At 61.4% G+C, this 57,671-nt stretch carries 47 protein-coding genes and 2 tRNA genes (1 of these 49 cut by a window edge); 38 read left to right on the top strand and 11 right to left on the bottom strand.

Annotation, left to right across the window (positions count from 1 at the left end):
- The first annotated feature begins 812 nt into the window (after window positions 1–812).
- From ACA047_RS26830 to ACA047_RS26800, 7 genes are all read left to right on the top strand, one after another.
- A complete protein-coding gene (locus ACA047_RS26830; protein WP_497354588.1) occupies window positions 813–1,421 on the top strand; it encodes a YqiA/YcfP family alpha/beta fold hydrolase in 609 nt (202 codons plus the stop codon).
- 42 nt (window positions 1,422–1,463) lie between these two features.
- The gene (gene parE / locus ACA047_RS26825; protein WP_497354586.1) at window positions 1,464–3,368 is read left to right on the top strand and encodes a DNA topoisomerase IV subunit B; all 1,905 of its coding nucleotides are present in this window, start codon (window positions 1,464–1,466) and stop codon (window positions 3,366–3,368) included.
- Window positions 3,368–4,354 carry an esterase-like activity of phytase family protein gene (locus ACA047_RS26820; RefSeq protein WP_497354584.1) on the top strand — a complete coding sequence of 329 codons (987 nt, stop codon included), beginning with the start codon at window positions 3,368–3,370 and terminating at the stop codon, window positions 4,352–4,354. Before parE ends, ACA047_RS26820 begins: the two co-directional genes overlap by 1 nt.
- Window positions 4,351–4,872 (top strand): retropepsin-like aspartic protease family protein, encoded by a 522-nt coding sequence (locus tag ACA047_RS26815; protein ID WP_497354582.1) that lies wholly within the window; start codon window positions 4,351–4,353, stop codon window positions 4,870–4,872. The genes ACA047_RS26820 and ACA047_RS26815 overlap by 4 nt, the downstream gene beginning before the upstream one ends.
- Window positions 4,873–4,882: 10 nt before the next feature.
- Entirely contained in the window at window positions 4,883–7,147 is a 2,265-nt protein-coding gene (gene parC, locus ACA047_RS26810; protein WP_497354580.1) for a DNA topoisomerase IV subunit A, read from the top strand.
- A 179-nt stretch (window positions 7,148–7,326) separates the two neighbouring features.
- Window positions 7,327–8,034: a PqiC family protein gene (locus ACA047_RS26805; protein WP_497354578.1), complete on the top strand. Its 708-nt coding sequence runs from the start codon at window positions 7,327–7,329 to the stop codon at window positions 8,032–8,034.
- 12 nt (window positions 8,035–8,046) lie between these two features.
- Entirely contained in the window at window positions 8,047–8,268 is a 222-nt protein-coding gene (locus ACA047_RS26800) for a hypothetical protein (RefSeq protein WP_497354576.1), read from the top strand.
- 3 nt (window positions 8,269–8,271) lie between these two features.
- Here the strand turns inward: ACA047_RS26800 and ACA047_RS26795 are convergent, their stop codons facing one another.
- Window positions 8,272–9,789 (bottom strand): AhpA/YtjB family protein, encoded by a 1,518-nt coding sequence (locus tag ACA047_RS26795; RefSeq protein ID WP_497354574.1) that lies wholly within the window; start codon window positions 9,787–9,789, stop codon window positions 8,272–8,274.
- 132 nt (window positions 9,790–9,921) lie between these two features.
- On the opposite strand from ACA047_RS26795, the gene serB reads away from it, so the two are divergent.
- On the top strand, window positions 9,922–11,136 hold the full coding sequence (serB, locus tag ACA047_RS26790) for a phosphoserine phosphatase SerB (protein ID WP_497360556.1): 1,215 nt from the start codon (window positions 9,922–9,924) through the stop codon (window positions 11,134–11,136).
- Between the two features lie 178 nt (window positions 11,137–11,314).
- On the opposite strand, the gene ACA047_RS26785 is transcribed toward serB, so the two are convergent.
- From ACA047_RS26785 to ACA047_RS26770, 4 genes are all read right to left on the bottom strand, one after another.
- On the bottom strand, window positions 11,315–13,069 hold the full coding sequence (locus tag ACA047_RS26785) for a cyclic-di-GMP receptor FimW-related protein (RefSeq protein ID WP_497354572.1): 1,755 nt from the start codon (window positions 13,067–13,069) through the stop codon (window positions 11,315–11,317).
- A 198-nt stretch (window positions 13,070–13,267) separates the two neighbouring features.
- A complete protein-coding gene (gene asd, locus ACA047_RS26780; protein WP_497354570.1) occupies window positions 13,268–14,128 on the bottom strand; it encodes an archaetidylserine decarboxylase in 861 nt (286 codons plus the stop codon).
- Between the two features lie 19 nt (window positions 14,129–14,147).
- Entirely contained in the window at window positions 14,148–14,963 is an 816-nt protein-coding gene (locus tag ACA047_RS26775; protein ID WP_497354568.1) for a rhodanese-like domain-containing protein, read from the bottom strand.
- A gap of 42 nt (window positions 14,964–15,005) precedes the next feature.
- Entirely contained in the window at window positions 15,006–16,544 is a 1,539-nt protein-coding gene (locus ACA047_RS26770; RefSeq protein WP_497354566.1) for an HDOD domain-containing protein, read from the bottom strand.
- A gap of 166 nt (window positions 16,545–16,710) precedes the next feature.
- Between ACA047_RS26770 and motA the strand changes: the two genes are divergently transcribed.
- Window positions 16,711–17,562 (top strand): flagellar motor stator protein MotA, encoded by an 852-nt coding sequence (motA, locus tag ACA047_RS26765; RefSeq protein WP_497354564.1) that lies wholly within the window; start codon window positions 16,711–16,713, stop codon window positions 17,560–17,562.
- A 1-nt stretch (window position 17,563) separates the two neighbouring features.
- Window positions 17,564–18,610, top strand: a complete 1,047-nt coding sequence (gene motB, locus ACA047_RS26760; protein WP_497354562.1) for a flagellar motor protein MotB — start codon at window positions 17,564–17,566, stop codon at window positions 18,608–18,610.
- 138 nt (window positions 18,611–18,748) lie between these two features.
- On the opposite strand, the gene rsgA is transcribed toward motB, so the two are convergent.
- Window positions 18,749–19,780, bottom strand: coding sequence for a small ribosomal subunit biogenesis GTPase RsgA (rsgA, locus tag ACA047_RS26755; RefSeq protein WP_497354560.1), 1,032 nt, complete (start codon window positions 19,778–19,780; stop codon window positions 18,749–18,751).
- A gap of 107 nt (window positions 19,781–19,887) precedes the next feature.
- Here rsgA and orn point away from each other — a divergent pair, with 107 nt between their 5' ends.
- Entirely contained in the window at window positions 19,888–20,430 is a 543-nt protein-coding gene (gene orn / locus ACA047_RS26750; RefSeq protein WP_497354558.1) for an oligoribonuclease, read from the top strand.
- Between the two features lie 173 nt (window positions 20,431–20,603).
- The gene (locus ACA047_RS26745; protein WP_497360554.1) at window positions 20,604–21,218 is read left to right on the top strand and encodes a trimeric intracellular cation channel family protein; all 615 of its coding nucleotides are present in this window, start codon (window positions 20,604–20,606) and stop codon (window positions 21,216–21,218) included.
- Here ACA047_RS26745 and queG read toward each other — a convergent pair.
- Window positions 21,200–22,279: a tRNA epoxyqueuosine(34) reductase QueG gene (gene queG / locus ACA047_RS26740; protein WP_497354556.1), complete on the bottom strand. Its 1,080-nt coding sequence runs from the start codon at window positions 22,277–22,279 to the stop codon at window positions 21,200–21,202. The genes ACA047_RS26745 and queG overlap by 19 nt on opposite strands.
- 63 nt (window positions 22,280–22,342) lie before the next feature.
- Here queG and ACA047_RS26735 point away from each other — a divergent pair, with 63 nt between their 5' ends.
- From ACA047_RS26735 to ACA047_RS26680, 12 genes are all read left to right on the top strand, one after another.
- The gene (locus tag ACA047_RS26735; RefSeq protein ID WP_497354554.1) at window positions 22,343–23,842 is read left to right on the top strand and encodes an NAD(P)H-hydrate dehydratase; all 1,500 of its coding nucleotides are present in this window, start codon (window positions 22,343–22,345) and stop codon (window positions 23,840–23,842) included.
- Window positions 23,830–24,300 (top strand): tRNA (adenosine(37)-N6)-threonylcarbamoyltransferase complex ATPase subunit type 1 TsaE, encoded by a 471-nt coding sequence (gene tsaE, locus ACA047_RS26730; protein ID WP_497354552.1) that lies wholly within the window; start codon window positions 23,830–23,832, stop codon window positions 24,298–24,300. The genes ACA047_RS26735 and tsaE overlap by 13 nt, the downstream gene beginning before the upstream one ends.
- Window positions 24,300–25,730: an N-acetylmuramoyl-L-alanine amidase gene (locus ACA047_RS26725; RefSeq protein WP_497354550.1), complete on the top strand. Its 1,431-nt coding sequence runs from the start codon at window positions 24,300–24,302 to the stop codon at window positions 25,728–25,730. Before tsaE ends, ACA047_RS26725 begins: the two co-directional genes overlap by 1 nt.
- Window positions 25,727–27,640, top strand: a complete 1,914-nt coding sequence (gene mutL / locus ACA047_RS26720) for a DNA mismatch repair endonuclease MutL (protein WP_497354548.1) — start codon at window positions 25,727–25,729, stop codon at window positions 27,638–27,640. The genes ACA047_RS26725 and mutL overlap by 4 nt, the downstream gene beginning before the upstream one ends.
- Complete coding sequence (gene miaA / locus ACA047_RS26715; RefSeq protein WP_072340136.1) at window positions 27,640–28,611, top strand: tRNA (adenosine(37)-N6)-dimethylallyltransferase MiaA; 972 nt, start codon at window positions 27,640–27,642, stop codon at window positions 28,609–28,611. Before mutL ends, miaA begins: the two co-directional genes overlap by 1 nt.
- Window positions 28,612–28,702: 91 nt before the next feature.
- Complete coding sequence (gene hfq / locus ACA047_RS26710; RefSeq protein ID WP_003186419.1) at window positions 28,703–28,963, top strand: RNA chaperone Hfq; 261 nt, start codon at window positions 28,703–28,705, stop codon at window positions 28,961–28,963.
- Between the two features lie 12 nt (window positions 28,964–28,975).
- The gene (gene hflX / locus ACA047_RS26705) at window positions 28,976–30,277 is read left to right on the top strand and encodes a ribosome rescue GTPase HflX (protein WP_497354545.1); all 1,302 of its coding nucleotides are present in this window, start codon (window positions 28,976–28,978) and stop codon (window positions 30,275–30,277) included.
- 85 nt (window positions 30,278–30,362) lie between these two features.
- Window positions 30,363–31,535 carry an FtsH protease activity modulator HflK gene (gene hflK / locus ACA047_RS26700; protein WP_497354543.1) on the top strand — a complete coding sequence of 391 codons (1,173 nt, stop codon included), beginning with the start codon at window positions 30,363–30,365 and terminating at the stop codon, window positions 31,533–31,535.
- Window positions 31,535–32,404, top strand: a complete 870-nt coding sequence (hflC, locus tag ACA047_RS26695) for a protease modulator HflC (RefSeq protein WP_497354541.1) — start codon at window positions 31,535–31,537, stop codon at window positions 32,402–32,404. The genes hflK and hflC overlap by 1 nt, the downstream gene beginning before the upstream one ends.
- Before the next feature lie 325 nt (window positions 32,405–32,729).
- Window positions 32,730–33,917 carry an ATP phosphoribosyltransferase regulatory subunit gene (locus tag ACA047_RS26690; protein WP_497354539.1) on the top strand — a complete coding sequence of 396 codons (1,188 nt, stop codon included), beginning with the start codon at window positions 32,730–32,732 and terminating at the stop codon, window positions 33,915–33,917.
- Between the two features lie 54 nt (window positions 33,918–33,971).
- Window positions 33,972–35,264, top strand: a complete 1,293-nt coding sequence (locus ACA047_RS26685; RefSeq protein WP_003186407.1) for an adenylosuccinate synthase — start codon at window positions 33,972–33,974, stop codon at window positions 35,262–35,264.
- 149 nt (window positions 35,265–35,413) lie between these two features.
- Window positions 35,414–37,348, top strand: coding sequence for a methyl-accepting chemotaxis protein (locus ACA047_RS26680; RefSeq protein ID WP_497354537.1), 1,935 nt, complete (start codon window positions 35,414–35,416; stop codon window positions 37,346–37,348).
- 210 nt (window positions 37,349–37,558) lie between these two features.
- Here the strand turns inward: ACA047_RS26680 and ACA047_RS26675 are convergent.
- Window positions 37,559–37,645: transfer RNA gene (locus tag ACA047_RS26675), tRNA-Leu, on the bottom strand.
- A gap of 175 nt (window positions 37,646–37,820) precedes the next feature.
- Window positions 37,821–37,907: transfer RNA gene (locus ACA047_RS26670), tRNA-Leu, on the bottom strand.
- Window positions 37,908–38,134: 227 nt separating this feature from the next.
- On the opposite strand from ACA047_RS26670, the gene rnr reads away from it, so the two are divergent.
- From rnr to ACA047_RS26600, 14 genes are all read left to right on the top strand, one after another.
- The gene (gene rnr, locus ACA047_RS26665) at window positions 38,135–40,756 is read left to right on the top strand and encodes a ribonuclease R (RefSeq protein WP_497354535.1); all 2,622 of its coding nucleotides are present in this window, start codon (window positions 38,135–38,137) and stop codon (window positions 40,754–40,756) included.
- Window positions 40,753–41,514, top strand: a complete 762-nt coding sequence (gene rlmB, locus ACA047_RS26660; protein WP_497354533.1) for a 23S rRNA (guanosine(2251)-2'-O)-methyltransferase RlmB — start codon at window positions 40,753–40,755, stop codon at window positions 41,512–41,514. The genes rnr and rlmB overlap by 4 nt, the downstream gene beginning before the upstream one ends.
- Window positions 41,515–41,819: 305 nt before the next feature.
- Window positions 41,820–42,248, top strand: coding sequence for a 30S ribosomal protein S6 (rpsF, locus tag ACA047_RS26655; RefSeq protein ID WP_025211554.1), 429 nt, complete (start codon window positions 41,820–41,822; stop codon window positions 42,246–42,248).
- A gap of 28 nt (window positions 42,249–42,276) precedes the next feature.
- A complete protein-coding gene (gene rpsR, locus ACA047_RS26650) occupies window positions 42,277–42,507 on the top strand; it encodes a 30S ribosomal protein S18 (RefSeq protein ID WP_002551829.1) in 231 nt (76 codons plus the stop codon).
- A gap of 36 nt (window positions 42,508–42,543) precedes the next feature.
- Window positions 42,544–43,437 carry a hypothetical protein gene (locus ACA047_RS26645; protein ID WP_497354531.1) on the top strand — a complete coding sequence of 298 codons (894 nt, stop codon included), beginning with the start codon at window positions 42,544–42,546 and terminating at the stop codon, window positions 43,435–43,437.
- Window positions 43,438–43,455: 18 nt separating this feature from the next.
- A complete protein-coding gene (gene rplI, locus ACA047_RS26640; protein WP_003186385.1) occupies window positions 43,456–43,902 on the top strand; it encodes a 50S ribosomal protein L9 in 447 nt (148 codons plus the stop codon).
- Window positions 43,903–44,038: 136 nt separating this feature from the next.
- Entirely contained in the window at window positions 44,039–45,433 is a 1,395-nt protein-coding gene (gene dnaB / locus ACA047_RS26635; protein ID WP_497354529.1) for a replicative DNA helicase, read from the top strand.
- A gap of 237 nt (window positions 45,434–45,670) precedes the next feature.
- Complete coding sequence (locus tag ACA047_RS26630) at window positions 45,671–47,971, top strand: YgiQ family radical SAM protein (protein WP_497354527.1); 2,301 nt, start codon at window positions 45,671–45,673, stop codon at window positions 47,969–47,971.
- A 279-nt stretch (window positions 47,972–48,250) separates the two neighbouring features.
- Window positions 48,251–49,171: an Ssp4 family T6SS effector gene (ssp4, locus tag ACA047_RS26625; protein WP_497354525.1), complete on the top strand. Its 921-nt coding sequence runs from the start codon at window positions 48,251–48,253 to the stop codon at window positions 49,169–49,171.
- Complete coding sequence (locus tag ACA047_RS26620; RefSeq protein ID WP_497354523.1) at window positions 49,172–49,645, top strand: hypothetical protein; 474 nt, start codon at window positions 49,172–49,174, stop codon at window positions 49,643–49,645.
- Between the two features lie 174 nt (window positions 49,646–49,819).
- The gene (locus ACA047_RS26615; RefSeq protein ID WP_497354521.1) at window positions 49,820–53,095 is read left to right on the top strand and encodes a transglutaminase family protein; all 3,276 of its coding nucleotides are present in this window, start codon (window positions 49,820–49,822) and stop codon (window positions 53,093–53,095) included.
- 88 nt (window positions 53,096–53,183) lie between these two features.
- Complete coding sequence (locus tag ACA047_RS26610) at window positions 53,184–55,670, top strand: circularly permuted type 2 ATP-grasp protein (RefSeq protein WP_497354519.1); 2,487 nt, start codon at window positions 53,184–53,186, stop codon at window positions 55,668–55,670.
- Entirely contained in the window at window positions 55,670–56,560 is an 891-nt protein-coding gene (locus tag ACA047_RS26605; protein WP_497354517.1) for a transglutaminase family protein, read from the top strand. Before ACA047_RS26610 ends, ACA047_RS26605 begins: the two co-directional genes overlap by 1 nt.
- Window positions 56,561–56,663: 103 nt before the next feature.
- Window positions 56,664–57,041 (top strand): NUDIX hydrolase, encoded by a 378-nt coding sequence (locus tag ACA047_RS26600; RefSeq protein WP_497354515.1) that lies wholly within the window; start codon window positions 56,664–56,666, stop codon window positions 57,039–57,041.
- 73 nt (window positions 57,042–57,114) lie between these two features.
- Here ACA047_RS26600 and ACA047_RS26595 read toward each other — a convergent pair whose 3' ends face one another.
- The gene (locus ACA047_RS26595) at window positions 57,115–57,303 is read right to left on the bottom strand and encodes a hypothetical protein (RefSeq protein WP_057448273.1); all 189 of its coding nucleotides are present in this window, start codon (window positions 57,301–57,303) and stop codon (window positions 57,115–57,117) included.
- Between the two features lie 68 nt (window positions 57,304–57,371).
- On the bottom strand, window positions 57,372–57,671 hold the 3' portion of the coding sequence (locus ACA047_RS26590; RefSeq protein WP_497354513.1) for a cytokinin riboside 5'-monophosphate phosphoribohydrolase. It continues 288 nt past the right edge of the window; 300 of the gene's 588 nt are visible here — the last part of the coding sequence; its start codon lies off the right edge, out of view; it ends in the stop codon at window positions 57,372–57,374.

The raw sequence follows: 57,671 nt of genomic DNA, 5'->3' as shown, positions 1-57,671 counted from the left end.
TGTGGCGAGGGAGCTTGCTCCCGCTGGCCTGCGAAGCAGGCCCAAAACCAATCAGCGCGTTCCGGCAATTGGAAGGGTGAATATCGGTTCAGGGGCTACTGCGTAGCCCAGCGGGAGCAAGCTCCCTCGCCACAAAAGCTGTCCATCACACCATGGGTGACATTGACCTTATAAACGACCAAAAACCTGTGTGTGCGAGCCTGCTCGCGATGGAGATGCCCCATTCCAATATGGGAGCAGGCTTGCTCTGAAGGCAGCACAACATCCAGCCCTGACACAACTTGACTCACCGCTTTCGCGAGCAAGTGGGCTCTTACAGGATAAACGCGATCCCACTAACGCCAGGTCGGCTATCAGGCCGCCTCGCGGTGGACGTTGATCTCGGCGCCCCGTTAACCACGCTGGCCGAACGCAGGTATTGCGCAGTGGGCACCTCGGCATGGATGCCGAGGTAGCCGCGCTGGGCCATGGATGGCCCTTCGCGGCGGGCCCACGGAGCAATGCCGGAGTGAGGGCATGCCGAGCCTGGGCGAGGCACCAAGTGGTGGGGCAAAAGCGTTTTGCTTACTTTTGCGCTTCTCAAAAGTGAGCCGCCGTCAGGGCGGAACCCTAAGTTGCCGTGACCGCAGAAATGGATATGTACTCAGTCAACAAAACCCTGACCGGCTGTCAGGCCGCCATCGCGAGCAAGCTTTGCTCCCACAGGTACCGTGTTCGACTGATCATCGGCGACGACAAGACGGTCAATTCCCCCAACCCCCCACAATCTCCCTGTAAACTCCGCCCTTTGCCCAACACCCAGGGAGTCGGCAATGTCGGGTTCAATCCTTTATATCCATGGCTTCAACAGCGCCCCGGCCTCGACCAAGGCCTGTCAACTGATCGACGTGATGGCACGCCTGGGCCTGAAGGACCAGTTGCAGGTGCCAGCCTTGCATCACCACCCCCGCCAGGCCATCGGTCAGTTGGAACAGGCGATTACACAACTGGGAGGACCGCTGCTGGTCGGCAGCTCGCTCGGCGGCTACTATGCGACTCACTTGGCCGAGCGCCATGGTCTCAAGGCCCTGTTGATCAACCCTGCTGTCAGCCCGCACCGGATGTTCGATGGTTACCTGGGCACACAGAAGAATTTGTACACCGATGAAACCTGGGAGTTGACCCACGACCACGTCACGGCCCTGGCCGAGTTGGAAGTGCCGGCGCCCCAGGATCCGCAGCGGTTTCAGGTATGGTTGCAAACCGGTGACGAAACGCTGGATTATCGCCACGCCCAGCAGTATTACCGCGCCTGTGCCTTGCGCATCCAGGCTGGCGGCGACCACAGTTTCCAAGGGTTTGCACAGCAGTTGCCGGCGCTGTTGAGTTTTGCCGGCATTGGCGCCGATTTGTACCGGGCGATCGACTTCACGTCGCTGTGAGCCATCGCCCCTTTTTCATTTGAACACTGACGACGAGACCCCATGGCCACTCCCAGCGCTAGCTCTTATAACGCAGACGCCATCGAAGTCCTCTCGGGCCTCGACCCGGTGCGCAAGCGCCCCGGTATGTACACCGACACCAGTCGGCCGAACCACCTCGCCCAGGAAGTCATCGACAACAGCGTCGACGAAGCCTTGGCCGGGCACGCTAGTTCGGTGCAGGTCATCCTGCACGCCGATCACTCGCTGGAGGTCAGCGATGATGGTCGCGGCATGCCGGTGGACATTCACCCTGAAGAAGGCGTGTCGGGCGTCGAGCTGATCCTCACCAAACTCCATGCGGGCGGCAAGTTTTCCAACAAGAACTACCAGTTCTCCGGCGGTTTGCACGGGGTGGGTATTTCCGTGGTCAACGCCTTGTCGACCCAGGTGCGGGTGCGGGTCAAGCGTGACGGCAACGAATACCAGATGACCTTCGCCGACGGCTACAAGGCCACCGAGTTGGAAGTGGTCGGCACCGTCGGCAAGCGCAACACCGGGACCAGCGTGTATTTCGCGCCGGACCCGAAGTATTTCGATTCGCCGAAGTTTTCCGTCAGCCGCCTCAAGCACGTGCTCAAGGCCAAGGCCGTGTTGTGCCCGGGACTGTTGGTCAGTTTCGAGGACAAGGCCACCGGCGAGAAAGTCGAATGGCATTACGAAGACGGCCTGCGCTCTTATCTGGTGGACGCGGTCAACGGTTTCGAACGCCTGCCCGACGAGCCGTTCTGCGGCAGCCTGGCCGGTAATAAGGAGGCCGTGGACTGGGCGCTGTTGTGGCTGCCTGAAGGTGGCGAAAGCGTTCAGGAGAGTTACGTCAACCTGATCCCCACGGCCCAGGGCGGCACCCATGTCAACGGGTTGCGCCAGGGCTTGCTCGATGCGATGCGCGAGTTCTGTGAGTTCCGCAGCCTGCTGCCCCGTGGCGTGAAGTTGGCGCCGGAAGACGTTTGGGAGCGCATTGCCTTCGTGCTGTCGATGAAGATGCAGGAGCCGCAGTTCTCCGGCCAGACCAAGGAACGCCTGTCGTCTCGCGAAGCGGCGGCGTTTGTTTCCGGTGTGGTCAAGGATGCGTTCAGCCTGTGGCTCAACGCCAACCCGGAAACCGGCCTGGCCTTGGCGGAACTGGCGATCAACAACGCCGGCCGTCGTCTCAAGGCCAGCAAGAAGGTCGAGCGCAAGCGCATCACCCAGGGGCCGGCGTTGCCAGGCAAGCTCGCCGATTGCGCCGGGCAGGACCCGATGCGCTCCGAGCTGTTTCTGGTGGAAGGTGACTCCGCCGGTGGCTCGGCCAAGCAGGCGCGAGACAAGGAGTTTCAGGCGATCCTGCCGTTGCGCGGCAAGATCCTCAACACGTGGGAAGTGGACGGCAGCGAAGTGCTGGCCAGCCAGGAAGTGCATAACATTGCGGTGGCCATCGGTGTCGATCCGGGCGCTGCGGACATGAGCCAGCTGCGCTACGGCAAGATCTGCATCCTCGCCGACGCCGACTCCGACGGTTTGCACATTGCCACACTGCTGTGCGCCTTGTTCGTCCAGCATTTCCGCCCGCTGGTGGACGCCGGTCACGTCTACGTCGCGATGCCGCCGCTGTACCGTATCGACTTGGGCAAAGAGATTTACTACGCCCTGGACGAAGCCGAGCGCGATGGCATCCTCGACCGTCTGGTCGCCGAGAAGAAACGCGGCAAGCCGCAGGTCACCCGATTCAAAGGCCTGGGCGAGATGAACCCACCGCAACTGCGCGAAACCACCATGGACCCTAACACTCGCCGTCTGGTGCAGTTGACCCTGGATGATTTCGAAGCAACGTCGGAAATGATGGATATGTTGCTGGCGAAGAAACGCGCCGGTGATCGCAAGTCCTGGCTCGAGTCAAAAGGTGACCTGGCCGAGGTGCTGGGCTGATGCGCAACGGTTTCGCCCTGGCGTTGTTGCTGTGGGTGGGGGTTGCTGTTGCCGGGCCGGCACCGGAACTGAAATTGCTGTCCGAGCATGCCGTCGAGGGGATGCGCGGCGGCAATCTGTCCGGGCTGGCGCTGTGCGGCAATGAAATGTGGACGGTGTCTGATCGCGACGATGACCGGATCTACCGTCTTGAGCCGTCCAGTGCTCCGGTCTGGCAGGCTGAAGTGGTGGGTATCGACGTGCCGACAGTGCCGGACAGCGGTTTGCCCTGGGGCTTGAGTTCCCGGACCTGGGCGTCGTCGTTCCTGCGCGGTGGCGAGCTGGATTTCGAAGGCATCAGCTGCGACAGCGCCGGCAATCGCTATGTGGTCAGTGAGTCCCATGCCGCGGTGTTGCAGGTGCCGCCGTCGGGGGCTGCGTCCTGGTTGAAGATCGCGCCGGCGCTGATCCGTCAGGCCCGGGCCAGTGGCATGTTGCTGCATTTCAATGCCTTGTTCGAAGGCTTGGCGATCAACCCGGCCGGCGATCAGCTGTGGCTGGCGGCTGAGCGCGAACGGCGTGGTCTGTTGCTGATCAAGCGTCAGCAAACGGTGTGGGACTGCGATGGCAATTGCGTGTTGCTGAGCGAAGCGGGGCAGGAGATGCAGCCCGCGCAGTTCCCCAATGCCAAGGCGGTATCGCGCGATTTCGCCGATTTGTCATTGTTCAACGGCAAGCTGTTTACCCTGGAGCGCAACGCTTTTCAGATCTGTCGGCGTGACCGGCAGACCGCCAAGGTGGAGCGCTGCTGGTCGTTCGCCGCCGAAGCGTTGCAGGACAACCGTCGTTATCCACAGGCCTATGGCCTGGCCGAAGCACTGGTGGTGGACGCCGAGGGCGCCTGGATCGGCTTGGACAACAACGACGGTGCGCGAGCCGACGGCGAGAAGCGGCCAATCATCTGGCGCTTTGCCGCGCCGAACGGTGGCTGGAGCGCCTCGCCGTGAGCCAGCAGGCGCCGGGCAAGCGCGCCGGCCGGGTGTTGATGGTACTGGCGTGGTGCGCGGCGTTGTTTCTGGCAACGCGGTTTTTTGCCCAATGGGAGCAGCGCCAGCAAAACCCGAATACCCAGGTGTATTCGCAAAAGGGTGACGGTTTTATCGAGGTGAAGCTGGTTGGCAATACGCAGGGGCATTTCGTTGCCAGCGGCCATATCAACGGCCAACCGGTGGACTTCATGCTCGACACCGGCGCCACCGATGTGGCGATTCCGGTCGAACTGGCCGAGCGCCTCAAGTTGGAAAAAGGTTTCGGCGTGACGTTAAGTACCGCCAACGGTTTGAGCGAGGGCTATCGCACCCGCATCGACCGGCTGCAATTGGGTGACATCGTGTTGCGCGATGTCCGTGCCCTGGTGGCGCCAGGCCTGGGTGGCACGCAAGTGCTGCTGGGCATGAGTGCCCTGAACAAACTTGAATTTACCCAGCGCGACGGCACCATGCTGCTGCGCCAGACAACGAACTGATGAGGCCCGCATGAGCGACATTCTTGCAGACAGCTTAGACGGCGTAGAGCGCCGATCGCTGGCTGACTTCACCGAAAGTGCCTACCTCAATTACTCCATGTACGTGATCATGGATCGTGCTTTGCCGCACATCGGCGATGGTTTGAAGCCGGTTCAGCGGCGGATCATCTATGCCATGAGTGAGCTGGGGCTGGACGCCGATTCCAAGCACAAGAAATCGGCGCGGACCGTCGGTGACGTGCTCGGTAAGTTCCATCCCCACGGCGACTCGGCCTGCTATGAAGCCATGGTGCTGATGGCCCAGCCGTTCAGCTATCGCTACACCCTGGTGGACGGGCAGGGTAACTGGGGTGCGCCGGACGATCCCAAGTCCTTCGCCGCCATGCGTTATACCGAGGCGCGGCTGTCGCGTTACTCCGAAGTGCTGCTCAGCGAATTGGGCCAGGGCACGGCGGACTGGGGCCCGAACTTCGACGGCACCCTCGAAGAACCCTTGGTGTTGCCGGCACGTTTGCCGAATATCCTCCTCAATGGCACCACCGGCATTGCCGTGGGCATGGCCACTGACGTGCCACCCCACAACCTGCGGGAAGTGGCCACGGCTTGCGTGCGTCTGCTGGACGAGCCGAAAGCCACGGTGGAGCAGCTCTGCGAGCACATCCAGGGCCCGGACTACCCGACCGAAGCAGAAATCATCACGCCACGCGCCGACCTGCTGAAGATCTACGAGACTGGCCGCGGTTCGGTGCGCATGCGCGCCGTGTACCATATCGAAGACGGCGACATTATTGTTACCTCACTGCCGCATCAGGTCTCCGGGGCCAAGGTAATAGAGCAAATTGCCGCGATGATGCAGGCAAAACCGTCGAAAGCACCACAAGTTGCTGACCTTCGCGACGAATCCGACCACGAAAACCCGTGCCGCATCGTGATCATCCCGGTCAACAGCCGGGTCGACCACGACGCGCTGATGCAGCACCTGTTCGCCAGCACCGACCTTGAGTCCAGCTACCGGGTGAACATCAACATCATCGGGCTGGACGGCAAGCCGCAGCTGAAGAACCTGCGGGCATTGCTGGTGGAATGGCTGGAGTTCCGGGTGAGGACCGTGCGCCGGCGCCTGCAATTTCGCCTGGACAAGGTCGAGCGTCGCCTGCACCTGTTGGACGGTTTGCTGATTGCCTACCTCAACCTGGATGAAGTGATCCACATCATCCGCACCGAGGAGCACCCCAAGGCCAGTCTGATCGCGCGCTTTGCCCTGAGTGAAATCCAGGCCGACTACATCCTCGATACCCGCCTGCGGCAATTGGCGCGGTTGGAAGAGATGAAGTTGCGGGCCGAGCAGGATGAATTGCTCAAGGAGCAGGCCAAGCTGCAAGCCTTGCTGGGCAGCGAAGCCAAGCTCAAGAAGCTGGTGCGCACTGAACTGCTCAAAGATGCCGAAACCTATGGCGACGACCGTCGCTCGCCCATCGTCGAGCGCGCCGAAGCCAAGGCGCTGACCGAGCATGATCTGCTGCCGAACGAGAAAGTGACTGTCGTGCTGTCGGAAAAAGGCTGGGTGCGCTCCGCCAAGGGCCACGACATCGACGCTACGGGGCTTTCCTACAAGGCCGGGGATGGTTTCAAGGCCTTGGCGGCCGGGCGTTCCAACCAGTTTGCGGTGTTCGTCGACTCCACTGGACGCAGTTATTCGGTGCCGGCGCACACCCTGCCATCGGCTCGCGGCCAGGGCGAACCGCTGACCGGTCGTTTAACGCCACCACCGGGTGCAACTTTTGAATGCGTGCTGATGCCTGATGATGACGGGCTGTACGTTATCGCATCGGATGCCGGCTACGGGTTCGTGGTCAAGGGTGAGGATCTGCAAGCCAAGAACAAAGCGGGCAAGGCGTTGTTGAGCCTGCCGAACAACGCCAAGGTCATTGCGCCGCGGCCGGTCACCGATCGCCAGAACAACTGGCTGGCTTCGGTGACGACCGAAGGTCGGTTGCTGGTCTTCAAAATCAGCGACTTGCCACAGCTGGGTAAAGGCAAGGGCAACAAGATTATCGGCATCTCTGGCGAACGTGTTGCCAGCCGCGAGGAATACGTCACGGACATCGCGGTGTTACCGGAAGGCGCCACACTTGTGCTACAGGCTGGAAAGCGTACGCTTTCCTTGAAAGCCGACGATCTTGAACATTACAAGGGTGAACGCGGTCGGCGGGGCAACAAGCTTCCGAGGGGTTTTCAGCGGGTCGATGCACTGCTCGTCGAAAACCTCAATTAAGCGTGCTAGAGCGTTCGGTCTGCGATTAAAAGCCGCAGATCGGCGCTTTCGCGCTGGAGTCGGAGCGCATATTCACGGATGATAGGCCCTTTCAAGCGCCGGCGTGGCCGAGCGTTCTTCATAATGACCGAGTATTTTTTCACTGTGGTAAGCCTTGTGGCCGCCACCTGGACGGGACGATGACTGCTCTGCGCCTTCCTATTTTGTGGCTCGCTGGCCTGCTTGGCCTGGCGGGTTGCAGCGTCAATCAGCCTGTGTCGCTGTATCAACTCGACAGCGGAAGCCCCGCTCAGCCGGCGCAAAGCGCGGGCATGGCGGTATTGCTGGGCCCGGTGTTGATCGCCGACTACCTGCAGCGCGAAACCTTATTACAACGCCAACCGGATGGCAGCCTGCAGGCCGCCACAGACGGTCGTTGGGCTGGCAGCCTGTCTTCGGACATCGACCAATTGCTGTTGCGCCAGCTTGCCGGGCATCTGGACAGCCAGCGTGTCGTATTGGCGCCGGCCACCCAAGGCTTTACGCCGGATGTCCAGGTACTGCTGTCGATTACCCGACTGGATTCGGGCAAATTGCAACCGGCGGTGCTTGATGCTCAATGGCGGTTGATCGACCGTCGCGGCAAGGTGCGCGAGAACCGCATCGTTCATCTGCAAGAGCAACATACTGGCGGCACCGCCGCACAGGTTCAGGCTCAGGGCGTGCTACTGCAACGCCTGGCCGAGCAGCTGTCCGTGTCTCTCAAACCGTTGGCCAACCAGCCGCGAGTGGCCGAAGTCCCACGTAAAGCTGCCCCGGCGCAGACCAAGCCCGCCGGATCTGAGAAGTCCCCGAAGACCCCGATGGCCTTACCGATTCGTACGGATATGGAAGTGTTCAGGTTCTGATGGTTGGACTGGATGCAAAACAAGGCCCGCGTTGATGCGGGCTTTGTTGTTTCTGCAAGGTTTATTCCGGGTGCCTGGGGCGGCCTCATTGCGAGAAGGCTCGCTCCCACACTGGGTTTGTGGCTGGCAGAGATACCTGTGGGATCGAGCCTGCTCGCGATGGCATCAGAGAAGGCAACGAAAAGCCCGCAGACGATCACTCATCTGCGGGCTTCTTTTTGCTTCAAGTACTGAGTATCAGGCCAGTCGCTCATGCATCCGCGCCAGTTGCCGCTCCAGCATCGATGGATAAGGCTCCATCAGGCGCTCCACGCAGCACGCACCTTCGGGGCTGGCGATGGGGCGGATGCGGGCGCGCTGGCGGATCAGGGCGTCGTCGTTGATCTTGCGCTCCACCAGCAGCAGGTTGCGGCTGTGTTGCGACAGGGCCAGGGCGTCCTGGGCGGTTTCGGTCAGTAGCAGGTCGATCTGGCTCAGGCCGAACAGCCCATCACCCAGGGTTAGGCCCAGTTGCAGTTGCAGGGTGATGCCGCTGTCGGCGACTTCAATCTGCAATTGGTGGCCCAGGGCCCGCAGTAACTCACCGCAGCAGATGGCGTTGGTCAGGTAGTCATCGCCGCTGTCCTCGGTATGGAACAGCATCAGCGTGCTGCCATCGTTCAGGGTGTGCAATTCGCCCTGATAAAGCGATGCGGCCTGGTCGAGGCAGTCGCGGTAGCGCTCGAGCAGTTCCTTCAGGCGTGCCTGAGGCAAGCGACGCAGTTGCTCCTGAGCGCCCAACTGCACGGCCAGCACAGCGCTGTGCTGTGGCAGGTTCGAAGCCACAGGCCTGGCGACCGGTTGCGGTTCCCCGGCGACCGTTTCGTCCCGCAGGTCGGCGAAGGCGTCGTCGTCTTCATCGTCTTCGACCGTGCGTACTACATGGCGTGGAGCGGGTTTGGGCACGGGCATCGGCTGGCTTTCGTCGAAGCCCGGGTCTCGCAGGTTGCGCACCTCGAAGCCTGGTTCGGCATCGTCGTCATCAACGTAGTCGATCTCTTCAGGCTCCGGCACGGGTGCAGGTTCCGGCGCGAAGCTGGTGTGCAGTTGCCGGGCCAGATCGCCGATTTCGTCCTGGCGCTGGGTGGCCGGGGTGTGTTCGTCGATGTCCCGCAGCCAGACGCGCAATTGCAGCAGTGGCGTGGAGATGTGCCGTCCCAGGCGCAGACTCAGTGCCAGGGCCAGCGCCAGCAATATCGCACTGAGGATGCCCATGCTTTGCAGGCTGATGGTCATTGGCTGCTGGAACTGGTCCATGTCCAGGCTGATGCGCAGTTGCCCGGCGGTCACGTCCTGGAAGGTGATCTTGCTCTGGTACATCCCGCCGGATTCGCCCAGCAGGCCTGGCTTGGGACGCTGGCCGGCCTCGGCGAGGATGCGGTTGTCCACGCTGTAGATGGCGGCGTGGGCCACCAGTTTGTTCTTGGTCAGGTTATTGAGCAGCACGTTGAGGCTGAGGATGTCGTTGGACACCAGCAACTCGGTGGCGGACGTAGCGGTCTGGGTGGTGAGGCTCTCACCCAGGGCATCGGCCTGCTCATGCATCGCCTGCTTGAACTGCAAACCCATCACGCAGGCATAGATAACCAGGGCCAAGGCGACCAGGATCACGTTATGGCTGGCAATGCGTAATGCAATCGGTACACGGCGGTGGCGCAGTGCACGGAAGATCAGCAGAAAGAAATTGTCGGTTTTGACTGGCGTGGGCCGGTTCACTGAGCTCGGCTCTTTGTCCGTGAAATTGACGCGCAGTATAGCGACAGGCCCATGACCGGCAAAGCACTGGCGGTGCCCGATGGTCACCGAAAGTGGGTAGAATGCGATTTTTTCCACCTGCGGGGGTGCGCCTTGCGCGAAATCGTCCTGATAAACATCACTGGCAGTGACCGTCCGGGTCTGACTGCGGCCATTACCGGCGTTCTGGCCCAGGGTGGTGTGAACATTCTCGACATCGGTCAGGCGGTGATTCACGACACGTTGTCGTTCGGCATCCTGGTTGAAATTCCGGACGCCGAGCAAAGCAAGTCGGTGCTCAAAGACATCCTGTTCACCGCTTACAAGCTCGACCAACAGGTGCGCTTCACCCCGGTTTGCGAAGCCGATTACCAGCAATGGGTGTCCGGCCAGGGCAAGACGCGTCACATCGTTACCCTGTTGACCCGTAAGGTTACCGCCGAACAGTTGCAGCGAGTCAGTTCGATCACCGCCAAATATGGCCTGAACATCGACCACATCGACCGGTTGTCCGGGCGCATGCCGTTGGACACTCCGGATGACAAGGGCAAGGGCTGCATCGAGTTCTCCGTGCGCGGCGAGCCGGCCGATCCTCAGGCGTTGCGTGCCGAATTCCTGAGCGTGGCCCAGGAATTGAACGTCGACATCGCATTCCAGGAAGATTCGCTGTTCCGTCGTAACCGTCGCTTGGCGGTGTTCGACATGGATTCGACGCTGATCGAAGCCGAAGTCATCGACGAGCTGGCCAAGGCTGCCGGCGTGGGCGACAAGGTGTCGGCTATCACCGAGCGGGCCATGGCCGGTGAGCTGGATTTTCGCGCCAGCTTCAAAGAGCGCCTGGCGCTGCTGCAAGGCCTGGACGTCAGTGTGCTGGACTCCATCGGTGCTTCCCTGCGCCTGACCGAAGGCGCCGAAACCCTGTTCGCCGAACTCAAGCGCCTGGGCTACAAGACAGCGATCCTGTCCGGCGGCTTCACCTACTTCGCCAAGCAGTTGCAGGCCAAGCTCGGCATCGACTATGTGTTTGCCAACGAACTGGAAGTGGTCGACGGCAAGGTGACCGGCGTGGCCGTCGAGCCCATCGTCGATGCCCAGCGCAAGGCGGACCTGCTGCGGGAGCTGGCCGAGAAGGAAGGCCTGCGCCTGGAGCAGACCATCGCCGTGGGCGACGGCGCCAACGACCTGCCGATGCTGGCAATCGCGGGCCTGGGTGTGGCGTTCCGTGCCAAGCCGCTGGTCAAGCAGTCGGCCAGGCAAGCGATTTCAACCCTGGGGCTGGATGGGGTGTTGTACTTGCTGGGCTTCAGGGATCGCGACGGGCAGCTCTGAGTCTCATGCTCGAGCGCGTATAACCGTGGCGAGGGAGCTTGCTCCCGCTGGGGCGCGCAGCGGCCCTAAAACCTGACACCTCGGCGTGTCAGGTTGATTGGGTTGTCTGCTTCAGGGGGGGCTGCTTCGCAGCCCAGCGGGAGCAAGCTCCCTCGCCACAGGGTTATTGTGTTGGGCTTTAAAGCGACTTCCATAACGAATCGAAATCCCCTTCGTTGTCACTGCCTTCCCCGGTGGTGCCTGAATCCTCCTGGTGATATGCAAACTGGTTGAAGCTGTGGGTGCTGGTGACCCGCCGGTCCAGGCCGGCGCGGCGTTCCTGGCCGTTGGTATTGATCAGCACGTGCTGGCCCTCCTGGAAGGGCAGGCGTGGGGCGATCATGGTGGGCGGAAGGTCAATGGCGCTGATTTCGGGCAGCAACAGACCGCGCAGATAGTGACCGTGCTCGTCCTGTTCCCGGAGCAGTTGCAGCCCACAAGGCTGGGCATGGGGCGCGACCAGTTCGATGCCCATTTGCATGGCGCCATTGCGCACCTGTCGGATCCAGCGCACCACGGCGATGCTCCAGGCCTGATCGTTGGCGTCCCGAATGCCGACCATTTCCCCTGCCTGCAGTTGTTCCGGCATTTCTTTCGGCCAACCGAGGCAATAACCTCCGGGGCTGTGGTTAATGACCGGCAGATCGTAGGTCGCAAAGTGATGCTGGTTGTCGGAGCTGATGCCGTCGTCATCGGCCGGGTTGACCGGATACTCGATCTCTTCATAGGGCAACAGGTCGCTGTCGCCGGCAGGGGCGGCGTCGAAGGCCTGTTTCCAGGTGTCGTTTGTCTTGCTCGGCGACGCTTCGAACCGGGCCTTGCGCGTGGCGGGGTTCTTCAGGATCTCGCTGAAAGAGCGTTCGCCACCTAGGTAATAGTGCAACGCGCTCATGCCCACGCACAGCGTCAGCGTGCCGTTGCTCTCAGTGCGCTGGAAGCTGCGTTCGGCTGCTTCGCCCCAGGCGGCCTGCAGGTGGTGCAAGGTGTCGGTGCTCATGCCACCCGGTACTGGCAGGGCCTGATCGGCCGGTTGTTCCCGATGGGTGGTGATGGCGTGCACCAGCGGCTGTGGATCGAACCCCTGCAGGCTGGGCTGCTGCTCGGCCCTGAACTTGGAGCGATAGCGTGGCCCGACATCCAGTTGCGGTGAGACAGCGAACAGGCTGGTGGCGGCCGGGTCCAGCTTGACCCACTGGCTCCACGCTGGCAGCACTTCGCCCAGCCGCGCGATCTGACCCTGACGCAGCTGATTGCTGCGTGATGCGCCCAGCAGCAGAGCGACGGCATAGGTTTGCTCGGCGCTCAACTGATGGTCCTGGCTGGCCAGTTCGTCGTTCACGCGAAGGTGCTGCAACCGGTGCTGGCAGGCGATTTGGTACAACTGGTGCAGATCGAGCCACAGCCCTTCGGGCACAGGGCTGTACAACTGGCTGGCACGCAGCAGCGGGCCGTTGAGGACGTGCATCGCCCGTTGCAGCGCCGTGCTCAACAGGCGGGCTCGGTCCTTGGTATATTTCGGCGCGATGTTCGCCACGACCTGTTTGTAGCCCATTGCCAGGTGGGTTTGCAGGGCCTGGCACAGGTTCACGATCTTGCGTGAGCGGTCATCCAGCACAATGGCCTGTTGCAGGAAATGGCGCTCCAGGTGCTTGCAGACGTAATACACCTCGGGTCGCAGCAGTTCGAGCAATTGCAGGCGATTATCGCTGGGGGTAAGCAGCAGGTTGAGTTCGCCGATGGCCTGATACAGCAAGCGGGCGGTTTCGCCGATGTTGGCCTTGGGCAGGTTGGCGATCCAGCGCTTGAGATCGCGTGGCGTGGCCTCGCAGAACGATAGGCGTGACTGCGTTGGGGTCAGAACGCGCAATAGCTGGAGAGGGCTGGTCTCATTCATGCCGTGGACGGGCTCCGGCGGGAAATGAAAAGGATATTTCCAACTCTAGCAGCTGACAGGTAGGCGTGTTGCCCTGAATGTGCTGTGGGAGCAAAGCTTGCTCGCGATGAACGACAACGCGGTCTAAAAGAGACCGCGGCGCCTGCATCGCGGGCAAGCCTTGTTCCCACAGGCCTGCTTTAACAGGTCAGGCGTAAATCAGGCTTTTGGCAGCGCCAGCCCCTGGCCCATTTGCACTGGCGAACCGGCCACCAGGTCTTCGGCCCATTTCACCTGGTCCGGCCCGAACAGCACGATAGCGGTCGAACCCAGTTTGAAGCGGCCCAGCTCGGCACCTTTTTCCAAGTGGATCGGTGCACGGGCGGCTTCGTCGTAGCGCAAGGTTTTCAGTTCGCGCTTGGGTGGTGTCACCAGGCCGGCCCAGACGGTTTCGATGGACGCCACGATCATCGCGCCCACCAGCACCACGGCCATCGGCCCGCGCTCGGTGTCGAAAATGCACGCTACGCGCTCGTTACGGGCGAACAGCTCCGGAACGTTTTCGGCGGTGGTCTGGTTGACCGAGAAAATCCGCCCTGGGATGTAGACCATCTCCCGCAGGGTGCCGGCCAGCGGCATGTGCACGCGGTGGTAGTCCTTGGGCGACAGGTAGATGGTGGCGAAATCCCCGCCCATGAATGGCGCCGCGTTGGCCGCGTCACCGCCCAGCAGTTCCAACACACTGAAACTGTGGCCCTTGGCCTGGAATACCCGGCCGTGTTCGATCGGGCCGAGTTGGCTGACGGCACCGTCGGCGGGGCTGAGGATTGCGCCCGGGGTTTCATCCAGCGGGCGTGCACCGTCTTTCAAGGCACGGGTGAAGAATGCGTTGAAGTGCTCGTAAGCCGTCAGGTCTTCCACCAGGGCTTGGGACATGTCCACCTGATAACGCTTGGCGAACCACTGGGTGAAGGCATTTTTGAACCAGCGCACGCGGCATTCGGCAATGCAGCCGGCCAGTCGCGACAGCAAGTGGTGGGGCAGCAGGTACTGAGTGAGGATGAACAAACGGTTTTTCATTAACTGTCCTTAAGAACCTTCAAAGCTCGATGGGGGTGTCAGGGTGGTTGCCCCATTCGCCCCAGGAACCGGCATAGCCTTTGACCCGCGGATAACCGAGCGCCTTGGCCACCAGATAGGTGAAGCCAGAGCGGTGGTGAGTCTGGCAGTGGGTGATGATCTCTTTGTCAGGGGTGATCCCCAGTTGTTGCAGAATCTCGCGCATGTCGGTGCGGATGCGCAGGTTGCGCGCCTGATCCATGCCGGCCGTCCATTCGAAGTTGACCGCGCCGGGAATGTGCCCGCCCCTGGCCGCCACGACTTTCTCGCCGCAATATTCCAACGGGCCGCGTGCATCCCAGATCGCCAGGTCGGCGGCACCGAGACGGCTTTGCAGGTATTCGCGGGTGGCGGTGGGGGCTTCGTGCAGCGTCAGGCTCACCGGGCCTGCGACAGGCGCAGGCACGTCGATGGACACCGGCAGGCTTTCGTCCAGCCACGACAGCAGGCCGCCGTCGAGATAGTGGTAGTTCGAATGGCCGATCACGTCCAGCAGCCAGATAAAACGCCCGGCCCAGCCGCCGCCTTCATCGTCATAGACCACGTAGACCGCATCCGGGTGATGCCCGAGTTCGCCGAACAGTGCTTCCAGATCGGCTTTGGCTGGCAACAGGCCTGGTGCTGGGGGCTGGCCCAGTTGCGTGCGCTTGGGGTCGACGAAGCGTGCGCCGGGGATGTGCCCGGTGCTGTAGCGGGCAGCGCTGGTCAGGTCTACCAGGATCAGTTCGCGGGCGTTGAGGCGCGGGAGCAGTTCGCTCGGCTCGATCACCAGCGGCAAGCCAGAGAAGTCAGGCATGTGAGGTCTCCAGGGGCGCAAAGGGAGAGGATTGTAGCAAGATCAGCGGCCGCGGTTGGTAAAGCTGTGCAGGGCTCGCTCGATGCACTGCACGGTTTTGCCGAAGGCCTGCACGGTCACGTCCGAGAACGGCCCGCCACCCTGGTCTACCGCCACCAGCATGATCACCCGACCATTGCAGGTCAGTGAGCGCAACAGCATGTGCTCACCCCGGAACAGGCTGCGCAGGCCCGCCGGCAGCAATGCCGAAAACTGCGCATTGTTCTCTGGGTTCAGACGAATCTGGGCCTGTTGGGCCAGCAACCGCTGCAACACCTTGCTTTGATTGATGGAGAAACTCATGGCCGCTGCCTCTTTGGGCAGACCGGCGGTCTGATGCACGCGTACGTTGGTTTGGTCGCGGTCGGCCATCAGAATCATCACCCGGTGCATGCCACACGCCTCCAGTGCATCCCGGGCCGAGGTGGTCAGGCGCATGGCGTTGCTGAAGGGACTCGGCTCCAGCAGCAGTTCAGCACATTGTTTGCGCCACTGGGTCAGGTCTTCGGCGCTTGGCGTGGGGGCTGGCAGCAGCCCGGGGTGGACGCGGCGGCTGCCCCACGGCCAGATCAGCGCCACGGCCGGGTGCCAGAGGTCCGGCATGGTGTGATGGCGGGCACTGTTGGCGGCTTGTTGGTGCAACTGCTGCTGGACCTCATCCATCGAAATCTGCAGATACAAACTGGTGAGGTATTGCCAGCGGGAACTGTGAGGGCAGTCCCAGGCCTGTTGCGCCGAGAGTGCCAGGCCGTTGGCCAGCAACACAGTATTGGCCGGCTGATTGAGCCAACGGCGCAGCGTCGGATCATCGTCCAGGCGATTCTGCTGACGCAGCGGGTGTTCACTGTCTCGGGCGATGCGCAGCACTTTCACCAGTTCGCGGCGTTCGTTGAGCAACAGGCGATAGCCCTGCGCCACCCAGATCGGCAGGCGCCAGACTTCTACCAGGGCCAGGCATATTTTCAGCAGGCCGACGCCGAACAGTTCGCGTTCCACCTTGCTTGCTGACTGGCCTTTATGGATGACCCGCAATTCCCACTCCCCTAGCAATCGCGGGTGAGTCAGGGCCAGTGGCCAGAGCGGTGACAGAAACAACAGGCTGCCCCAGTGGATGTCCTGCCACAGCCGCGCCAGGCGGCTGGAAAAAAAACCATTGGCCTGTTGCGTTGCGTGCTGGCTGATTAATTGCAGTTGGCGCAGGGCGACGGGTATTTGTTGCTCCGGCAACGAAGGTAGGCGGGCGAGCAGTTCTTCGGTGCGCTTGAGGCCGAGGCGGTTGATGGCCACTTCGAGATTTTCTGCCGGTTCGGCGAAGCTGCCATGGGTGTGATGGTTGGCTTCACGGATAACGCTCAGGGCCAGGGCGGGGCTGTCCTGTATCAGCTCGGCGATGTCACGCAATGACCGGCGGCTGTCGGCAATGGCCTTGCAGACCAGGTCATGACTGGCCTGGGGCACCGGCAGGTGCACGCCCGCGAGCAGCTTTACCCAGCCTTCAAGCGTGGTCGGTCGCGGAGTTGGAACCTTCGTTTCGTTAGTCATGGCTGGACGTGATCATCCTATGAGGTATCTACGCCCGGAACGGGGCAAATTGGCTTTTCGCCAGAACTGGCTATAGTCTGGCGCAGTTTCGCCGATAAGTAGAAGAAGAGATTTTTCAGCTTCCGAATATGACCTTGAACCCGACTTAAGTAAGTACTTTCTACCTATGGCTAAAATTATCGGCATCATTGTCGTGTTCGCGAGCGTGCTCGGCGGATACGTGCTCTCCCATGGCAAGATTGCCGCCCTGATCCAGCCCTTCGAGGTGCTGATTATCGGCGGTGCTGCCCTCGGCGCATTCTTGCAGGCCAACCCCGGCTATATGACGATGCACGTGCTCAAGAAATCCCTGAGCATGTTCAGTTCGCGTTTCAGCCACACTTTTTATCTCGAGGTGTTGGGGCTGATCTACGAAATTCTCAATAAAAGTCGTCGCGAAGGCATGATGGCGATCGAAGGCGACATTGAAGACGCCTCCGCCAGCCCGATTTTCGCCAAGTACCCTGCGGTGCTCAAGGACGCCCGCATGACGGCGTTCATCTGTGACTACCTGCGCATCATGTCGTCCGGCAACATGGCCCCCCATGAGCTCGAAGGCCTGTTCGACATGGAGCTGTACAGCCTCAAGGAGGACCTGGAGCACCCGTCCCACGCGGTCACCGGCATCGCCGACGCCATGCCCGGCTTCGGTATCGTCGCGGCGGTATTGGGGATCGTGGTCACCATGGCGTCCCTGGGCGATGGCGACCAGAAATCCATCGGCCTGCACGTGGGTGCGGCGCTGGTCGGTACCTTCTTCGGTATTCTCGCTGCGTACGGTTTCTTCGGCCCTCTGGCTACTTCCCTGGCCCATGACGCCAAGGAAGAACTCAACATCTACGAAGCCATCAAGGCTTCGTTGGTGGCCTCGGCCTCGGGCATGCCGCCATCGTTGGCGGTGGAGTTCGGTCGCAAGGTCCTGTACCCGGCGCACCGTCCAAGCTTCGCCGAGCTAGAACAAGCGGTTCGCGGTCGCTAAGATGGAAAACAACCAGCCGATCATTATCAAGCGTGTCAAGCGCATAGCTGCGGGGCATCACGGGGGCGCCTGGAAAATTGCCTTCGCCGACTTCGCGACGGCGATGATGGCGTTCTTCCTGGTGCTGTGGCTGCTGTCCACTGCGACCCCGGAGCAGAAGATTGCCATCGCCGGTTACTTCAAGGACCCGGTGGGTTTTACTGAAAGCGGCACGCCGTACATCATTGACCTGGGCGGCTCACCGACCCTGGCGCCGGAAACCACCCTCAACCCTGAAGTCAAATCCCAGCCTCAGCCCGACAAGGTGACGGTGGATTCCGAGCAGGTAGAAGGCATGGCCGAGCAGGTCGAGCGCGAACGCCTGGAATTGCTGTTGCAGGAATTGCAGAACAAGGTCGAAGAGAACCCGCAGCTGCAGAAATTCAAGGACCAGATCCTGTTCGAAATCACGCCGAACGGCTTGCGCATCCAGATCATGGACGCCGAGAACCGTCCGATGTTCGACTCCGGCAGTGCGCGGCTGAAGCCTTATTTCGAAGACATTCTGCTGGCCATGGCCGACACCATCAAAGCGGTGCCGAACAAGATCAGCATCAGTGGGCATACCGATGCCAAGCCCTTCGTTGGCAAAGGCGATTTCGGTAACTGGGAACTGTCTGCCAACCGCGCCAACGCGGCACGCCGGGCCTTGGTGGCCGGCAGTTATCCGGACGAGCAGGTGGCGCGTGTGGTCGGTTACGCCTCCTCGGCGTTGTTCGATCGCAAGGACCCGTTCAACCCGGTCAACCGGCGTATCGATATCGTGGTGTTGACCAAGAAGGCCCAGCAAGCCATCGAAGGTTCGCAAACCGATGACCCGGCGCCCGAGCCGACCCAGGGTGAGGGTGCCCCGGGTGAAGTGCCGGCAACACCGGCAACGCCTGACGCGGCGGCTGATCCGAACGCCTTGCCGGCGGACCAGCAGCCGGTGCCGGCCCATGAGCTGCGCGAGCGTCTGAACCTGTTCGAGGCCCCCGCGACGAAACCGGCCGAGCCGCCGGCGCAGTGATCTAACCGTCGTACAGAACTTGTGGCGAGTGGCTGTGGGAGCAAGGCTTGCTCAGGCACCAAGTGCCTGTTTCGCGAGCAAGCTTTGCTCCCTCAGATCTTTGCGCCACAACAGTGTCGGGGTCACATTCTTTTAAGGTCAGTAACTGCTTTCCGGCAAGCTGGCGATGATCGAGCGGTAGCTGTTCATCCGTTGCTGATGCACGCGGCCTTCTTCCAGTGCCTTGAGCAGGGCGCAACCAGGTTCGCGGTCGTGCTTGCAGTCGCGGAAGCGGCAGGTGCCGATCAGGTCGTTGAACTCGATGAAGCCGGCTTCGACATCGGCCCGGCTGACGTGACCCAGGCCGAATTCGCGGATACCCGGCGAGTCGATCAACTCACCGCCGCCGGGGAAGTGGAACAGCCGCGCGGTGGTGGTGGTATGGGTGCCCTGGCCGGACAGTTCAGACAACGGCCCGACGCGAGTCTCGACTTCCGGCAGCAGGCTGTTGACCAGCGAAGACTTGCCGACGCCGGACTGGCCGACGAACACGCTGATGCGTGCGTCCAACTGCCGCTGCAATTGTTCCATGCCATCGCCGTGATGAGCCGAAACTTCGAGCACCGGGTAACCCAATTGCCGATAGACCGACAGCAAGGCGTTCAGCGCGGGGGCGTTGTGCTCGTCGATCAGGTCGAATTTATTGAGCAACAGCAGCGGTCGGATGCCGGCATGTTCGGCCGCTACCAGGTAACGGTCGATCAGGTTGGCGTGGGGCTCGGGCAGCGGGGCAAACACGATGACGATCATGTCGACGTTGGCGGCCACGGGCTTGAGCTGGCCTCGGCTGTCCGGGCGGCACAACTCGGTGTGGCGCGGCAATTGCGCCACGATCACACCGATGCCCTGATTGCCGGCTCGCCAGACCACTTGGTCCCCGGTTACCAGCGCCGGCAGGTTGGCTCGCAAGTGGCAGCGGAATACCTGGCCGGCCAGTTCGCCTTCACAGGCCTCGACCTCGACCTGCACACCGAAGTGGGCGATCACCAGACCGGTCTGTTCAGGGCCCAGGTCGCCGCCCTCCAGGGCTTGCACAGCGCTGGATTCGCGTTTGGCGGCGCGGGCTGCGCGCTCGCCCTGGATCTTTTCGATGCGCCAGTTTTGACGACGATTGAGTTGGCGTTTGGCCATGGGTGTTCCGTATGAAGAATGCAGCGATTAGGTAAAACGGCCGCGAGTTTAGCACGCCCAAGGGCCTGCCTAAGCTAAACTGCGTGGCTACGCCGAGGAGCTCCCCTATGCAAAACCCGCAGAACCTGATCTGGATCGACCTGGAAATGACCGGTCTGAACCCGGACACCGACGTCATCATCGAAATGGCCACCATCGTCACCGACAGTGACCTCAATACCCTGGCTGAAGGCCCGGTAATTGCGATCCATCACAGCGACGAGATTCTGGCCGGCATGGACGAATGGAATACTCGCCAGCACGGCGGCTCGGGCCTGACCCAGCGGGTGCGCGACAGCAAAATCAGCATGGCCGAGGCCGAGGCCCAGACCATCGCCTTCCTGGAGCAGTGGGTGCCGAAGGGCAAGTCGCCGATCTGCGGCAACAGCATCTGCCAGGACCGTCGCTTTCTCTATACCCACATGAAATCTTTGGAAAGCTACTTCCACTACCGCAACCTGGACGTCTCCACCCTCAAGGAACTGGCCGCCCGATGGGCTCCTGAGGTGCGTGACAGCTTCCAGAAGGGCGGCAGCCACCTGGCGCTGGACGACATCCGCGAGTCCATTGCCGAGCTGCAGCATTACCGCAAGCATTTCATCAAGTTCTAAGCCGGTTCGCAGGCTCTGTGGCGAGGAAGCTTTTGTGGCGAGGGAGCAAGCTCCCTCGCCACAGGGATCAGTTTGGACTGGGGGACATGGTGTTCAGGCAGGAGTCGTTGCCTTGCCCTCTTTTGGTGCCTGCCCGAAATGGCTAGACTGCGCGCCTTCCTGTAAGGACCGCCATCATGTTGCTGATGCTTTATCTGATCGCCATCACCGCCGAAGCCATGACCGGCGCCTTGTCTGCCGGGCGTCGCGGCATGGACTGGTTCGGCGTGGTGCTGATTGCCTGCGTCACGGCGCTGGGTGGCGGCTCGGTGCGCGACGTGTTGCTCGGGCATTACCCGCTCACGTGGGTCAAGCACCCGGAATACCTGGTGCTGACCACTACGGCGGCGATGCTGACGGTTTTTCTGGCGCGCTGGATGCGCCATCTGCGCTCGCTGTTCCTGGTGCTCGACGCGGCGGGCCTGGTGGCGTTCACCCTGATTGGCTGCATGACCGCCCTGGAAATGGGCCACGGCATGTTGGTGGCATCGGTTAGCGGGGTGATCACCGGCGTGTTTGGCGGCATCCTGCGGGACATTTTCTGCAACGATATTCCGCTGATCTTCCGCCGCGAGCTCTACGCCAGCGTCTCGTTTGCCGCGGCCTGGTGTTACTTGCTGTGCGTCTATCTGCAATTGCCGAGCGAGCAGGCGATTCTCATCACCTTGTTCGGCGGTTTCTTGCTTCGGCTCCTGGCGATCCGCTTCCACTGGGAAATGCCGAAGTTCGTCTATAACGACGAGGTCTGACGCTCGGAGTGCTGGCGCAAGGCCCATTCCACATGCTCGCGCACCAGTTCCGAGGGGTAATCGCGCCGCGCCTCCAAGGCTTGCACCACCGGAATCGTTGACGGTGCATTCCCCAAACCCACCGCCAGGTTTCGCAGCCAGCGTTCGTAACCGGCGCGGCGCAGCGGTGAGCCCTCGGTGCTGCTGAGAAATTTATCCTCGTCCCACATGAACAGCTCGGCCAACCCGGCATTATCCAGGTTGTGCCGTGGTTTGAAGTCGCTTTCCGTGGACGGACGGGCGAAGCGGTTCCACGGGCAGACGATCTGACAATCATCACAACCGAACACCCTGTTGCCGATCAACGGTCGCAGCTCTTCGGGGATGGCGCTTTTCAGTTCGATGGTGAGGTAGGAAATGCAGCGCCGGGCATCCAGCACGTAAGGCGCGACGAAGGCATTCGTCGGACAGATGTCCAGGCACGCGGTGCATTTTCCGCAGTGTTCGCTGGCGTGGGGCGGGTCCATCGGCAGCGGCAGGTCGACAAACAGCTCGCTCAAGAAGAAATAACTGCCCGCCTTGCGGTTCAACACCAGGGTGTTTTTGCCGATCCAGCCCAGCCCAGCCTGTTCGGCGATGGCTTTTTCCAGCACCGGTGCGCTGTCGACGAAGGCGCGATAGCCGAAGGGGCCAATGATTGCCTGAATTTTTTCTGCCAGTTGTTGCACACGTTTACGGATCAATTTGTGGTAATCGCGGCCCAAGGCATAACGTGAGACGTAGGCTTTTTCCGGTTGGGCGAGCATCTGCGCCATTTGCGTGTCGCCTGGCAGGTAGTCCATGCGCAGGGACACCACGCGGAGCGTGCCCGGCACCAGCTCCTCGGGGTGCGATCGTTTGCTGCCGTGGGCACCCATATAGTCCATTTCGCCGTGGTAGCCCGCGTCGAGCCAGCGCTGCAGATGTTGCTCATGCTCGGCCAGGTCCAGGCCGCTGATGCCGACTTGCTGGAAACCCAGCTCGCGGCCCCAGTCCTTGATGGATTGGGCGAGGGCGGGCAGGTCTGTGGGAATGACAGGCATGAGGCGAGAGAAACCGGAGCTGAGGTGCGTATAATTCTGCCAGACATCGGAGCCCGAAGACGCATGCCGCACACTAAAGATGATTTTCCCGACGCGCTGTACAGCGCTGCGCAGGTCCGGGCCCTCGATGCACAACTGATTGCGGCGGGCACCGCTGGCTTCGAATTGATGCAGCGCGCCGCCCGCGCCACCTGGCGAGCGGTTGTCCGGCGCTGGCCGCAGGCCCGTGAGCTGACGGTGCTGGCCGGTCATGGCAATAACGCCGGCGATGGTTACTTGGTGGCATCCCTGGCCCGGCGCGCCGGCTGGTCGGTGCGGGTGCTGACGGTAGTCGAGCCCCGGCGTTTGCAGGGCGACGCCGCCAATGCCCACGCCGAAGCCGTCGCGGTGGGCGTGCCCGTGGAGCCGTGGTCGGACGAATCCCAATTGCGTGGCGTGCTGCTGGACGCCTTGCTCGGCACGGGGTTGAGTGGCGAAGTGCGCGAGCCTTATATCCGCGCCATCGACACGATCAATATCAGTGGGCTGCCGGTCGCCGCTGTGGATATCCCCTCTGGGCTGTGTGCCGACACCGGCCGGGTGCTGGGGACTGCGGTGGCGGCCGACCTGACCGTGACCTTCATTGGTCTGAAACTGGGCCTGTTCACCGGCGAAGCGGCGGACCGGGTCGGTGACCTGGTATTCAACGATCTGCACGCCGATCCTGATCTCGTTGAATTGGCGCCCGCCAGTGCCCGACTGCTCTCACCTCATAATCTGCCGCGTCTGACGCCTCGCCCGCCCGCATCACACAAAGGCCGGTTCGGTCATGTCCTGCTGATCGGCGGCGACCGGGGATTTGGCGGCGCGATCCAGATGAGTGCCGAAAGCGCCTTGCGCAGTGGTGCAGGGATGGTTTCCATGGCGACTCGCAGCGAGCATGTCTGCGCTGCGCTGACGCGTTTGCCGGAGGTCATGGTGCAAGGCACCCATTCGGCGAACCAGTTGATGGGCTTACTCAAGCAGGCCACTGTGCTGGTGGTCGGGCCGGGCCTGGGCCAGGCCGCGTGGGGACGCAGCCTGTTGTCGGCGGCGGCCAATGCGCCGTTGCCGCAAGTGTGGGACGCCGATGCGCTGAACCTGCTGAGCAACGCCAGTGTCTGTTTGCCCGAGCATTGCGTGATTACCCCCCATCCGGGCGAGGCGGCGAGGCTTCTGGGAATATCCACAGCCCAGGTACAGGCAGATCGGCCTGCGGCGGCCCACGCATTGAGCAAAAAATACACAGCCACGGTGATTCTCAAGGGCGCCGGCAGCCTGGTTGCCAGTCCGGACGGTCGCCTGGCCGTTTGCAGCCAGGGCCATCCGGCCATGGCCACCGCCGGTCTTGGGGATGTGCTGGCGGGGCTGGTTGGCGCCTTGCTCGCCCAGGGCCTGGAAGGTTTTGAGGCCGCGTGCCTGGCGGTCTGGCTGCACGCCAATGCCGGCGCGCAGGCCGGTCGCTTGGGCCGTGGGCTGGCGGCAACCGATCTGATCCCAGCCATTCGTCAGTTGTTGGAGGAGCACTCACCGTGTCTGAAGTAACCCTGTACGTGGCGGACGAACACGCCATGACGGAATTCGGGGCGCGCATCGCGCGCACCACCGCTGGCCATGGTCTGATTTTTCTCGAAGGCGACCTTGGCGCGGGGAAAACCACCTTGTCCCGTGGCATTATTCGCGGCCTCGGGCACGTCGGCGCGGTAAAAAGCCCGACGTTCACTTTGGTCGAACCCTACGAGATCGGCAACATTCGCGCCTTCCATTTCGACCTGTATCGATTGGTAGATCCCGAGGAGCTGGAATTTCTCGGTATTCGCGATTATTTCGAAGATGACGCCTTGTGCCTGATCGAATGGCCCCAGAAGGGTGCAGGCTTTTTGCCAAAGCCCGACCTGACCATTACCATTGGCGCGCAGAACGGCGGGCGTTCGCTGAAACTGACGCCACAAGGCTCGCGCGGCGAGTCGTGGTGTGCCGCTTTGGCATTGGAAACTAATTAATGATGGGGTTTGGTATGCGCTTTCGCGCGGTGGTTGCTGTCGTAGGACTGTTGCTTACGGCACTGGCCGTCGATGCTGTGGCCGAAACAAAGGTCAACAGCGTTCGCCTCTGGCGGGCGCCGGACAACACACGGCTGGTATTCGACCTGACGGGACCGGTGCAGCACAGCGTATTCACCCTGACCTCCCCGGATCGCCTGGTGATCGACATCAACGGCGCGTCCCTTGGCGCGCCGCTGAACGTGCCTACCGCCAATACGCCGATTACCGCGATGCGCTCGGCCCAGCGTACGCCGACCGACCTGCGGGTGGTCATCGACCTGAAAAAAGCCGTGACCCCGAAAAGTTTCACCCTGGCCCCCAATGCCCAGTACGGCAACCGGCTGGTGGTGGATCTGTTCGACAACCCGGCTGACGCTGCGCCACCGCCGCCACCACCTCCTGCCAATGCCACGGTGCCGGCTATACCGGTTACGCCGACCGAACCTGCGATCAAGATGCCCCCGGCCCCGGCCGGCAAGCGCGACATCATTGTGGTGATCGACGCCGGTCACGGTGGCGAAGACCCGGGGGCCTCGGGCTCGCGCGGGCAGCGTGAAAAGGACGTGGTACTGTCCATCGCCCGTGAGTTGCAGCGCCAGGTCAACGGCATGAAAGGCTTCCGCGCCGAACTGACCCGCACCGGCGACTACTTCATTCCATTGCGCGGCCGTACCGAAATCGCCCGCAAGAAAGGCGCCGACCTGTTTGTCTCCATTCACGCCGACGCCGCGCCTTCGGCGGCAGCGTTCGGTGCTTCGGTGTTTGCCCTGTCCGACCGTGGCGCTACTTCCGAGACCGCCCGCTGGCTGGCCGACAGCGAAAACCGTTCCGACCTGATCGGTGGTGCCGGCAACGTCAGCCTCGATGACAAAGACCGCATGCTCGCCGGCGTGTTGCTCGACCTGTCGATGACCGCGTCATTGACGTCCAGCCTGAACGTCGGCCAGAAGGTCTTGAGCAACATCGGCCGCGTCACGCCGCTGCACAAACAGCGCGTCGAGCAGGCCGGGTTCATGGTGCTCAAGTCACCGGATATTCCGTCGATCCTGGTGGAAACCGGGTTTATCTCTAACGCCAACGAAGCGTCCAAGCTGTCGTCTTCCAACCACCAGCAGGCGCTGGCCCGCTCCATCAGCAGCGGCGTTCGGCAGTTCTTCCAGCAGAATCCGCCGCCGGGCACCTACATTGCCTGGCTGCGAGACTCCGGCAAAATCGCCCAAGGCCCGCGGGACCATCGGGTCAGCCCCGGCGAAACCCTGGCGATGATCGCCGTGCGTTATCAGGTGTCGCCGGCTGCCTTGCGCAGCGCCAATAACCTTCGGAGCGACGAACTCAAGATCGGCCAGAACCTGACCATTCCGGCCAATGAAGTGGCAGCCAAGCAATGAGTGATGAAGTGATCGGCAGCAACGCTCGCATCGAACTGCTCAGCCCCCGGCTGGCGAACCAGATCGCCGCCGGTGAAGTGGTCGAGCGTCCGGCGTCGGTCATCAAGGAGTTGCTGGAAAACAGCCTCGACTCCGGGGCCAAGCGCATCGATGTGGACGTCGAGCAGGGTGGCGTCAAGCTGCTGCGGGTGCGCGATGACGGTGGCGGTATTCCTGCCGACGACCTCCCGCTGGCCCTGGCGCGTCACGCCACCAGTAAAATTCGCGATCTGGAAGACCTCGAACGGGTCATGAGCCTGGGGTTTCGTGGCGAGGCGCTGGCGTCCATCAGTTCGGTGTCGCGCCTGACACTGACCTCCCGCACCCGCGAGGCCGATCAGGCCTGGCAGGTCGAGACCGAAGGCCGGGAGATGGCGTCTCGCGTCCAGCCCGCGGCCCATCCGGTAGGCACCTCCGTGGAAGTGCGCGACCTGTTCTTTAACACCCCGGCCCGGCGCAAATTCCTCAAGGCTGAGAAGACCGAATTCGATCATTTGCAGGAAGTCATCAAGCGCCTGGCCTTGGCGCGTTTTGACGTGGCGTTCCATTTACGCCACAACGGCAAAACCATCCTCAGCCTGCACGAGGCCAATGACGATGCGGCCCGCGCTCGGCGTGTCGGCGCGGTGTGCGGTGCGGGTTTCCTGGAACAGGCATTGCCCATCGAGGTGGAGCGCAATGGCCTGCACTTGTGGGGCTGGGTCGGGCTGCCAACCTTCTCCCGCAGCCAGGCAGACTTGCAATACTTCTACGTGAACGGCCGGGCGGTGCGCGACAAACTGGTGGCCCACGCAGTGCGCCAGGCCTATCGCGACGTGCTGTTCAACGGTCGGCATCCAACTTTCGTGCTGTTTTTCGAAGTCGACCCGTCGGTGGTGGACGTCAACGTGCATCCGACCAAGCATGAAGTGCGTTTCCGTGACGGGCGCATGGTGCATGATTTCCTCTACGGCACCTTGCACCGCGCCTTGGGCGACGTGCGGCCGGAAGATCAACTGGCGGCCCCGGCCGCGGTGGGCGGCATGGTCCGGCCTACGGGGCTGGAAGCGGGTGAATTCGGCCCCCAGGGCGAAATGCGCCTGGCCGCCAATGCGCTGCTGGAACAGCCCCAGCCTCAACCGAGCTACAACGCGGCCGGGACCGGTGCGGGCAGCGGCTATCAGTATCAATACACTCCGCGTGGGCAATCGAACGTGCCGGCGGCCGAGTCCCAGGCGGCTTACCGCGAGTTCTTCAAACCCTTGCCGCAAGCCGGTGCGGCGGCATTGCCCGACGGCCAGGGCGACATCCCGCCGCTGGGGTATGCCCTGGCGCAACTCAAGGGCATTTATATCCTTTCGGAAAATGCCCAGGGCCTAGTCCTGGTGGACATGCACGCCGCCCACGAGCGGATCATGTACGAGCGGTTGAAAATCGCCATGGCCAGCGAAGGCTTGAGCGGCCAACCGCTGTTGGTGCCCGAATCCCTGGCGGTCAGCCAGCGCGAAGCCGATTGCGCCGAAGAACACGTGAGCTGGTTCCAGCGCCTGGGCTTTGAATTGCAGCGCCTGGGCCCGGAAACCCTGGCGATCCGTCAGATCCCGGCCTTGTTGAAACAGGCCGAGGCCAATCGACTGGTCAGCGACGTGCTGGCGGACTTGATGGAGTACGGCACCAGCGACCGGATCCAGGCGCACCTGAACGAATTGCTCGGCACCATGGCCTGCCACGGCGCGATTCGCGCCAACCGCCGCCTGGCCCTGCCGGAAATGAACGGCCTGCTGCGGGACATGGAAAACACCGAGCGCAGCGGCCAATGCAACCATGGCCGGCCGACCTGGACCCAACTGGGCCTGGACGACCTGGACAAACTGTTCCTGCGCGGTCGCTGATGAGCCAGTTGCCACCTGCGATTTTCCTCATGGGGCCGACGGCCGCCGGCAAGACCGACCTGGCCATCGAACTGACCAAAGTCCTGCCCTGCGAGCTGATCAGCGTCGACTCGGCCCTGGTTTACCGGGGCATGGACATTGGCACCGCCAAACCCTCGAAAGAGCTGCTGGCCGAATTTCCCCACCGCCTGATCGACATCCTGGACCCGGCCGAGGCCTACTCGGCTGCGGATTTTCGTCGTGATGCCCTCCAAGCCATGGCCGAAATCACCGCGCGGGGCAAGATTCCGCTGCTGGTGGGTGGCACGATGCTGTATTACAAGGCCTTGGTCGATGGGCTGGCGGACATGCCGGCGGCCGATCCCGAGGTGCGCGCGCAGATCGAAGAAGAGGCTGCGCGCCTTGGCTGGCAAGCCTTGCACGAACAATTGGCGGTTATCGACCCGGAGTCGGCGGCGCGTATTCACCCCAACGACCCGCAGCGGCTTAGTCGGGCCCTGGAGGTTTATCGGGTCAGCGGCCAGAGCATGACGGCCCTGCGGCAGCGACAATCTGCGCAAAGTACTGAAGCAGCCGCTTCGGGACTGCAACAATTGCCCTATACTGTCGCCAATCTGGCCATCGCTCCGGCGAACCGGCAAGTGCTGCATCGGCGAATTGAACAAAGATTCACATTAATGTTGGAACAGGGATTCATAGATGAGGTCGTAGCCCTGCGTGAGCGAAGTGACCTGCATGCCGGGTTGCCGTCTATACGTGCGGTAGGTTATCGACAGGTCTGGGATTACCTGGACGGCAAGCTGACGTCAGCCGAGATGCAGGAGCGTGGGATCATTGCCACGCGCCAATTGGCGAAACGCCAGTTCACCTGGCTACGCAGCTGGACTGACTTGCATTGGCTTGACAGTCTCGATTGCGACAATCTGCCACGCGCCTTGAAATACCTTGGGACCATCTCCATATTGAGCTGAGTCTTTACAATTGCCGTCTATCCTTGGGGGTGTGACGGCCCAAGCCATCTGATTCCGATTTTTATTATTGATCCTTAAAGGAGTGCGGCACATGTCAAAAGGGCATTCGCTACAAGACCCTTACTTGAACACTTTACGTAAAGAGAAAGTTGGGGTGTCCATCTATCTGGTCAACGGGATCAAACTGCAAGGCACGATCGAGTCTTTCGACCAGTTCGTCATCCTTCTGAAAAACACCGTCAGCCAGATGGTTTACAAGCACGCGATCTCGACAGTAGTGCCAGTTCGTCCAATTCGTCTGCCTAGCGCAACCGAATCCGAAGGCGGTGACGCTGAACCGGGTAACGCCTGATAGGAGTCTCCTTTGTTCTTTGAGCGCCACGGTGGTGGTGAGCGGGCCATTCTCGTTCACTTGGATGGACAGGACCCTGAGGCGCGCGAAGATCCGCAGGAGTTTCAGGAATTGGCAATTTCGGCCGGCGCCGAGACCGTCGCGTTTTTCAACGTGCCGCGTCATCGGCCAACCGCCAAATACCTGATAGGCAGCGGCAAGGTCGAGGAGTTGCGCGACCTGGTCAAGGCCGAGCAGGTTGATCTGGTGATTTTCAATCACATCCTCACGCCCAGTCAGGAGCGTAACCTCGAACGTGTTTTCGAGTGTCGCGTGATCGACCGTACGGGCCTGATTCTCGACATCTTTGCCCAACGCGCCCGTACCCATGAAGGCAAGCTCCAGGTCGAACTGGCCCAGCTTGAGCACATGAGCACGCGGCTGGTTCGCGGCTGGACTCACCTTGAGCGGCAGAAGGGCGGTATCGGTCTGCGCGGCCCGGGTGAAACCCAGTTGGAAACCGACCGGCGCCTGTTGCGGGTTCGCCTGCGCCAGATCAAAGGGCGGCTGGAAAAGGTTCGCAGCCAACGCGAGCAGTCGCGGCGCGGTCGCAAGCGTGCGGACATCCCGACGGTTTCACTGGTGGGTTATACCAACGCCGGCAAATCGACCCTGTTCAATAACGTGACCCAATCCGACGTCTACGCTGCCGACCAATTGTTCGCCACGCTCGACCCGACCCTGCGCCGGCTCGATCTGAACGACCTCGGGCCGATCGTGCTGGCCGACACCGTGGGCTTCATCCGGCACCTGCCGCATAAACTGGTCGAGGCTTTCCGGGCTACGCTCGAAGAGTCGAGCAACTCCGACCTGCTGCTGCACGTGATTGATGCCGCCGAGCCGGACCGGATGCTGCAGATCGAGCAGGTGATGGTGGTGCTGGGTGAGATCGGAGCCCAGGACTTGCCGATCCTCGAGGTATACAACAAACTCGATTTGCTCGAAGGCGTGGAGCCGCAGATCCAGCGCGATGCCGATGGCAAGCCGCAGCGGGTCTGGTTGTCGGCCCGGGACGGTAGCGGCCTGGACCTGCTCAAGCAGGCCGTGGCGGAACTGTTGGGCGACGACCTGTTTGTCGGCACCCTGAAATTGCCACAACGTTTCGCCCGGTTGCGTGCCCAGTTCTTTGAGCTGGGGGCGGTGCAAAAAGAAGAACACGACGAAGAAGGCATCTGCCTGCTGGCTGTTCGCCTGCCTCGGTCGGAGCTGAATCGACTGGTCAGTCGCGAAGGGTTGCAGCCGATGGAATTCATCGAGCAACACACTTTGCAATAAAAGCCTGAGAAAGCTGTGTCAGGCATTCTGTAGCATTGGTCGGCGCGCCGTGGGTGCGTCTTTGCTTTATCAGATGGAGAGCGCTATGGCTTGGAATGAGCCGGGTGGCAACTCGAATAATCAGGATCCTTGGGGTGGCAAGCGTCGTAACAACGGCGACCGCAAGGGGCCACCAGATCTCGACGAGGCCTTCCGAAAGCTGCAGGAAAGCCTGAACGGTTTGTTCGGTGGTGGTAAGAAACGCGGTGACGATGGCGGGGGTCGTGCGGGCAAGGGCGGCGGTTTCGGCCTGCTCGGCATCGGTCTCGTCGTGCTCGCAGCCGTTTGGCTGTACAGCGCGGTTTATGTCGTGGACGAGCAGGAGCAGGCCGTGGTGCTGCGCTTCGGCAAGTACTACGAAACCGTCGGCCCGGGCCTGAACATCTATTTCCCGCCGATCGACCAGAAGTACATGGAAAACGTCACGCGTGAGCGTGCCTACACCAAGCAGGGCCAGATGCTCACGGAAGACGAGAACATCGTCGAAGTGCCGCTGACCGTGCAATACAAGATCACCAACCTGCAGGACTTCGTGCTGAACGTCGACCAGCCGGAAATCAGCCTGCAGCATGCGACCGAAAGTGCCTTGCGCCATGTGGTGGGTTCCACCGCCATGGACCAGGTGCTGACCGAAGGCCGTGAGCTGATGGCCAGCGAAATCAAGGAGCGCCTGCAACGGTTCCTCGATACCTATCGCACCGGTATCACCGTTACCCAGGTCAACGTTCAGAGCGCAGCGGCACCGCGTGAAGTCCAGGAAGCCTTCGATGACGTGATCCGTGCCCGTGAAGACGAGCAGCGTTCGCGCAACCAGGCTGAAACCTACGCTAACGGCGTCGTGCCGGAAGCCCGTGGTCAGGCCCAGCGCATCATCGAAGATGCCAACGGTTACCGCGATGAAGTGGTCTCCCGCGCCAAGGGTGAGGCTGATCGCTTTACCAAACTGGTGGCCGAGTATCGCAAGGCCCCTGAAGTCACCCGCGAGCGTCTGTACCTGGACACCATGCAGGAAGTCTTCAGTAACACCAGCAAGGTCCTCGTGACCGGCAACAAGAACGGCCAGAGCAATCTGCTGTACCTGCCGCTGGACAAGATGGTCGAGGGCGGTCGCAGCACCAGCCCCGCGCCGGCCAGCACCGCAGGCGCCAGCAATGAAGCCAATGCTCGTGCGGCGGCGGACCTGCAGCAACAGCAAGCACGTACCAGGGAGAGTCGCTGATGAGCAATAAATCGCTGATCGCCCTTATTGTCGGTGTCGTCGTGGCGATCGCTGCCTGGAACTGCTTCTACATCGTGGCTCAGACCGAGCGTGCGGTGTTGCTGCAGTTTGGTCGCGTGGTCCAGGCTGATGTCCAGCCGGGGCTGCATGTGAAGGTGCCGTACGTCAACAAGGTGCGCAAGTTCGACGCTCGCCTGATGACGCTGGATGCGCCGACGCAACGCTTCCTGACGCTGGAAAAGAAAGCTGTCATGGTCGACGCCTACGCCAAGTGGCGCGTGAAAGATGCCGAGCGCTTCTACACCGCGACCTCCGGCCTCAAGCAGATCGCTGACGAGCGTTTGTCCCGCCGTCTGGAATCGGGCCTGCGTGACCAGTTCGGTAAGCGCACGCTGCATGAAGTGGTGTCCGGTGAGCGTGATGCGCTCATGGCCGACATCACCCGTTCGCTGAACACGATGGCAGAGAAAGAACTGGGTATCGAAGTGGTCGATGTCCGGGTCAAGGCCATCGACCTGCCGAAGGAAGTGAATCGCAGTGTGTTCGAGCGTATGAGCACCGAGCGTGAGCGTGAAGCCCGCGAGCACCGCGCCAAGGGTAACGAGCTGGCCGAAGGCATCCGTGCCGACGCCGATCGCCAACGTCGCGTGCTGCTGGCCGAAGCCTACCGTGAATCGGAAGAGGTCCGTGGTGATGGTGATGCCCAGGCCGCTTCGATCTACGCCAAGGCCTACGGCCAGGATCAGGAGTTCTACGCGTTCTACCGTAGCCTGCGTGCCTACCGTGAAAGCTTCGCGAGCAAATCCGACGTCATGGTCCTGGACCCAAGCAGCGACTTCTTCCGCTACCTGGAAAAGGCCAAGCCTTGATGCGACGTTGACCTGAGGCACTCCGCCCGGCGGCTAAAGCGTCGGGCGGGGTGATCCTTTGGGAAAACGTGTGTATCATGCGGCAGCCGGGAAATTCCCGGCTTTTTTGCGTCTGCACGTTCGATTGCGGTTTTTAGTTGCAGGCGTCGGGTTGAACGACTCGACAGGTTTTTCGAGGAAAGTGCTGGACGAGGCCGATTGCGGGCCATTCGTCACGTCGCCCTTGCGCGTGTTTTGCGCATGATTTGCGTACGGCGCAGGCATTTTCTGCTTCACTCAAGGCCAGCCCGAAAGCTGGCCGCCCGGACCATAGGGGAATGGCGTAATGGCAACGGTAGACCGCTGGCTGCTGCCAGATGGCATCGAAGAAGTACTGCCACCAGAAGCTGCGCGTATTGAAGTAGCGCGTCGGCAGGTGTTGGATCTGTTCCAGAGCTGGGGTTACGAGTTCGTCGTCACTCCGCATATCGAGTACCTGGAATCCCTGCTGACCGGCGCGGGCCAGGACCTGGATCTGCGTACCTTCAAGGTTATCGACCCACAATCGGGCCGGCAGATGGGCTTTCGCGCCGATATCACGCCACAAGTGGCGCGCATCGACGCCCACACCCTACGTCGTGAAGGTCCGAGCCGCCTGTGCTACGCCGGCAGTGTGCTGCATGCCCAGCCGCGTGCCTTGTCGTCTTCTCGCAGCCCGATCCAGCTGGGTGCCGAGTTGTATGGCGACGCCAGCCCGAGCAGCGACGTGGAGGTCATCAGCCTGATGTTGGCCATGCTGCAACTGGCTGACGTGCCGGATGTCCACATGGACCTGGGCCATGTCGGCATCTATCGCGGCCTGGCCCGGGCGGCTGGTCTGTCTGGTGAAGTGGAGCAACAGTTGTTCGATGCCTTGCAGCGCAAGGCCATCGATGAAGTCATCAGCCTGACCGAAGGCCTGCCGGCCGATCTGTCGGGCATGTTGCGGGCGTTGGTGGACCTGTGTGGCGGCCGTGAAGTGCTGACCGCTGCTCGCGAGCGCCTGGCCCATGCGCCGGCGCCTGTGTTGGCGGCATTGGACGATTTGCTGGCGATTGCCGAGCGTCTGTCGGTGCGTTTCCCCGAGCTGCCGCTGTATTTCGACCTGGGTGAATTGCGCGGTTATCACTACCACACCGGTGTAGTGTTCGCGGTGTTTGTACCGGGCGTGGGCCAGTCCATTGCTCAGGGCGGTCGTTATGACGATATTGGTGCCGACTTCGGTCGCGCCCGTCCGGCGACCGGCTTCTCTACCGATTTGAAAACCCTGGTGACCCTGGGGCGTGCTGAAATCGAGCTACCGTCTGGCGGTATCTGGATGCCTGACAGTACGGATGCGGCACTCTGGCAGAAGGTCTGCCAGTTGCGCAGTGAGGGTCAGCGTGTCGTCCAGGCTTTGCCTGGGCAACCTTTGGCCGCCGCCCGTGAAGCGGACTGCGACCGGCAATTGATTCAGCAGAACGGGCTTTGGCAAGTATTGCCGCTGGCTTCTTGAGTTTTCCTGCCGGCTGCGGCCGGCACCAAGTTTGCGCGAATGAGGACAAGTGTTATGGGTAAGAATGTCGTAGTCCTGGGCACCCAGTGGGGTGATGAGGGCAAAGGCAAGATCGTTGATCTGCTGACCGAACATGCTGCCGCCGTAGTGCGCTACCAGGGTGGCCACAACGCAGGTCACACCTTGGTGATCGACGGTGAAAAAACCGTTCTGCACCTGATTCCGTCGGGCGTACTGCGCGAAGGCGTACAGTGCCTGATCGGCAACGGTGTGGTGGTTGCTCCCGACGCCTTGCTGCGGGAAATCATCAAGCTGGAAGAGAAGGGCGTACCGGTGCGCGAGCGCCTGCGTATCAGCCCGTCCTGCCCGCTGATCCTGTCCTATCACGTTGCGCTGGACCAGGCCCGTGAAAAGGCCCGTGGCGAGCTGAAGATCGGTACCACCGGTCGCGGTATCGGCCCGGCCTACGAAGACAAAGTGGCCCGTCGCGGGCTGCGCATCGGTGACCTGTTCCACCGTGAGCGTTTCGCCGCCAAGTTGGGCGAGTTGCTGGACTACCACAACTTCGTCCTGGTCAATTACTACAAAGAGCCGGCCATCGACTTCCAGAAGACGCTGGACGAGTGCATGGAATACGCCGAGCTGCTCAAGCCGATGATGCTCGATGTCACTGCCGAGCTGCACGAGCTGCGTCGCGCCGGCAAGGACATCATGTTCGAAGGTGCCCAGGGTTCGCTGCTGGACATCGACCATGGCACCTACCCGTACGTCACCAGCTCCAACACCACCGCGGGCGGCATCGCCACCGGTTCGGGTTTTGGTCCGATGTACCTGGACTACATCCTGGGCATCACCAAGGCCTACACCACTCGCGTCGGTTCGGGTCCGTTCCCGACTGAGCTGTTCGACGACGTCGGTGCCTTCCTGGCCAAGCGCGGCCACGAGTTCGGTGCCACCACTGGTCGTGCTCGTCGTTGCGGCTGGTTCGATGCCGTCATCCTGCGTCGTGCCATCGACGTCAACAGCATCTCGGGCCTGTGCCTGACCAAGCTGGACGTGCTGGACGGCCTGGAAACCATCAACATCTGCGTGGGCTACAAGAACCAGGACGGCGCCGTCATCGACGCACCGACCGACGCTGACAGCTACATTGGCCTCGAGCCGGTGTACGAGCAGATGCCGGGCTGGACTGAATCCACCGTGGGTGCCAAGACCCTGGAAGAGCTGCCAGTGGCGGCCCGTAACTACATCAAGCGCGTTGAAGAGTTGGTCGGTGCGCCGATCGACATTATTTCGACAGGGCCAGACCGCAACGAAACCATCGTTCTGCGTCACCCGTTTGCCTGATAAGCCTTTGATGTAAAACACAAAGGACCCTCGTTTGGGTCCTTTGTCGTTTCTGGCGGTTGGCGGCACGACACTTGCTATGGATCTCCATTACAGGCACATCTTGACGAGTGCCATCAATTTAATGGCGTTTGGTAGAGGGATTTCACTTGTCGGCTGTTCTCTCACTGTTACAAAGCCGTTTATTGCGGCCTGTGTTCATTACTCTCGGTATCGCCCTTTTGGTGCAGGTATTGGTGGCTGTTGCGCTGACTCGAAGCACGGTCACGGCGCTGGAAGCCGACCTGGGTGCCGGCCTTGGTGCTGACAGCCAGAAGCTCTCCGCTGAGCTGGAACAGGCTGGGCGTGAAGTTACGTCGAGCCTGGACAGTCTGTCCGCCAATACTCGCCAGCGGTTGAACGCCGGTTTGTCCTCCCGCCTGAAGGACGAGCAGGTGCAGTTGCGTGGGACATTGGAGAAAGACCTGCGCGATTCCGCCAATGATATGGCACAGCTCCTGGCCTCGGTCGCACCCCGCGCCATGTGGGACAGCGACGTGCCGACCCTGTCCGAATTCGCCCGCCGGGCCCAGCGCAATCCCAATGTGCTGTTCGTCATTTATGACGACGCTGCCGGCGAGCACTTGACCCGCTATCTGAACCGGGAAAACCCGATCAACAAGGCCCTGTTGGAAAAAGGCAAGGGCGAGCGGGCGCTGGACAAAGTGCTGGATGCGGCGAAGAACGATCCGTCGGTGTATTACCTCGAGGCATCGATCAATCCCAACGGCGTGGAAATCGGCAAGGTGTTGATGGGCGTTTCCACGGCCTCCGTTGAAACCGACTTGAAGGCGCTGGATCAGCGCTTCTCGGCCTTGATCGCCAGCAGCGATCAGTTGGTCGGTGACAGCCTCAAGGGCGCGGCGGCTGACAGCGCCACCGCCATGCGCGGTCGTCTGCAGTCGGCCCAGGCTACGGCCACACAGATGCAGGCCAATACCGCCTCTACCGTGCAAGAAGCTGCGGGCACTTTGCGCTGGCGCATCGGCCTGGGCCTGGCGCTGGTTGGCTTCGGCGTGCTGGTGCTGCTGGCTGTGGTGTTGGGGCGTCGGGTGGTCAATCGCTTGAAGCTGCTGATCGCGGCGATGAACGATCTGGCGGCGGGCGAGGGCGACCTGACCAAGCGCGTGCAAATCAGCAGCAAGGACGAAATTGGCGACATGGCCTCGGCGGTCAATCGCTTTGTGGATAAGTTGCAGCCCATCGTGCGAGAAGCGGGTGACGTGGCCCAGCGCACTGGTGTGGAAATCGGTGCGATGACCTTGCGTAACTCCGGTGCCGATGCGGCAGCCGGTTTGCAGCGTGATGAAGTGGCCGAGAGCCTGCGTGCACTGTCGCAAATGGCTGACGAAGCTCAGTCGGAAAGCCAGGCGATGCAGGCTGCCTTGCGGCAAGTGGTGGAAATTCGCCAGGCCACGGATGAAAACACCCGCACCTCGGCCAAGGTCGGCGGTTTGATTGAAGCGCTGGCCGGGCAGGTCGACACCGGGGCGAAAGTTATCGAACGGCTGGCGCATCAAAGCGAGCAGATCGAAGTGGTGCTGACCGTGATCCACGGCATTGCCGAGCAGACCAACCTGCTGGCCTTGAACGCCGCTATCGAGGCGGCGCGGGCCGGGGAAACCGGCCGCGGGTTTGCGGTGGTGGCGGACGAGGTGCGGGCGCTGGCCAGCAAGACCCAGAGTTCGACCGGTGATATCCAGGCCCATATCGTGGCCTTGCAGCAGGGCGCCCGTGAGGCTGTGGCGGCGATCGGCCAGGCTGGGCGCCAGGCCAACGAAGGCCTGTTGGTGCTGCGTGACAGTGTGCGCTTGCAGCAGTCGGTTCAGACCTCGGTAGAGCAAGTGCATGCGGCCATCGGCCTGGCGACCCAGGCGGCGGCCCATCAGGCCCAAGGCGCCCAAGCGGTGCGCGGGCGGGTGGAAACTATCCATGCCCAGGCCGAGAAAGCGGCCCAGGCCGTGGTCCAGACCACCGCCAGCGGCAAGGTACTGGACAGCCTGGCGGCGCAGTTGAAGGCGAGCCTGGGGCAGTTCAGGGCCTGATCGCTGCCTGGGCTGGCCTCATCGCGAGCAGGCTCGCTTCCACATTGGATTGCAGTGAACACAAGCTCTGTGAACGCTCGAGATCAATTGTGGGAGCGAGCCTGCTCGCGATAGCGGTTTCAGCGACTCAGATTTATCTCCCCCAGAAACGCAAAAACCCGCTTTCGCGGGTTTCTGTGAGGTTCAAGGTTGTAACCTTGAAGCTTGAATTGGTGCCCAGAAGAAGACTCGAACTTCCACGACCTTGCGGTCACCAGCACCTGAAGCTGGCGTGTCTACCAATTTCACCATCTGGGCAGCATCTTCAGCGTTGCCGCTGTCGATGTGGCGCACTATACGGAGCGCGTTTTGATCTGTAAACCCCTGTTTTTGTTTTAGTAATTGCAAACGAAATTGCAGGGGCCAGAAATGCAAAAACCCGCTTTCGCGGGTTTTTTTTGAGCTTGCAAATCGTTGATCTGCTGCTCGAAATTGGTGCCCAGAAGAAGACTCGAACTTCCACGACCTTGCGGTCACCAGCACCTGAAGCTGGCGTGTCTACCAATTTCACCATCTGGGCAGTATCGGCAACGTGTGTACGTCGTCGATGGCGCGCACTATACGGAGCGTGTTTTTAACTGTAAACCCCCTCCCGGCAAAAAAACCGCTAAATTTCACGAGCGGTGCTGTTCTGGGCTTCAAAGGTTGGTCAAAAGACTTTAGAACAGGCATCGGGCGCTTGAAATTTCCCGTTTCATTACGCCTATGCCAAACTAACCCGTATATAGACAAGGTGAAAACTCTCTAATGGCCGATTGGCAGTCCCTCGATCCCGAGGCCGCTCGTGAAGCGGAAAAATATGAAAACCCTATCCCTAGCCGCGAACTGATCCTGGCGCACCTCGCCGATCGGGGTTCGCCTGCTAGCCGCGAGCAGTTGGTTGAAGAGTTCGGTCTGACCACCGAAGACCAGCTCGAAGCCCTGCGCCGCCGTCTGCGCGCCATGGAGCGCGACGCTCAACTGATCTATACCCGGCGTGGCACCTATGCGCCCGTGGACAAGCTCGACCTGATCCTGGGCCGCATCGCCGGGCACCGTGACGGCTTCGGTTTCCTGATCCCGGACGACGGCAGTGACGACTTGTTCATGAGCCCGGCGCAAATGCGCCTGGTGTTCGACGGTGACCGTGCCCTGGCCCGTGTGTCCGGCCTGGACCGCCGCGGTCGTCGTGAAGGCGTGATCGTTGAAGTGGTGTCCCGTGCCCACGAAAGCATCGTCGGCCGTTACTTCGAAGAAGGCGGCATTGGTTTTGTTGTCGCGGACAACCCGAAGATCCAGCAGGAAGTGCTGGTGACCCCGGGGCGCAACGCCAACGCCAAGGTCGGTCAGTTCGTCGAGGTGAAGATCACCCACTGGCCAACCCCGCGTTTCCAGCCGCAAGGCGATGTGGTGGAAGTGGTCGGTAACTACATGGCGCCGGGCATGGAAATCGATGTTGCCCTGCGTACCTATGACATCCCGCACGTCTGGCCTGAAGCGGTCCTGAAAGAAGCCGCCAAGCTCAAGCCGGAAGTCGAAGACAAAGACAAAGAGAAGCGCATCGACCTGCGCCACTTGCCGTTCGTCACCATCGACGGTGAGGACGCCCGGGACTTCGACGACGCGGTCTTCTGCGAAGCCAAGCCTGGCAAGCTGCGTCTGTTCTCCGGCGGCTGGAAGTTGTACGTCGCCATTGCTGACGTCTCCAGCTACGTGAAACTAGGCTCGGCGCTGGACGCCGAAGCCCAGGTGCGCGGCAACTCGGTGTACTTCCCCGAGCGCGTGGTGCCGATGTTGCCAGAGCAACTGTCCAACGGGCTGTGCTCGCTCAACCCTCACGTCGATCGCCTGGCCATGGTTTGCGAGATGACCATCTCCAAAACCGGTGAAATGACCGACTACTGCTTTTATGAAGCGGTGATCCATTCCCATGCCCGCCTGACCTACAACAAGGTCAGCGCGATGCTGGAGGCGCCAAAACTTGCCGAATCGCGCAAGCTTCGCGGCGAATACACCGACGTCGTGCCGCATCTCAAGGAGCTGTACTCGCTCTACAAAGTGCTGCTGGCGGCCCGTCATGTGCGCGGTGCGATCGATTTTGAAACCCAGGAAACCCGGATCATCTTCGGCACCGAGCGCAAGATCGCCGAGATTCGTCCGACGGTGCGCAACGATGCTCACAAGCTGATCGAGGAATGCATGCTGGCCGCCAACGTGGCCACTGCCGAATTCCTGAAGAAACACGAAATCCCTGCGTTGTACCGGGTCCACGACGGCCCGCCGCCGGAGCGCCTGGAAAAACTGCGCGCATTCCTCGGTGAGCTTGGCCTGTCCCTGCACAAAGGCAAGGACGGCCCCTCGCCCAAGGATTACCAGGCCTTGCTGGCCAGTATCAAGGATCGCCCGGATTTCCACCTGATCCAGACCGTCATGCTGCGTTCGTTGAGCCAGGCGGTGTACAGCGCCGATAACCAGGGCCACTTCGGCCTGAATTACGAAGCCTATACCCACTTCACTTCGCCGATCCGTCGCTATCCCGACCTGCTTACGCACCGGGCTATCCGTAGCGTGATCCATTCGAAGATGAACACCCCGCACGTCAAGCGTGCCGGTGCGATGAGCATTCCCAAGGCGCGCATTTATCCGTACGACGAAGCGGCGCTGGAGCAGCTCGGCGAGCAGTGCTCGATGAGCGAGCGCCGTGCCGATGAAGCGACCCGCGATGTGGTGAACTGGCTCAAGTGCGAGTTCATGAAAGACCGCGTGGGTGAGTCGTTCCCGGGTGTGATCACCGCAGTGACCGGGTTCGGCCTGTTCGTCGAATTGACCGATATCTACGTCGAGGGCCTGGTGCATGTCACCGCGCTGCCGGGTGATTACTATCACTTCGACCCTGTGCACCACCGCTTGGCGGGCGAGCGCACTGGCCGCAGCTTCCGTCTTGGCGATACCGTCGAAGTGCGGGTGATGCGCGTCGATCTCGACGAGCGCAAGATTGACTTCGAGATGGCGGAAAAAACCATCAGCGCGCCGATTGGCCGCAAGAAACGCGGTACCGAAACCGCTGCGCCTGCGGCCAAAACCGCCGCCGAGCCTGCGCCGTCCAAGTCTGGACGTCGCGGCCCAGCCAAGGAAAAAGCCGTCGAAGCCTATCGCCCGAGCGATGCAGCGGCGAAAAACGCCGAGCTGCGCAAAAGCCGTGAAATGAAGCAGGCGTTGCTGGCCGAAGCCAAAAGCGGTGGTAAAGCGGCGTCTGGGGGAAAGACCGGACGGTCGGCCCCGGCGGACAAGGCGACCAGCAAACCGAGCAAACACCGTAAAGGTCCGCCCAAAGCGGGCTCGGCCCCAGCCAAAAGCGGCGGGGCGCGTAAACCCAAGGCCAAGTCATGAGTCAGTTGGAAAAAATCTACGGCGTGCATGCCGTGGAAGCGTTGCTGCGTCATCACCCCAAGCGGGTCAAGCAGGTCTGGCTGGCGGAAGGCCGCAGTGACCCGCGGGTCCAAACCCTGATCGAGCTGGCCAACGAAAATCGCGTGGCGGTCGGCCAGGCCGAGCGGCGCGAGATGGATGCCTGGGTCGAAGGCGTGCACCAGGGTGTCGTGGCTGAAGTCAGCCCGAGCCAGGTGTGGGGCGAGGCGATGCTCGACGAGCTGCTCGATCGCACCGAGGGCGCACCGTTGCTGCTGGTGCTGGACGGCGTGACCGATCCTCACAACCTCGGGGCTTGCCTGCGTTCGGCGGACGCGGCCGGTGCATTGGCGGTGATCGTTCCTAAGGACAAGTCGGCGACGTTGACGCCCGTGGTGCGTAAAGTCGCCTGCGGCGCGGCGGAAGTCATCCCGCTAGTGGCTGTGACCAACCTGGCGCGCACCCTGGAGAAACTTCAGCAGCGCGGATTGTGGGTTGTGGGCACGGCGGGCGAGGCCGAGGTCAACATTTATGATCAGGACCTGACGGGGCCGACCATCCTGATCATGGGTGCCGAAGGCAAGGGCATGCGTCGCCTGACCCGCGAGCATTGCGACTATCTGGTAAAGCTTCCGATGGCCGGCAGCGTCAGCAGCCTCAATGTCTCGGTCGCGACCGGTGTGTGCCTGTTCGAGGCCCTGCGCCAGCGTAGCGTCAAGGCTGCCGCCAAAAAGCCCTGAGCCAGTTGTAGCCCCTGTGGGAGCGAGCTTGCTCGCGATAGCGGAGTGTCATTCAGCGCAAATGTTGAATGTAACGCACTCATCGCGAGCAGGCTCGCTCCCACAGTGTTTTGTGTTTGGGTGAAAGTGGGGGGTTGTTCAAATAATCACCAATTGCCTTGCGCCTCCCTCGACCCTTCTCTACAATTGCGCCCCTTGCTGCGATGGCAGGCACTTATGTGTCTAGCGTCCACAAGTCCATAAGTGTCATTCACTCCTTGTCTGACCGTTTTTGAGCGGCAGGCTACAACCCGTAAGGAGCATTCATGCGTCATTACGAAATCATCTTTTTGGTCCACCCGGATCAAAGCGAGCAAGTCGGCGGCATGGTTGAGCGTTACACCAAGCTGATCGAAGAAGACGGCGGCAAAATCCACCGTCTGGAAGATTGGGGCCGTCGTCAACTGGCCTACGCAATCAACAATGTTCACAAGGCTCACTATGTGATGCTGAACGTTGAATGCACTGGCAAGGCCCTGGCCGAGCTGGAAGACAACTTCCGCTACAACGATGCAGTGATCCGTAACCTGGTCATCCGTCGCGAAGAAGCCGTCACCGGCCAATCCGAGATGCTCAAGGCTGAAGAAAACCGCAGTGAGCGCCGTGAGCGTCGCGACCGTCCTGAGCACTCTGACAGCGCCGAAGGCGATGACAGCGATAGCGACAGTGACAACAGCGATAACGCTGACGAGTAATCCACGGACCTTTTAAGGAGCCAATCACATGGCACGTTTCTTCCGTCGTCGTAAATTCTGCCGCTTCACCGCTGAAGACGTGAAAGAGATCGATTACAAAGATCTCAACACTCTGAAAGCCTACGTATCCGAGACCGGCAAAATCGTTCCAAGCCGTATCACCGGTACCAAAGCTCGTTATCAGCGTCAGCTGGCCACCGCTATCAAGCGCGCCCGCTTCCTGGCCCTGCTGGCCTACACCGACAGCCACGGCCGCTGAGACCAGGCAGTCGACGAGTAGTAAGGGATTGAATGCATGCGCGCCTTAGCTGAGTTCATCATGCGCGGTCGTATGCAGGCCACTCTGGTAGTGGCCGGATGCGCGGCATTGCCGTTGTTGTATTGGTTGGGTGCTGCCGCCGGGAGTCTTGTACTCCTGCGGCGCGGATTGAAGGACGCCCTTGGCGTTCTTGCTCTGGGACTGCTGCCGGCCTTGCTCTGGTGGCTGTATTCCGCTGACCCACGGGCACTTATGGTGCTGCTGGGGTCTTCGGCGCTGGCGTTGGTGTTGCGCGCAAGTGAATCCTGGAACCGCGTGCTGCTGGTCAGCATAGCGATAGGAGTGGTGTTTTCAGTGGTGCTCGGGGTGGCTTTTGAACCCCAGATCGAGATGCTGTCGCAGGCTTTGATAAAAATCCTGCCCGAGGCCCTCGGTGATCTCTACCAAAAGATGTCGGTAGAGGAGCAGGCGCGTTTCGCGTCCCTGATCGCACCGGTCCTGACCGGCCTGATTGCGGCTTTGTTGCAAATCGTCAGTGTGCTGAGCCTGATTATCGGGCGCTACTGGCAGGCGTTGTTGTACAACCCGGGTGGTTTTGGTCGCGAATTTCGCGCCATCCGTTTCCCGCTTGGGCTGGCGATGTTGCTGCTGGCGGGCATGCTTCTGGGGCCGAATTTCGGTCCGCAGATGGCCATGCTCACGCCGTTGTGCAGTGTACCGCTGGTATTCGCCGGGCTGGCCCTGATTCACGGGCTGGTGGCGCAAAAGCGACTGGCCAGGTTCTGGCTGGTGGGGTTGTATGTCACGTTGTTGCTGTTTATGCAGCTGATCTATCCGTTGCTGGTGGTCTTGGCCATCGTCGACAGCCTGATTGATTTTCGCGGTCGTATGGCGCCGAAAGACGCCGACAACGCGAACGGTGAAGGTTAAAAGTTAGAGGATTTTCACATGCAACTGATCCTTCTGGAAAAAATCGCCAACCTGGGCAACCTGGGCGATAAAGTAAACGTTAAGGCCGGTTACGGCCGTAACTACCTGCTGCCTTTCGGCAAAGCCACCGCTGCGACCGCTGCCAACCTGGCTGCGTTCGAAGAGCGTCGCGCTGAGCTGGAAAAAGCCGCAGCAGACCGTAAAGCATCGGCTGAAAGCCGTGCTGCCCAACTGGCCGAGCTGGAAGTGACCATCACTGCCACCGCTGGCGACGAAGGCAAGCTGTTCGGTTCGATCGGTACTCACGACATCGCTGACGCACTGACCGCCTCCGGCGTTGAAGTAGCGAAAAGCGAAGTTCGTCTGCCGAACGGCACCATCCGCAACGTAGGCGAATTCGACGTAGCCGTGCACTTGCACGCCGAAGTTGAAGCCACCGTACGCGTTGTCGTGGTAGCAGCCTAAGCAGCACCTGTCGGCTGGCACCCTCGGGTACTAGTCGGTAACATCGGGCACGATCCTGTTTACAGGTCGTGCCCTTTGTCTTTCTGCAATTGCTGATTTTCATACCCCCCTGCGTTTCCAAAAGAATCAAGTGGCCATGAACGAAATCACCGCTCCCGAGCAATACGATCTGCAAACCGCTGCCCTGAAGGTGCCGCCGCATTCCATCGAGGCCGAACAGGCCGTGCTCGGTGGCCTGATGCTGGACAACAACGCCTGGGAACGCGTGCTGGATCAAGTGTCGGATGGCGATTTCTATCGGCATGACCACCGTTTGATCTTCCGCGCGATCGCCAAGCTTGCCGACCAGAATTCGCCGATCGACGTCGTGACCCTGGCCGAGCAGCTGGACAAGGAAGGTCAGACCTCCCAGGTCGGCGGTCTGGGTTACCTTGGCGAGCTGGCAAAAAACACGCCGTCTGTCGCCAACATCAAGGCGTATGCGCAGATCGTGCGCGCACGGGCGACCTTACGACAGCTGATCGGCATCGCCGCCGAGATCGCTGACAGCGCTTTTAACCCGGAAGGCCGCACGGCTGAAGAGATCCTCGACGAAGCCGAACGGCAGATCTTCCAGATCGCCGAGGCCCGGCCAAAAACCGGCGGCCCGGTGAGCGTGAACGACTTGCTGACCAAAGCCATCGACCGAATCGATACGCTCTTCAACACTGACAACGCCATCACTGGATTGTCGACCGGTTACACCGACCTCGACGAGAAGACCAGCGGCCTGCAGCCCGCCGACTTGATCATCGTCGCTGGCCGTCCGTCGATGGGTAAAACCACCTTTGCGATGAACCTGGTGGAAAACGCCGTGCTGCGCAGCGACAAGTGCGTGCTGGTCTATTCGCTCGAGATGCCAGGCGAATCGCTCATCATGCGTATGCTTTCGTCACTGGGCCGGATCGACCAGACCAAGGTCCGCGCCGGTCGCCTGGAGGATGACGATTGGCCGCGCCTGACCTCGGCGGTCAATCTGCTCAACGATCGCAAGCTGTTCATCGACGATACGGCCGGCATCAGTCCGTCGGAAATGCGCGCACGGACTCGACGTCTGGTGCGTGAGCACGGCGATGTCGCGCTGATCATGATCGACTACCTGCAATTAATGCAGATCCCGGGTTCGGGCGGCGACAACCGGACCAACGAGATTTCCGAAATCTCGCGTTCCTTGAAGGCTCTGGCCAAGGAATTCAACTGCCCGGTCGTGGCGTTGTCCCAGCTCAACCGTTCCCTGGAACAACGCCCGAACAAACGCCCGATCAACTCCGACCTCCGGGAATCGGGAGCGATCGAGCAGGATGCTGACGTCATCATGTTCGTGTACCGGGACGAGGTGTATCACCCGGAAACCGAGCACAAAGGCATCGCCGAGATCATCATTGGCAAGCAGCGGAACGGTCCGATCGGTACGACACGACTCGCGTTCATCGGTAAGTACACCCGCTTTGAAAACCTCGCGCCGGGTAGCTATAACTTCGACGACGAATAACCCAGCAGAAACCTGTGGCGAGGGAGCTTGCTCCCGCTGGGATGTAGGAGCTGTCGAGTGCAGCGAGGCTGCGATCTTTCCTCAGACACTTGAGTCTCAAGCGAAAGATCAAAAGATCGCAGCCTTAGGCAGCTCCTACGGCGCAGCCGGGCGGGAGCAAGCTCCCTCGCCACAATTGGTTATTTTTTGTGCTATATTCCGCGCCCGCGATTTTTCATCTCAACACCGGTCATCGTCATGCAAACAGCCAAGCCGTTATTTGACTATCCCAAGTACTGGGCCGAATGTTTCGGCCCGGCGCCGTTCCTGCCCATGAGCAGGGAGGAGATGGATCAGCTCGGCTGGGATTCGTGCGACATCATCATCGTGACCGGTGATGCCTACGTCGATCACCCGTCGTTCGGCATGGCTATCATCGGCCGTTTGCTGGAAGCCCAAGGCTTTCGCGTCGGGATCATCGCGCAGCCGAACTGGCAGTCCAAAGACGACTTCATGAAGCTCGGCGAGCCCAACCTGTTTTTCGGCGTCGCGGCCGGCAACATGGACTCGATGATCAACCGCTACACCGCCGACAAGAAAATCCGTTCCGATGACGCCTACACCCCCGGTGGCCTGGCGGGCAAGCGGCCGGACCGTGCGAGCCTGGTCTACAGCCAGCGCTGCAAGGAGGCCTACAAGCATGTGCCGATCGTGCTGGGTGGTATCGAGGCGTCGCTGCGGCGCATCGCGCATTACGATTACTGGCAGGACCGGGTGCGCAATTCGATCCTGATCGACGCCTGCGCCGACATCCTGCTCTACGGCAACGCCGAGCGTGCGATTGTCGAAGTCGCCCAGCGCCTGTCCTACGGCCATAAGATCGAAGACATTACTGATGTGCGCGGCACCGCGTTCATCCGTCGTGACACACCGCAAGGGTGGTACGAAGTCGATTCCACGCGCATCGACCGTCCGGGCAAGATCGACAAGATCATCAACCCGTATGTGAACACCCAGGACACCGCTGCCTGTGCCATCGAGCAAGAAAAGGGACCGGTTGACGACCCGAGCGAAGCCAAGGTCGTACAGATTCTGGCGAGCCCGAAAATGACTCGCGATAAAACCGTGATTCGTCTGCCATCGGTGGAAAAGGTTCGTGGCGACGCGGTGCTTTACGCTCACGCCAACCGCGTACTTCACTTGGAAACCAACCCGGGCAATGCCCGTGCCTTGGTGCAGAAGCACGGCGACGTCGATGTCTGGTTCAATCCGCCACCCATTCCGATGACCACCGACGAAATGGACTACGTGTTTGGTATGCCTTACGCACGTGTTCCGCACCCGGCGTACGGCAAGGAAAAGATTCCGGCCTACGAGATGATCCGTTTCTCGGTGAACATCATGCGCGGCTGCTTCGGCGGCTGTACTTTCTGCTCGATCACCGAGCACGAAGGCCGGATCATCCAGAACCGTTCCGAAGAGTCGATCATTCGCGAAATCGAAGAGATCCGCGACAAGGTCCCGGGCTTCACCGGTGTTATTTCCGACCTCGGCGGCCCGACCGCGAACATGTACCGCATCGCTTGCAAGAGCCCGGAAATCGAATCCGCGTGCCGCAAGCCGTCCTGCGTGTTCCCTGGGATCTGCCCGAACCTGAACACCGACCATTCCTCGCTGATCCAGCTGTACCGCAGCGCCCGGGCATTGCCAGGCGTGAAGAAAATCCTGATTGCCTCCGGCCTGCGTTACGACCTGGCGGTCGAGTCGCCGGAGTACGTCAAGGAGCTGGTGACCCACCACGTCGGCGGTTACCTGAAGATCGCTCCGGAGCACACCGAGGAAGGTCCGCTCAACCAGATGATGAAACCGGGCATCGGCAGCTATGACAAGTTCAAGCGGATGTTCGAGAAGTACACCAAGGAAGCCGGGAAAGAGCAGTACCTGATTCCGTACTTCATCGCCGCCCACCCGGGCACCACCGACGAAGACATGATGAACCTGGCGCTGTGGCTCAAGGGCAATGGTTTCCGGGCCGACCAGGTGCAGGCGTTCTATCCGTCGCCGATGGCCACCGCGACTGCCATGTACCATTCGGGCAAGAACCCGCTGCGCAAGGTCACCTACAAGAGCGACGCGGTGACCATCGTCAAGAGCGAAGAGCAGCGCCGTCTGCACAAGGCGTTCCTGCGTTACCACGACCCCAAAGGCTGGCCGATGCTGCGCGAAGCGTTGACCCGCATGGGCCGCGCCGACCTGATTGGGCCGGGCAAGAATCAGTTGATCCCGCTGCACCAGCCGGCCACCGATAGCTACCAGAGCGCCCGTCGCAAGAACTCGACGCCGTCCGGCAGCCACAAAGTGGGCAAGGAAACCACCAAGATCCTGACCCAGCACACCGGCCTGCCACCGCGTGCCAGCGACGGCGGTAACCCGTGGGACAAGCGCGAGCAAGCCAAGGCCGAGGCATTCGCCCGCAACCAGCAGGCGTCGAAGGAACGCAAGGACGCCGCCAAGGGCAAAGGCCCCAAGCCTGCGCGCAAGCCTGTCGTGCCGCGCTAATCGTCGAGCGACATCGTAAAACGCCAGCCTGAGGGCTGGCGTTTTGCTTTCTAGCGGCGGTGCTGGCCGTTTGTTATCGTGGCGGCCGCCAATACCAGTCAGTAGGCACAACAAGGCCGGACATCGCACACAGCAGCCCTAAAACCTGTCGCCTCGGTGAGTCAGACTGATTGCGTTAGGCCTTTTTGGGGCTGCTACGCAGCCCAGCGGGGATAATCCCCTCGCCACAGGGTTCAGTGTGGATAAAGTCTCACCCTCCGATTTTCAAGGACGATTGATATGAGCACCCCCTTACCCGGCATCGGCATGGACAACAGCATCTCCCAGTTGATGGCCCGCCGCCGCATCGAAAGCCAACTCGACCTGCCGCGCCTGTTCGCTGCTATTGACGCTGATCCAGGCATTGTCGGCGCGGGTGTTGTGTACATCGATGCCGAATACAATGTAGTGGTCCTGCGCGAGTTCAAGCCGATCTGCAGCATCAAACCCAAGCGAATCATTTTGCATGAGGCGCAGAAGTACATCGCGCCGGCGCAATTTGCCCAGCAGGTGCAAGACAATCCCCGACAGTCGCGTCTGGTGGGAGAGGCGATCAATACCACCTTGTCCTGCGCTGGAGCGGTATTGGGTTGGATTGTCGTGCTCAGTGGTTCGGTTGCGGTTCCCTTCAGTGCCGGGGCCAGCTCGGTGGTCGTGGCTCTGGGGTTTACCGCTGCGGCCGCGAGCTCAGTGCAGTGTGTTGCCGGTGGCATCCGCACGGTAGCTGAAGTGACCAACCCGCAGTTCAACGACAAGCTGGACAGTGAGGAATGGTATCAATACGCCTCGATCGGCCTGGATGCTGCCTCTCTGCTGGGCGTGGGGGCTTCCACATTGACCACCATAAAACTGGTGAAGGTGGCCAAAGCCACTACCGGCAAAAGCCTGCGTGAAGTCTTGCGGGGACTGACTCGCCAGGAAAGGTCGAAGTTGACCAAAGAGTTGCTGAGCATCAACGATCCCCGGTTGACGCCGAAGATGCTCAAGCTCAAGCAACTGGCCGGCGAGCTGCCCAAGCGCTTCACTGCGACCCAGCTCAAACACGCTACGGTTACCCAGATCAAGGACTCCTTGGGCGCGGCAATTGGTTTCACCGGCAGCAGTTTGTCGGGCAATGTCAAAACCATTGCCGTCGGCTTGTATGAAGAGCTGGAGGAATAGATGGACGATCTCAGTCTTCCGCGTTTTCTGGCGCGTTATTTCCCGACATTCATGGGCGGTATTTTCGCGGCGCTGTTCTCGCTGGCTTGTGCTATTCCCTTGGTGTCGGCGTCCTATTTCGCCGGGGCCTCACTCGACGATCAAGTCACCTGGTCGATGCTGGGGGGCGCGGCGGTCACCATGGTCGTGGTGCACTGCAATTTCATGGTGGTGCGTGGCAGGCCGCAATGGGTATGGGGTTTGGTTGGGGTGCTGGTGTTATGCCTGCTGGCGGTATTACCGACCATCGAGGATCGTCCGCATAAGGTCATCTATGCGTTAGCCTTGTTGTTTGCGCTATCAGGCTTACTGTTGCTCAACAGCAAGCGCCATCGCGAGATGCGCAGCAAGCTCGTCGAGATTCGTCAGCAGCGTGAATCGCTGAAGACAGCCCTGAAGGAGACCCCGAAGAAGGCCTCACGCACACGCCGCTGAGTCGATTCTCCACCGCCGCGCCACATTTATGTGCGTCCCTTTGCACGTGAATGTGAGCATTGCGCGTTTTTAGTGCTCTACTGCCCTGAGTAGACAAAGAAAGTGTCCGCCGTGCCTGCATGGCATAAGTCTTGCGCCGCTTTCGATAACGCCCAGGCTCGCAGGAGGCACGCCGTGTCGATCCATGTCGCATTGCATCACGTCACGCATTACCGCTACGACCGCGCTGTCGAGCTCGGCCCGCAGATCGTTCGCCTGCGCCCGGCGGCCCATAGCCGCACGCGCATTCTTTCGTATGCGCTGAAGGTCTCGCCCGATCAGCACTTCATCAACTGGCAGCAGGATCCCCAGGGCAATTATCTGGCGCGACTGGTGTTTCCGGAGAAAACCAAGGAGCTGCGGATCGAAGTCGATCTGCTGGCGGAAATGGCGGTGTTCAATCCGTTCGATTTCTTCCTCGAACCCTACGCCGAAAAAATCCCGTTCGCCTATGCCGCCGATGAGCGCAAGGAGTTGGCGCCTTACCTGGAAACCCTGCCGCTGACGTCGCGGTTCAAGGCTTATCTGGACGGTATCGACCGCACACCGCTGCCGGCGGTGGATTTTCTGGTGGCGCTCAACCAGCGCCTGAGCGAAGACATCAACTACCTGATCCGCATGGAGCCTGGCGTCCAGACACCGGAGCACACCCTGGAGCATGCGTCCGGTTCCTGCCGCGACTCGGCCTGGTTGCTGGTGCAACTGTTGCGCAACCTTGGCTTGGCCGCGCGTTTCGTTTCCGGTTACCTGATCCAATTGACCGCCGATGTGAAAAGCCTCGATGGCCCGTCCGGTACCGAGGTGGACTTCACCGACCTGCATGCCTGGTGCGAGGTCTACCTGCCCGGTGCCGGCTGGATCGGCCTGGATGCGACGTCGGGGCTGTTCGCCGGCGAAGGGCACATCCCATTGGCGTGTAGTCCTGATCCGTCCTCGGCGGCCCCCATCAGTGGCCTGGTGGAACCTTGCGAATGCGAGTTCAGCCACGAAATGTCCGTCGAGCGAGTTTGGGAAGCGCCACGGGTCACCAAGCCTTACACCGAAGAACAATGGCTGGCGATTCAGGCGTTGGGCCGACAGATTGATACTGACCTGCTGGAAGGCGACGTGCGCCTGACCATGGGCGGCGAACCGACCTTCGTCTCGATCGATGACCCGGACGGCGACGAGTGGAACACTGCGGCGCTGGGGCCGGACAAACGCCGGCTCTCCGCCGAGCTATTCCAGCGCATGCGCAATCACTATGCACCCAAGGGGCTGGTGCACTTCGGCCAGGGCAAGTGGTACCCCGGCGAACAGTTACCGCGCTGGTCGCTCAACTGTTATTGGCGGCGTGACGGGGTGCCGATCTGGCACAACAGTGCGTTGATCGCGGACGAGCAGCAGGACTACGGTGCTGACGGTGAGCTGGCTGGACGCTTTCTGACCAGCGTCGCCGAGCGCTTGAGCATTCCTGCGCGATTTGTGTTTTCAGCCTACGAAGACAATTTCTATTACCTCTGGCGCGAGGGCGCATTGCCTTCGAACGTCACGGCCGAGGACCCACGCCTGGAAGACGCCTTGGAGCGGGCACGGTTGCGTAAGGTCTTCAACCAGGGCCTGGACAAGGTGATCGGCCAGGTCCTGCCGCTGGCGCGCACCGCCAAGGGCGATCAATGGCAAAGCGGTCGGTGGTACCTGCGGGACAATCATTGCCGATTGGTGCCGGGGGATTCGCCCCTGGGCTATCGCTTGCCGCTGGCGTCCCAGCCATGGGTGACGGCGGCCGAGTACCCGTTTATCCACCCCACCGACCCGAACCAGGACTTGCCCGAGCTGCCCGACGCCGAGCAACTGGCCCGTCACGGCGAGGCGGCAGCCGAGCAGGATCGTGCGCCGCAGATCGATGAGTCCGCCGACTGGCTGACTCGCACTGCATTCTGTGCCGAGGCCCGCGAAGGTCGGTTGTACCTGTTCATGCCGCCGCTGGAGCGGGTTGAGGATTACCTGGAACTGGTCAGTGCCATCGAAGCCACGGCTGAGGAGCTGCACTGCCCGGTGCTGTTGGAGGGCTATGAGCCACCGAGCGACCCGCGCCTGAGCAACTTCCGCATCACCCCCGACCCCGGTGTGATCGAGGTCAACGTGCAGCCCTCGGCGACCTGGGATGAGTTGGTCGAGCGCACCGAGTTTCTCTACGAGCAAGCTCGACAAACCCGACTGACCACCGAGAAATTCATGATCGATGGTCGGCACACCGGTACCGGCGGCGGTAACCATTTCGTACTGGGAGGCGCGATACCGGCTGACTCACCGTTCTTACGGCGTCCCGACCTGCTGCGCAGCCTGATCAGTTATTGGCATAACCACCCGTCGTTGTCCTACCTGTTTTCCGGATTGTTCATCGGCCCGACATCCCAGGCTCCTCGGGTGGACGAGGCGCGCAACGACGCGTTGTACGAGCTGGAAATCGCCTTCGCGCAAATGCCCCAGCCCGGCGAGGAATGTCCCCCCTGGTTGGTTGATCGGCTGTTGCGCAATCTGTTGATCGACGTGACCGGCAACACTCACCGTGCTGAATTCTGCATCGATAAGCTCTATTCGCCGGACGGCGCCACCGGGCGTCTCGGCCTGTTGGAGTTGCGCGCTTTCGAGATGCCGCCCCACGCCCGCATGAGCCTGGCTCAGCAACTGTTGCTGCGGGCGCTGGTGGCGCGGTTCTGGCGTGAACCCTATGCGCCGGCGAAACTGGCGCGTTGGGGCACCGAGCTGCATGACCGCTTCCTGTTGCCACACTTTATCGAACAGGATTTTGCCGACGTCATTGTCGAGCTGAACGCGGCCGGCTACCCGCTACGGGCCGAGTGGTTCGCCGCACACCTGGAGTTCCGCTTCCCCAAGGTGGGCGACTACGCGGTCAGCGGCATCGAGCTGCAATTGCGCCAGGCCCTCGAACCCTGGCATGTGTTGGGAGAGGAGGGCGCGGTGGGCGGTACCGTGCGCTATGTGGATTCATCCCTGGAGCGCTTGCAGGTCAAGCTCAGCGGATTGGCGCCGCAACGGTATCTGCTGACCTGCAACGGCGTGCCGGTGCCCTTGCAACCCACCGGTCGGATCGGTGAGTTCGTCGCCGGGGTGCGTTTTCGCGCCTGGCAACCGGCCAACTGCCTGCAACCGACCATCCCGGTCCATGCGCCACTGGTCTTCGATTTGCTCGACACCTGGATGCAACGTTCCGTGGGCGGCTGCCAGTATCATGTGGCCCATCCGGGCGGGCGTAACTACGACAGTCTGCCGGTGAATGCCAACGAGGCCGAGAGCCGGCGAATGGCGCGTTTCTTCCGTCTCGGACACACACCTGGGAAACTTCCGATACCCAGCTTGGCAATGGACGACGAGTTTCCCCTCACTCTCGATCTGCGACGTTTCTAAGTCTTACATGACGCCCGGATATTTCATCTATCCGGGCGTCATGCGCTTGCGCTAGTCTCACCTATCATTGCCGTCTGCCGAGCTTTCCATGCCTGACCTGCTTGACCGTTACCCGCTGACGACGGGCACCTATCACGAACTGCTGGACGACAGCGGCGCTGTGCGTCCGCACTGGCGGCGCCTGTTCGACCAATTACAGCGCAGCACCCCGGCCCAACTGGTCCAGCGTCAGGCGTTGCTGGCCCGGCAGATCCAGGAAAACGGTGTCACCTATAACGTCTACGCGGACCCGAAGGGGGCCGACCGGCCGTGGGAGTTGGACCTGCTGCCCCACGTGATCGACGCGCAGGAGTGGAAGCAGCTGTCGGCCGGCATCGCTCAGCGCGCCCGGTTGCTCAACGCGGTGCTGGCCGACCTGTACGGGCCGCAGCGCCTGATCAGCGAAGGGCTGTTGCCCGCTGAGCTGGTGTTCGGGCACAACAATTTCCTTTGGCCTTGCCAGGGCATCACGCCGCCGGACGGCATCTTCCTGCACCTGTATGCCGTGGATCTGGCACGTACGCCCGATGGTCGCTGGTGGGTCACGGCGGATCGGACCCAGGCGCCTTCTGGGGCCGGTTATGCGTTGGAAAACCGCATGATCGTCTCCCGCGCCTTCCCTGACTTGTATCGCGACCTGAAGGTGCGGCACCTGTCCGGTTTCTTTCGCACCTTGCAGGAAACCCTTGCACGACAGGCCCCCAGTGATGGCGAGGCGCCGCTGGTGGTGCTGTTGACGCCGGGGCGCTTCAACGAAAGCTATTTCGAACATCTTTATCTGGCGCGCCAACTGGGCTATCCGCTGGTGGAGGGGGGCGACCTGACCGTTCGGGATGCCACGGTTTACCTGAAAACCCTCAGCGGGCTGCGCCGGGTCAACGCCATCATGCGCCGGCTCGACGATGATTTCTGTGACCCCTTGGAGCTGCGTACCGATTCGGCCCTGGGTGTGCCGGGCTTGCTGGAAGCGGTACGCCAGGGCCGGGTGCTGGTGGCCAACGCCCTGGGCAGCGGCGTGCTGGAGTCACCGGGCCTCTTGGGGTTCCTGCCAAAGATCAACCAGTTTCTGTTCGGCGAGGAGCTGATGCTGCCGTCCATCGCCACCTGGTGGTGCGGCGAGCCGCCGGTGCTGGCCCAGGCCCTGGAAAAATTGCCTCAGTTGTTGATCAAGCCGGCGTTTCCTTCCCAGAGTTTCAGCCCGGTGTTCGGGCGTGACTTGAATGAGGAGCAGCGCGGCCAGTTGGCGGCGCGAATGCAGGCGCGGCCCTACGCCTATGTCGCCCAGGAACTGGCGCAACTGTCCCAGGCACCGGTCTGGCAGGCCGAAGACGGTCAGATCCAGCCTCGGGCCATTGGCATGCGCGTGTATGCCGTGTCCGGGAAGGACGATTATCGGGTGCTTCCCGGTGGCTTGACCCGCGTGGCAGCCGACGCCGACGCCGAAGTGGTATCGATGCAGCGCGGCGGCGCCAGCAAGGACACCTGGGTGCTGGGGGAACAGGCACCTGGCAGTGAGCAATGGAAGGCCCAGCGAACCGTGGGCGTCCATGATCTGGTTCGGCGCGATCCGTACCTGCCGTCCCGCGTGGTGGAAAACCTGTTCTGGTTCGGCCGCTACTGCGAACGCTGTGATGACAGCGCGCGGCTGCTGAGGATCATGCTGGCGCGATATGTCGATGGCGACGACCCGCAGGCCTTGCAATCGGCCGTCTCCCTGGGCGAAAGCCTGATGCTGCTGCCCGAAGAGGGCGACCTGCCCGAGCGTCTGCTGGCGGCGCTGTTGGGGGACGACTGGTCATTCAGCCTGCGCTCCAACTTGCAGCGTTTGCAGTGGGCGGCCTCGCAGGTTCGCGGCAAGCTGTCCCGGGAGAACTGGCAGGCGCTGGTGGAGTTGCAGCGTGAAGCCATGGAACTGGATACCGACGAACCGGACTTCGGCGAGCTGCTGGATTTCCTCAACCGACTGGTGATGTCCCTGGCGGCGTTGTCTGGTTTCGCCCTGGATGACATGACCCGCGACGAGGGCTGGCGCTTTTTGATGATGGGTCGGCGCCTGGAGCGCCTGCAGTTTCTCAGCAGTAGCCTGGCAGCCTTCCTGCGGGGCGAGGCGGTGTTCGATCAGGCCGGGCTGGAGTGGTTGCTGGAGCTGGGCAACAGTAGCATCACCTACCGCTCGCGTTATCTGGCGGTGGCCCAGTTGATCCCGGTGCTCGACCTATTGCTGCTGGACGAACAGAACCCCCATGCGGTGCTCTTCCAGTTGAAACTGGTGACCCGCACCCTCAAGCGCCTAAACGATGATTTTGGTGTGCCCAGGGAAACCGCACTGCCAGAACTGGTGACGCGCCTGTCACGCTTCGACCTGCGCTGCCTTGAAAATCCATTATTCGGCGAAGCCAGCCTGCGCGCAGCGCTCGATGGGCTGGCCGATCTGTTACAGGAAGTGGCTGACGTCAGCGGCCAGGTTTCCGATCGCCTGGCCTTGCGCCATTTCGCCCACGTCGATGACGTCAGCCAGCGCACGGTGTCCGTCTGATGAACGCTCGTTACCAGATCCTCCACGACACTCATTACCACTACGACAGCCCGGTGTCCCTGGCCCAGCAGCTTGCACACCTGTGGCCGCGGCCCTGTGACTGGCAGCGTTGCACCGAGCAGCAGTTGTTGATCAGCCCGGAGCCGACGACCCGTCGCGATGAGCTGGATGTGTTCGGCAATCCGCTGACCCGCCTGGCGTTCGAGCGGCCCCATGACGAGTTGTTGGTCAACGCGCGACTGAGCGTCGAAGTGCTGGCTCGCCCCGTGCTGGATTTCAACCTGTCCCCAGCCTGGGAGTCGACTTCTAACGCGCTGACTTACAGCGGCCGGCCGCTCGCTGCGCCGCTGCTGGAAGCGTGCCGTTACCGTTTCGAATCGCCCTACGTGCACCTCAAGCGTAGCTTCGTCGAGTTTTCCGAAAGCTGCTTCCCTCAGGGACGCCCATTGATGGTCTGCGTTCGGGCGCTGATGGAAAAGATCTTCGAGGAGTTCACCTTCGATGCCGAGGCGACCCAAGTGGCGACGCCGCTGATGGAGGTGCTGGAACGGCGACGGGGCGTATGCCAGGACTTTGCCCACCTGATGCTGGCTTGTGTGCGCTCCCGCGGACTGGCGGCGCGTTACGTCAGCGGCTACCTGCTGACCCAGCCACCGCCCGGCCAGCCACGGCTGATCGGTGCCGATGCGTCCCACGCCTGGATCTCGGTGTTTTGTCCGGTGCTGGGTTGGGTGGACTTCGACCCGACCAACAACGTGCAGCCGGCCCTGGAGCACATCACCCTGGCCTGGGGTCGGGATTTTTCCGATGTGTCGCCGTTGCGGGGGGTGATCCTGGGAGGCGGGAGCCATGATCCCGAGGTGCGCGTGACGGTGATGCCGCTGGAGTAAAGGCCCGCTGATTTTTTGTGTTTGAGTGAGCCCTGTGGAAGCAAAAATAGCAGTGGGAAGCAAAGTATGCTCCCACAGGATCTTTGGTTTATTGGAGGGTGAGATGTTCCCGGTATCCATCAAAGGCGTGCTGCAATCCCCTGAAGGCCTGGTCGTGCTGATGCTCAACGAAAGGGATGAATGGGAGTTGCCCGGCGGGCGGATCGAGTTGGGCGAAACGGCGCCGCAATGCCTGGCGCGCGAAATCGACGAGGAACTGGCTGTTGAAGTGAGCGTGGGGGAGCCGCTGGATTCGTATCTGTTCGAAGTCATTCCCGGCAAGCACGTCTTCATTTCCACTTACCGCTGTCAGTTACTGGGCGGTTTCGTGCCGACGATCAGCCATGAGCACAAGGAAATCGGGTTGTTCGAACCGAGCCAGTTGCCGGTTAATCTGCCACGGGGTTATCGCGAGTCGATTATCAAAGCGTTGGGCCTGTGAGGGCCGGCAGCGGGGCTGCCAGCCCTGGACACATAACCGAGGGGCCGGATCGGATCATCGGGCCCGGAGGGGTTCAGGCGTCGGGCGCCTGGTCTTTCGGTGCATCAACATCATCTTCTGCCGCCACTTCACCTTCGGTATCCGGGGTCAGTGCTGCTTCTTCTTCAGCTGTAGCTTTCTTGCGCTGAAGTTTTTCCTCTTTCTTCTGCTCCTTGGCCAGGTCTCTCTGACGTTTGGCGAAGGAATAATTAGGTTTAGCCATGGGCGATCCTCTGGGGTCGAAGGTGAGGTTGAGCGGCGCGTATTCTGCCCTGTATCGGGGCCGAGCCGTTAGCTGGGTTTTTGTTCGGCCCACTTTGGTTGCACCGACGGTTGCCATTCGTCCAGCGCGTTGAGCAGGTTCTGCGGTGATTCGCTCACTTGCAGCATGTCACGATGCGGCGCGCGGACGAAGCCTTCGCCGACGATATGATCGAGAAAGCCGGTGAGTTTGCTGTAGAACCCGTTCACTTCCAGCAGGCCCAACGGTTTGCCGTGGTAGCCGAGTTGGCCCCAGGTCCACACCTCGAACAGCTCCTCCAGCGTGCCGAGGCCGCCGGGCAGGGCGATGAAGGCATCGCTGAGTTCGGC

Source organism: Pseudomonas sp. LBUM1664, assembly GCF_059695895.1.
Note: the sequence above shows the minus strand (reverse complement) of the source record. Positions and strands in the feature narration are given on the sequence as shown.

Excerpts from the sequence above, each read along its gene's own strand:
- ACA047_RS26830 (WP_497354588.1), top strand. The coding sequence starts at position 813 with ATGTCGGGTTCAATCCTTTATATCCATGGCTTCAACAGCGCCCCGGCC.
- parE (WP_497354586.1), top strand. The coding sequence starts at position 1,464 with ATGGCCACTCCCAGCGCTAGCTCTTATAACGCAGACGCCATCGAAGTC.
- ACA047_RS26820 (WP_497354584.1), top strand. The coding sequence starts at position 3,368 with ATGCGCAACGGTTTCGCCCTGGCGTTGTTGCTGTGGGTGGGGGTTGCT.
- parC (WP_497354580.1), top strand. The coding sequence starts at position 4,883 with ATGAGCGACATTCTTGCAGACAGCTTAGACGGCGTAGAGCGCCGATCG.
- ACA047_RS26805 (WP_497354578.1), top strand. The coding sequence starts at position 7,327 with ATGACTGCTCTGCGCCTTCCTATTTTGTGGCTCGCTGGCCTGCTTGGC.
- ACA047_RS26800 (WP_497354576.1), top strand. The coding sequence starts at position 8,047 with ATGCAAAACAAGGCCCGCGTTGATGCGGGCTTTGTTGTTTCTGCAAGG.
- ACA047_RS26785 (WP_497354572.1), bottom strand. The coding sequence starts at position 13,069 with ATGAATGAGACCAGCCCTCTCCAGCTATTGCGCGTTCTGACCCCAACG.
- asd (WP_497354570.1), bottom strand. The coding sequence starts at position 14,128 with ATGAAAAACCGTTTGTTCATCCTCACTCAGTACCTGCTGCCCCACCAC.
- ACA047_RS26775 (WP_497354568.1), bottom strand. The coding sequence starts at position 14,963 with ATGCCTGACTTCTCTGGCTTGCCGCTGGTGATCGAGCCGAGCGAACTG.
- ACA047_RS26770 (WP_497354566.1), bottom strand. The coding sequence starts at position 16,544 with ATGACTAACGAAACGAAGGTTCCAACTCCGCGACCGACCACGCTTGAA.
- motA (WP_497354564.1), top strand. The coding sequence starts at position 16,711 with ATGGCTAAAATTATCGGCATCATTGTCGTGTTCGCGAGCGTGCTCGGC.
- motB (WP_497354562.1), top strand. The coding sequence starts at position 17,564 with ATGGAAAACAACCAGCCGATCATTATCAAGCGTGTCAAGCGCATAGCT.
- rsgA (WP_497354560.1), bottom strand. The coding sequence starts at position 19,780 with ATGGCCAAACGCCAACTCAATCGTCGTCAAAACTGGCGCATCGAAAAG.
- orn (WP_497354558.1), top strand. The coding sequence starts at position 19,888 with ATGCAAAACCCGCAGAACCTGATCTGGATCGACCTGGAAATGACCGGT.
- queG (WP_497354556.1), bottom strand. The coding sequence starts at position 22,279 with ATGCCTGTCATTCCCACAGACCTGCCCGCCCTCGCCCAATCCATCAAG.
- ACA047_RS26735 (WP_497354554.1), top strand. The coding sequence starts at position 22,343 with ATGCCGCACACTAAAGATGATTTTCCCGACGCGCTGTACAGCGCTGCG.
- ACA047_RS26725 (WP_497354550.1), top strand. The coding sequence starts at position 24,300 with ATGATGGGGTTTGGTATGCGCTTTCGCGCGGTGGTTGCTGTCGTAGGA.
- mutL (WP_497354548.1), top strand. The coding sequence starts at position 25,727 with ATGAGTGATGAAGTGATCGGCAGCAACGCTCGCATCGAACTGCTCAGC.
- miaA (WP_072340136.1), top strand. The coding sequence starts at position 27,640 with ATGAGCCAGTTGCCACCTGCGATTTTCCTCATGGGGCCGACGGCCGCC.
- hfq (WP_003186419.1), top strand. The coding sequence starts at position 28,703 with ATGTCAAAAGGGCATTCGCTACAAGACCCTTACTTGAACACTTTACGT.
- hflK (WP_497354543.1), top strand. The coding sequence starts at position 30,363 with ATGGCTTGGAATGAGCCGGGTGGCAACTCGAATAATCAGGATCCTTGG.
- hflC (WP_497354541.1), top strand. The coding sequence starts at position 31,535 with ATGAGCAATAAATCGCTGATCGCCCTTATTGTCGGTGTCGTCGTGGCG.
- ACA047_RS26690 (WP_497354539.1), top strand. The coding sequence starts at position 32,730 with ATGGCAACGGTAGACCGCTGGCTGCTGCCAGATGGCATCGAAGAAGTA.
- ACA047_RS26685 (WP_003186407.1), top strand. The coding sequence starts at position 33,972 with ATGGGTAAGAATGTCGTAGTCCTGGGCACCCAGTGGGGTGATGAGGGC.
- rnr (WP_497354535.1), top strand. The coding sequence starts at position 38,135 with ATGGCCGATTGGCAGTCCCTCGATCCCGAGGCCGCTCGTGAAGCGGAA.
- rlmB (WP_497354533.1), top strand. The coding sequence starts at position 40,753 with ATGAGTCAGTTGGAAAAAATCTACGGCGTGCATGCCGTGGAAGCGTTG.
- rpsF (WP_025211554.1), top strand. The coding sequence starts at position 41,820 with ATGCGTCATTACGAAATCATCTTTTTGGTCCACCCGGATCAAAGCGAG.
- rpsR (WP_002551829.1), top strand. The coding sequence starts at position 42,277 with ATGGCACGTTTCTTCCGTCGTCGTAAATTCTGCCGCTTCACCGCTGAA.
- ACA047_RS26645 (WP_497354531.1), top strand. The coding sequence starts at position 42,544 with ATGCGCGCCTTAGCTGAGTTCATCATGCGCGGTCGTATGCAGGCCACT.
- rplI (WP_003186385.1), top strand. The coding sequence starts at position 43,456 with ATGCAACTGATCCTTCTGGAAAAAATCGCCAACCTGGGCAACCTGGGC.
- dnaB (WP_497354529.1), top strand. The coding sequence starts at position 44,039 with ATGAACGAAATCACCGCTCCCGAGCAATACGATCTGCAAACCGCTGCC.
- ACA047_RS26630 (WP_497354527.1), top strand. The coding sequence starts at position 45,671 with ATGCAAACAGCCAAGCCGTTATTTGACTATCCCAAGTACTGGGCCGAA.
- ssp4 (WP_497354525.1), top strand. The coding sequence starts at position 48,251 with ATGAGCACCCCCTTACCCGGCATCGGCATGGACAACAGCATCTCCCAG.
- ACA047_RS26620 (WP_497354523.1), top strand. The coding sequence starts at position 49,172 with ATGGACGATCTCAGTCTTCCGCGTTTTCTGGCGCGTTATTTCCCGACA.
- ACA047_RS26610 (WP_497354519.1), top strand. The coding sequence starts at position 53,184 with ATGCCTGACCTGCTTGACCGTTACCCGCTGACGACGGGCACCTATCAC.
- ACA047_RS26605 (WP_497354517.1), top strand. The coding sequence starts at position 55,670 with ATGAACGCTCGTTACCAGATCCTCCACGACACTCATTACCACTACGAC.
- ACA047_RS26600 (WP_497354515.1), top strand. The coding sequence starts at position 56,664 with ATGTTCCCGGTATCCATCAAAGGCGTGCTGCAATCCCCTGAAGGCCTG.
- ACA047_RS26595 (WP_057448273.1), bottom strand. The coding sequence starts at position 57,303 with ATGGCTAAACCTAATTATTCCTTCGCCAAACGTCAGAGAGACCTGGCC.